This is a genomic window from Virgibacillus sp. DJP39 (assembly GCF_049310925.1).
Taxonomy (GTDB): Bacteria; Bacillota; Bacilli; order Bacillales; family Amphibacillaceae; genus Virgibacillus_F.
In genome coordinates, this window is sequence record NZ_JBMERP010000028.1 from 1 (window position 1) to 46,099 (window position 46,099).

General features: G+C 38.0%; 47 protein-coding genes, 1 tRNA gene, 1 riboswitch and 2 other annotated features. Of the genes, 25 read left to right on the forward strand and 23 right to left on the reverse strand.

Annotated elements, in window-relative coordinates:
• Positions 1–250 precede the first annotated feature (250 nt).
• Both speD and ACOI1D_RS10840 read right to left on the reverse strand, forming a co-directional pair.
• Positions 251–1,063, reverse strand: coding sequence for an adenosylmethionine decarboxylase (gene speD, locus ACOI1D_RS10835; RefSeq protein ID WP_422501304.1), 813 nt, complete (start codon positions 1,061–1,063; stop codon positions 251–253).
• A gap of 142 nt (positions 1,064–1,205) precedes the next feature.
• Positions 1,206–2,498, reverse strand: a complete 1,293-nt coding sequence (locus ACOI1D_RS10840; protein WP_422501305.1) for a SpoIID/LytB domain-containing protein — start codon at positions 2,496–2,498, stop codon at positions 1,206–1,208.
• 467 nt (positions 2,499–2,965) lie between these two features.
• On the opposite strand from ACOI1D_RS10840, the gene ACOI1D_RS10845 reads away from it, so the two are divergent.
• Together ACOI1D_RS10845 and ACOI1D_RS10850 are read left to right on the forward strand one after the other, a co-directional pair.
• Positions 2,966–3,370, forward strand: coding sequence for a GNAT family N-acetyltransferase (locus ACOI1D_RS10845; RefSeq protein WP_422501306.1), 405 nt, complete (start codon positions 2,966–2,968; stop codon positions 3,368–3,370).
• A gap of 161 nt (positions 3,371–3,531) precedes the next feature.
• Positions 3,532–3,771 carry a TM2 domain-containing protein gene (locus ACOI1D_RS10850; protein ID WP_422501307.1) on the forward strand — a complete coding sequence of 80 codons (240 nt, stop codon included), beginning with the start codon at positions 3,532–3,534 and terminating at the stop codon, positions 3,769–3,771.
• A 160-nt stretch (positions 3,772–3,931) separates the two neighbouring features.
• On the opposite strand, the gene aroA is transcribed toward ACOI1D_RS10850, so the two are convergent.
• The 6 genes from aroA to ACOI1D_RS10880 all read right to left on the reverse strand — a co-directional run bounded on the left by aroA (position 3,932) and on the right by ACOI1D_RS10880 (position 11,866).
• On the reverse strand, positions 3,932–5,221 hold the full coding sequence (aroA, locus tag ACOI1D_RS10855; protein ID WP_422501308.1) for a 3-phosphoshikimate 1-carboxyvinyltransferase: 1,290 nt from the start codon (positions 5,219–5,221) through the stop codon (positions 3,932–3,934).
• Positions 5,222–5,232: 11 nt separating this feature from the next.
• A complete protein-coding gene (locus tag ACOI1D_RS10860) occupies positions 5,233–6,333 on the reverse strand; it encodes a prephenate dehydrogenase (RefSeq protein WP_422501309.1) in 1,101 nt (366 codons plus the stop codon).
• Between the two features lie 38 nt (positions 6,334–6,371).
• Positions 6,372–7,451 (reverse strand): histidinol-phosphate transaminase, encoded by a 1,080-nt coding sequence (hisC, locus tag ACOI1D_RS10865; protein WP_422501310.1) that lies wholly within the window; start codon positions 7,449–7,451, stop codon positions 6,372–6,374.
• An 18-nt stretch (positions 7,452–7,469) separates the two neighbouring features.
• Positions 7,470–8,642, reverse strand: coding sequence for a chorismate synthase (gene aroC / locus ACOI1D_RS10870; RefSeq protein WP_422501311.1), 1,173 nt, complete (start codon positions 8,640–8,642; stop codon positions 7,470–7,472).
• 82 nt (positions 8,643–8,724) lie between these two features.
• A complete protein-coding gene (locus ACOI1D_RS10875) occupies positions 8,725–9,801 on the reverse strand; it encodes a bifunctional 3-deoxy-7-phosphoheptulonate synthase/chorismate mutase (RefSeq protein WP_422501312.1) in 1,077 nt (358 codons plus the stop codon).
• 279 nt (positions 9,802–10,080) lie between these two features.
• Positions 10,081–10,308: a binding site (T-box leader), on the reverse strand.
• A 52-nt stretch (positions 10,309–10,360) separates the two neighbouring features.
• Positions 10,361–10,589: a binding site (T-box leader), on the reverse strand.
• A 104-nt stretch (positions 10,590–10,693) separates the two neighbouring features.
• Complete coding sequence (locus ACOI1D_RS10880) at positions 10,694–11,866, reverse strand: LL-diaminopimelate aminotransferase (RefSeq protein WP_422501313.1); 1,173 nt, start codon at positions 11,864–11,866, stop codon at positions 10,694–10,696.
• Positions 11,867–12,421: 555 nt separating this feature from the next.
• A riboswitch (Lysine riboswitch) is annotated at positions 12,422–12,598 on the forward strand.
• Positions 12,599–12,714: 116 nt separating this feature from the next.
• Between ACOI1D_RS10880 and ACOI1D_RS10885 the strand changes: the two genes are divergently transcribed.
• From ACOI1D_RS10885 to ACOI1D_RS10925, 9 genes are all read left to right on the forward strand, one after another.
• Entirely contained in the window at positions 12,715–13,917 is a 1,203-nt protein-coding gene (locus ACOI1D_RS10885) for an aspartate kinase (protein ID WP_422501314.1), read from the forward strand.
• 20 nt (positions 13,918–13,937) lie between these two features.
• Positions 13,938–14,918: an aspartate-semialdehyde dehydrogenase gene (locus ACOI1D_RS10890; protein WP_422501315.1), complete on the forward strand. Its 981-nt coding sequence runs from the start codon at positions 13,938–13,940 to the stop codon at positions 14,916–14,918.
• Between the two features lies 1 nt (position 14,919).
• Entirely contained in the window at positions 14,920–15,801 is an 882-nt protein-coding gene (gene dapA / locus ACOI1D_RS10895; protein WP_422501316.1) for a 4-hydroxy-tetrahydrodipicolinate synthase, read from the forward strand.
• Between the two features lie 2 nt (positions 15,802–15,803).
• Positions 15,804–16,535, forward strand: coding sequence for a 4-hydroxy-tetrahydrodipicolinate reductase (dapB, locus tag ACOI1D_RS10900; protein WP_422501317.1), 732 nt, complete (start codon positions 15,804–15,806; stop codon positions 16,533–16,535).
• A 3-nt stretch (positions 16,536–16,538) separates the two neighbouring features.
• Positions 16,539–17,255, forward strand: coding sequence for a 2,3,4,5-tetrahydropyridine-2,6-dicarboxylate N-acetyltransferase (gene dapD, locus ACOI1D_RS10905; RefSeq protein WP_422501318.1), 717 nt, complete (start codon positions 16,539–16,541; stop codon positions 17,253–17,255).
• 247 nt (positions 17,256–17,502) lie between these two features.
• Positions 17,503–18,651: a M20 metallopeptidase family protein gene (locus ACOI1D_RS10910; protein WP_422501319.1), complete on the forward strand. Its 1,149-nt coding sequence runs from the start codon at positions 17,503–17,505 to the stop codon at positions 18,649–18,651.
• A complete protein-coding gene (locus ACOI1D_RS10915) occupies positions 18,651–19,700 on the forward strand; it encodes an alanine racemase (RefSeq protein WP_422501320.1) in 1,050 nt (349 codons plus the stop codon). The genes ACOI1D_RS10910 and ACOI1D_RS10915 overlap by 1 nt, the downstream gene beginning before the upstream one ends.
• A gap of 317 nt (positions 19,701–20,017) precedes the next feature.
• Positions 20,018–21,241, forward strand: a complete 1,224-nt coding sequence (locus ACOI1D_RS10920) for a dicarboxylate/amino acid:cation symporter (RefSeq protein ID WP_422501346.1) — start codon at positions 20,018–20,020, stop codon at positions 21,239–21,241.
• Between the two features lie 380 nt (positions 21,242–21,621).
• Positions 21,622–21,906 (forward strand): hypothetical protein, encoded by a 285-nt coding sequence (locus ACOI1D_RS10925; protein ID WP_422501321.1) that lies wholly within the window; start codon positions 21,622–21,624, stop codon positions 21,904–21,906.
• Between the two features lie 175 nt (positions 21,907–22,081).
• Here the strand turns inward: ACOI1D_RS10925 and ACOI1D_RS10930 are convergent, their stop codons facing one another.
• The 5 genes from ACOI1D_RS10930 to selB form a co-directional block, all read right to left on the reverse strand.
• Positions 22,082–22,549, reverse strand: a complete 468-nt coding sequence (locus ACOI1D_RS10930; protein ID WP_422501322.1) for a thioredoxin family protein — start codon at positions 22,547–22,549, stop codon at positions 22,082–22,084.
• Positions 22,550–22,720: 171 nt separating this feature from the next.
• A complete protein-coding gene (locus ACOI1D_RS10935) occupies positions 22,721–22,834 on the reverse strand; it encodes a peroxiredoxin family protein (RefSeq protein WP_422501323.1) in 114 nt (37 codons plus the stop codon).
• 60 nt (positions 22,835–22,894) lie between these two features.
• A complete protein-coding gene (gene selA, locus ACOI1D_RS10940) occupies positions 22,895–24,307 on the reverse strand; it encodes an L-seryl-tRNA(Sec) selenium transferase (protein WP_422501324.1) in 1,413 nt (470 codons plus the stop codon).
• Between the two features lie 53 nt (positions 24,308–24,360).
• The gene (locus ACOI1D_RS10945) at positions 24,361–24,594 is read right to left on the reverse strand and encodes an Rdx family protein (RefSeq protein WP_422501325.1); all 234 of its coding nucleotides are present in this window, start codon (positions 24,592–24,594) and stop codon (positions 24,361–24,363) included.
• Positions 24,595–25,134: 540 nt separating this feature from the next.
• Positions 25,135–27,033, reverse strand: coding sequence for a selenocysteine-specific translation elongation factor (selB, locus tag ACOI1D_RS10950; RefSeq protein ID WP_422501326.1), 1,899 nt, complete (start codon positions 27,031–27,033; stop codon positions 25,135–25,137).
• A 204-nt stretch (positions 27,034–27,237) separates the two neighbouring features.
• Between selB and ACOI1D_RS10955 the strand changes: the two genes are divergently transcribed.
• The 7 genes from ACOI1D_RS10955 to ACOI1D_RS10985 all read left to right on the forward strand — a co-directional run bounded on the left by ACOI1D_RS10955 (position 27,238) and on the right by ACOI1D_RS10985 (position 32,688).
• Positions 27,238–27,334: transfer RNA gene (locus tag ACOI1D_RS10955), tRNA-Sec, on the forward strand.
• 96 nt (positions 27,335–27,430) lie between these two features.
• Complete coding sequence (locus ACOI1D_RS10960; RefSeq protein WP_422501327.1) at positions 27,431–28,426, forward strand: glycosyltransferase family 4 protein; 996 nt, start codon at positions 27,431–27,433, stop codon at positions 28,424–28,426.
• A 41-nt stretch (positions 28,427–28,467) separates the two neighbouring features.
• Positions 28,468–29,514, forward strand: a complete 1,047-nt coding sequence (gene selD, locus ACOI1D_RS10965) for a selenide, water dikinase SelD (protein WP_422501328.1) — start codon at positions 28,468–28,470, stop codon at positions 29,512–29,514.
• Between the two features lie 65 nt (positions 29,515–29,579).
• Positions 29,580–30,485, forward strand: coding sequence for a phosphate/phosphite/phosphonate ABC transporter substrate-binding protein (phnD, locus tag ACOI1D_RS10970; protein ID WP_422501329.1), 906 nt, complete (start codon positions 29,580–29,582; stop codon positions 30,483–30,485).
• A gap of 11 nt (positions 30,486–30,496) precedes the next feature.
• A complete protein-coding gene (phnE, locus tag ACOI1D_RS10975) occupies positions 30,497–31,252 on the forward strand; it encodes a phosphonate ABC transporter, permease protein PhnE (RefSeq protein WP_422501330.1) in 756 nt (251 codons plus the stop codon).
• Between the two features lie 22 nt (positions 31,253–31,274).
• A complete protein-coding gene (gene phnC, locus ACOI1D_RS10980; protein ID WP_422501331.1) occupies positions 31,275–32,036 on the forward strand; it encodes a phosphonate ABC transporter ATP-binding protein in 762 nt (253 codons plus the stop codon).
• Positions 32,037–32,076: 40 nt separating this feature from the next.
• Positions 32,077–32,688, forward strand: coding sequence for a polysaccharide deacetylase family protein (locus tag ACOI1D_RS10985; protein ID WP_422501332.1), 612 nt, complete (start codon positions 32,077–32,079; stop codon positions 32,686–32,688).
• Positions 32,689–32,876: 188 nt separating this feature from the next.
• Here the strand turns inward: ACOI1D_RS10985 and ACOI1D_RS10990 are convergent, their stop codons facing one another.
• Positions 32,877–33,080, reverse strand: coding sequence for a thioredoxin family protein (locus tag ACOI1D_RS10990; protein ID WP_422501333.1), 204 nt, complete (start codon positions 33,078–33,080; stop codon positions 32,877–32,879).
• A gap of 280 nt (positions 33,081–33,360) precedes the next feature.
• Between ACOI1D_RS10990 and ACOI1D_RS10995 the strand changes: the two genes are divergently transcribed.
• A complete protein-coding gene (locus ACOI1D_RS10995) occupies positions 33,361–33,849 on the forward strand; it encodes a DUF3231 family protein (RefSeq protein ID WP_422501334.1) in 489 nt (162 codons plus the stop codon).
• Positions 33,850–33,898: 49 nt separating this feature from the next.
• Positions 33,899–35,113, forward strand: a complete 1,215-nt coding sequence (locus ACOI1D_RS11000; protein ID WP_422501347.1) for an MFS transporter — start codon at positions 33,899–33,901, stop codon at positions 35,111–35,113.
• A gap of 19 nt (positions 35,114–35,132) precedes the next feature.
• Here the strand turns inward: ACOI1D_RS11000 and ACOI1D_RS11005 are convergent, their stop codons facing one another.
• The 4 genes from ACOI1D_RS11005 to ACOI1D_RS11020 form a co-directional block, all read right to left on the reverse strand.
• Positions 35,133–35,747: a YitT family protein gene (locus ACOI1D_RS11005; protein ID WP_422501335.1), complete on the reverse strand. Its 615-nt coding sequence runs from the start codon at positions 35,745–35,747 to the stop codon at positions 35,133–35,135.
• A 175-nt stretch (positions 35,748–35,922) separates the two neighbouring features.
• Entirely contained in the window at positions 35,923–36,321 is a 399-nt protein-coding gene (locus ACOI1D_RS11010) for a VOC family protein (RefSeq protein WP_422501336.1), read from the reverse strand.
• Positions 36,322–36,339: 18 nt separating this feature from the next.
• Entirely contained in the window at positions 36,340–37,107 is a 768-nt protein-coding gene (locus tag ACOI1D_RS11015; RefSeq protein ID WP_422501337.1) for a phosphosulfolactate synthase, read from the reverse strand.
• A complete protein-coding gene (locus tag ACOI1D_RS11020) occupies positions 37,104–37,796 on the reverse strand; it encodes a 2-phosphosulfolactate phosphatase (RefSeq protein WP_422501338.1) in 693 nt (230 codons plus the stop codon). The genes ACOI1D_RS11015 and ACOI1D_RS11020 overlap by 4 nt, the downstream gene beginning before the upstream one ends.
• 213 nt (positions 37,797–38,009) lie before the next feature.
• On the opposite strand from ACOI1D_RS11020, the gene ACOI1D_RS11025 reads away from it, so the two are divergent.
• The 5 genes from ACOI1D_RS11025 to ACOI1D_RS11045 all read left to right on the forward strand — a co-directional run bounded on the left by ACOI1D_RS11025 (position 38,010) and on the right by ACOI1D_RS11045 (position 43,120).
• Positions 38,010–38,723, forward strand: coding sequence for a phosphoadenylyl-sulfate reductase (locus ACOI1D_RS11025; protein ID WP_422501339.1), 714 nt, complete (start codon positions 38,010–38,012; stop codon positions 38,721–38,723).
• 12 nt (positions 38,724–38,735) lie between these two features.
• Complete coding sequence (locus ACOI1D_RS11030) at positions 38,736–39,830, forward strand: inorganic phosphate transporter (protein WP_422501340.1); 1,095 nt, start codon at positions 38,736–38,738, stop codon at positions 39,828–39,830.
• Positions 39,826–40,977, forward strand: a complete 1,152-nt coding sequence (gene sat, locus ACOI1D_RS11035) for a sulfate adenylyltransferase (protein ID WP_422501348.1) — start codon at positions 39,826–39,828, stop codon at positions 40,975–40,977. Before ACOI1D_RS11030 ends, sat begins: the two co-directional genes overlap by 5 nt.
• A 5-nt stretch (positions 40,978–40,982) precedes the next feature.
• Complete coding sequence (gene cysC, locus ACOI1D_RS11040; protein ID WP_422501341.1) at positions 40,983–41,585, forward strand: adenylyl-sulfate kinase; 603 nt, start codon at positions 40,983–40,985, stop codon at positions 41,583–41,585.
• Positions 41,586–41,905: 320 nt separating this feature from the next.
• A complete protein-coding gene (locus ACOI1D_RS11045; RefSeq protein WP_422501349.1) occupies positions 41,906–43,120 on the forward strand; it encodes a dicarboxylate/amino acid:cation symporter in 1,215 nt (404 codons plus the stop codon).
• A gap of 44 nt (positions 43,121–43,164) precedes the next feature.
• Here ACOI1D_RS11045 and ACOI1D_RS11050 read toward each other — a convergent pair whose 3' ends face one another.
• The 5 genes from ACOI1D_RS11050 to ACOI1D_RS11070 all read right to left on the reverse strand — a co-directional run bounded on the left by ACOI1D_RS11050 (position 43,165) and on the right by ACOI1D_RS11070 (position 45,944).
• Entirely contained in the window at positions 43,165–43,620 is a 456-nt protein-coding gene (locus ACOI1D_RS11050; RefSeq protein WP_422501350.1) for a DUF2243 domain-containing protein, read from the reverse strand.
• A 719-nt stretch (positions 43,621–44,339) separates the two neighbouring features.
• Positions 44,340–44,639 (reverse strand): rhodanese-like domain-containing protein, encoded by a 300-nt coding sequence (locus ACOI1D_RS11055; protein ID WP_422501342.1) that lies wholly within the window; start codon positions 44,637–44,639, stop codon positions 44,340–44,342.
• A gap of 21 nt (positions 44,640–44,660) precedes the next feature.
• A complete protein-coding gene (locus tag ACOI1D_RS11060; RefSeq protein WP_422501343.1) occupies positions 44,661–45,023 on the reverse strand; it encodes a rhodanese-like domain-containing protein in 363 nt (120 codons plus the stop codon).
• Positions 45,024–45,328: 305 nt separating this feature from the next.
• A complete protein-coding gene (locus ACOI1D_RS11065) occupies positions 45,329–45,589 on the reverse strand; it encodes a metal-sensitive transcriptional regulator (RefSeq protein WP_422501344.1) in 261 nt (86 codons plus the stop codon).
• Positions 45,561–45,944, reverse strand: a complete 384-nt coding sequence (locus ACOI1D_RS11070; RefSeq protein WP_422501345.1) for a rhodanese-like domain-containing protein — start codon at positions 45,942–45,944, stop codon at positions 45,561–45,563. The genes ACOI1D_RS11065 and ACOI1D_RS11070 overlap by 29 nt, the downstream gene beginning before the upstream one ends.
• Positions 45,945–46,099: the final 155 nt, after the last annotated feature.

Consider the following 46,099-nt stretch of genomic DNA (forward strand, 5'->3'; position numbering starts at 1 on the left):
TCTTTTTTTGCGACAACCTATTAACTATACCATTCGTTCTACCTAATGTCAATAATTAATTTTCACTTTTGATAGAACCAAAATTGTTGTGATTATGATCCTTCGCTACTTGACGCGCAATCAGCACAGTCTTTTTTGCGACAGGAATAATCATACAACGTTTACAGAACCAAGTCAACCTTTTTTTATGTTATTTGCACTTAATTAACCTGGATAGCTGATACATCAATAACACTAAAGATTCTTTATACTAATCATTGATGTTTTTACCATAAAATATCTCATCCATTTCTTCTTCCAACCGCTTCGTAATATCTTTTTGCTTCTCATCAGTTAACTTGTCTTTTGTATAACCAAACAGATAGTTATCTAAATCAAAGTTACGCAGCTTACACTTCGTATGGAAGATATTTTCCTGATAGACGTTCACATCAATCATTTCATAGTTGCTTTTAACTTCTTCAGGAATGTAGTTTTGAATAGAGTTGATTTCATGATCAATAAATAACTTTTTCCCTCTTTTATCCCTAGTAAAACCTCTAACTCGATAATCCATTGTCATAATATCCGTGTCAAAGGAATGTATTAAAAACCTCAGTGCCTTTAGCGGAGAAATTTCACCACATGTCGATACATCAATATCTGCTCTAAATGTGCTTATCCCTTCATATGGATGATATTCAGGGTATGTATGCACAGTTATGTGACTTTTATCTAGTTGTGTGACCACTGAACTAGGCAATGGTCCGGGTGTTTCTTTAAAAGAATCTACTGGCACTTCTACTACTGGACCTTCTGAAACTAAAAGTGTCACACTGGAACCTTGTGGCTCAAAGTCTTGTTTAGCAATATTTAATACATGAGCCCCAATTAATTCTGTGACTGAGTTTAATATTTCTGTCAGTCGCTCAGCATTGTATTGTTCATCTATATATTCTATATATGACTTCCGTTCTTCTGTAGTTTCTGTATAGCAAATATCATACATATTGAAGCTTAACGTTTTGGTGAGATTATTAAAATCATGTAATTCAATCCGCTGTTCATGAGTAGTCATCGTCATTGCTCCTTACCAGATATTATTAAAGTAGCTTGTCCGTTGTTTGTTTCAGTGATTCTGATAAAGTTTTCGACATAAGCAGTGCTGATCAGTTATTAATAGCGTATCAATCTCAAGTTTCATAAGCAACAAAAAAAGCACTCGCCTACCGTGCTTTTTTGCTAAGTGAGGCTGACTTATAATCCGTTAATTCCATAATTGAAGTTTTTGGATAATAAAATTGGATAATTTGTTTATAGGTTTTTCCTTTTAACCCCATGTAATGAGCTCCCCACTGACTCATTCCCACTCCATGTCCAAATCCTTTTCCCTTCATTGTATATACCCCATCACTTTCCTTAAGTGAGTCAATGAAATAACTTTTAAATAGTAAACCCCCAATCAACGGCCTTACATTGTCTAATCTGACATCCTTTAGTTCAAGTTGTTGAAATAATACTGTCCCTTCTACTAAACGTTGCAGAAATTCGATTGTTATGGATCCTTTCACACGCCGCCCCGATTTCAGTGTCTGATTTGATAACTCAAAATGTGGAATGGAGAGAATTTTAATATCCCCCGTATAACCCTTCTTCTGCAACCACCTCTTCATTGATGATGTGGTTGGTTCGTCCTTTTCCTCTGTCTCTCCCCACCAATCCGGGTTATCCCAATTAATATCTTTAAGTTTTATTTGTGTTTGGTGTAACGTAAACACCCATGGATGTACTGGATCATATGGGTCTTCTTTTATTGGTAAGTATGACATGGGCTTTTCACCCCAGACATGTGTGTTATTTTCGGTAACTCCTCCATTGCTTGCTGAATAAAAAGCATTAATAAGCTGGTCTTTATAGGTTATTACCTCACCAGCCGTTTCATTAACCGCTCTCGTTGTGTCTTTAGACCATGCGTACCCGCCATATACCTGGAATTGGGTTGTATCGTCCATTGTCTTTGACACATGCGACATTGCGTATGTGCGTGCGGCCAGAGTCTGTGCTTTTAATGTTTCTATTCCCCAGGACGGATATACTTCAAGTGGCACAACACCTTTTAAATAATCTTCTAGTGGCAATTGATTTATTGGACGTATGAATTTTTTATTTTCGATTGAAAACTCCACTGCTCCTAGATATGGGGTTTCATTTATATATATTTGATGCTTTTTATCATATTTTTCAGGTATAAGAACAAGTGATCCACCTACCTTATGCTCATTGCCTGCTCCTTTTAATAGTAGGGAATTATCATTAAGGACTGTTAACGTATATCTGACTCCTTCCTGTAGATTTAAAGTTGAGTCGAACGAGAAGTATCCCCCCTTTAGTTCAAAATTAAGCTGTGATGTTTCCCCAACCTTATTGACTAATTTTACTGTTACCATTTCCTCTGCTGCAGATGAATCTGGATGCATAAATAATAGTACTATAGTTAAAAACAATAATAGATATCTCATATACCTATAATCCCAAAGATTATGTGTAATTATTCAATACAAATGATTAACTCTCTAACCTAATTGTCTTAACCCTAATTCGCGTGCCCACAACTGATTCAATAACCCTGTCTAAGAATTCTTTGTATGTTTTTGATGAACGTCCGGGGAATTAGAGTAAAAAACCTGACTTATCTCCAATCCCTAATGGCGAAAAGCTTTGGCCTTCTATACAGAAATGTTTTTTTGAAGCGAACTTCTAATTTCACTATGAATTTCTAAAATAGGAATTGTTTCTCTGAAATTGACCTTGTTTCGTGTTTCTTCCTATTATAATTAATCCCAGATTTCCACAACTGAAATGAGTTCTTTTTAGTCAAGTTTTCAAGGGCTTTTTCTAGACCTGATTTAGTGTTGTAGCTTTATGTTCTTTCAGGTGTCATAATTTAAAACGAGTAATTTTAAATTTGCTTTTAGGAGGAGAGTTATTGGAAATTAATTATGGTAATTCCATACCTGATAAAGATGAGTTTTATCAATTATATGAAACAACTGGATGGAACACAGGAACATACTCAAGCGACGATTTGTTTAAAGCCATCAATAATAGTTGGTATTTAATATCCGTCTACCATAAGGAAAAGCTAGTGGGCTTCGGTCGGATAATATCTGATGGAATATACCAAACACTCATTGGAGATTTGATTGTGCATCCAGATTATCAAAAACAGAATATCGGTAGTGAAATATTGCGTTTGCTCACAGAAAAATGTAAGGCGAGTGGAATTAAGTGGGTTCAGCTAACTTGCGCAGAAGGAAAAGCTGATTTTTATAAGAAATTTGGTTTTGAGGAAAGGCCAGTAAACGCTCCAGGTATGCACAAATTTCTCTAGCTCTGTCACAAAATATGTATTAATAACCAGCACCTACGATTAAATTTATCCTTGACCTTGACTATGATTTCAAAAAACAGCATAATTACCTTATAAATAGTGAATATTTGGAAATTATCTGAATCTCAAATTATCGCGCATTAAGAGGAGGTTGTTTTACTATGGCTGTGGCAAATAGAAATGTTTTACTCGCCTACATATTGTGGTTCTTTTTAGGACAACTAGGTATTCATCGCTTTTATACAGGGCGAATCGGATCAGGAATTGGACAAATTTTACTTGGTCTTGTTGGTTGGGCTACTACTTGGCTACTAGTCGGTTGGGGTCTACTTATTATTCTTTGGATTTGGCTAATTCTAGATATCTTTCTAATTCCGAGTATGTGTAGAAATCCAAGATAAAAAATCGCCGCCACCTTATCTTAGCAAATAACAAATATTGCTCTTATATTTCTTAAGTGTAAAAATGGGACTGTTCCAGCAGCTTTTCGGCTCTTTGGAACAGTCCCATTTGTTTACCATTATAAGGTAAATTTTTCCTGTAATCTTAAAATATTTCTGTTTATTTCTGTAAATCATTTAAAGTCCCAAAAAAATCAGGAAATGAAACGTTAATAGCCTCGCTGTTTTCAATTACTGTCTCACCTTCAGCAATGGTGCTTGCAACAGCCAGCATCATACCAATTCGATGGTCACCATGGCTGTTTACCTTGGCACCTGTCAGCATGGTTTTACCGTGTACAATCAACCCATCTTCTGTCGTTTCAATTCGGGCACCCATCTTATTCAATTCTTTCGCGACTATATCAATTCGATTTGTTTCTTTTACCTTCAGTTCTGCAGCATCCTTAATAACTGTTGTACCTTCTGCTTGTGTCGCTGCCAGCGCAATAATTGGAATTTCATCAATCAGTTTAGGAATTATATCTCCACCCACTTCAACCCCTTTTAGGGATGTGGATTTTACTTGGATGTCTGCTGATGGCTCCATAGTTTCTTCACTTTCATTTGTAATAGTCAATTGGGCGCCCATCCTGTATAGTACATCAATAATCCCGGTTCTGGTTGGATTCATTCCAACGTGTTGTATGGTAATTCGGCTCGAAGGTATAATCGACCCAGCTACTAAAAAGAACGCTGCAGAAGAGATGTCTCCAGGAACATCTATTGTTGTCGCAGTTAAACTTTGCTTCCCTTCAATTGAAATGTTTTTCTCAATGTGCTGCACACTAACACCGAATGCTTTTAACATCCTTTCTGTGTGATCTCTGGTTTGCTCTGGTTCAATTACAGTTGTCGTCCCTTCCGCATGCAATCCAGCTAACAACACAGCAGATTTTATCTGTGCACTGGCGACTGGCAATTCGTAATTAATAGAATGTAAGTTTCCACCTTGAATTGTAAGAGGTGTATACATTCCACCCTGACGACCTTCAACCTTAGCTCCCATTAAGCGTAGAGGATCAACTATCCGGTTCATTGGACGCTTTGCAATTGATGCATCACCCTGTATACAAGCATAAAATTCTAGTCCTGCGAGTATCCCTGACAAAAGTCGAATAGTAGTTCCTGAGTTTCCTACATCAAGTACTGCATCCGGTTCTTTTAAGAATTTTGTCCCGTTCCCTTGAATTTCTACGTAGTCTCCTTCTTGATGAATAGCTACTCCCATTTGCCTGAAGCAAGCAATTGTACTTAAACAATCTTCTCCGGGCAGGAAACCTTTTACGACCGTTTTACCTGTCGCAAGCGATCCAAACATGATAGCCCTGTGGGAAATAGATTTATCACCGGGAACTGCAATCGTGCCTGTCAGTCCATTACCACTTTCCCGTAACTTTTGTATAGCCATGTCCTTCCTCCTTAAGCTGCCTCATACGTTTTATAATCATTATGTTTAAGTAGATGCTGGGCATTTGTACGATCCTTATCCTTTTGGAAACTTATTCGTAGTACACCTAGTAAACCTTCTCTATTTTCAATAATATGGAGATTTGTTAGGCTAATTCCATGTTCCGCTAATAAAGTAGTAATGCCAGCAATTGCTCCTGGAACATCCATTACATCTACATACAAATCATAATAGGAAGGAATTGCACCTTTAGAATTAACAGGTAAAGAATCCCGGAACGCTTTTGCACTTTCAAAAAAATTAGTAATCGCCTGGTCGTCTTCTTTTGCTAAAACCCGCTTGAAGTCCTGCATTTCTTCTACCCAGTTATCCAGCAGTTCTAATAAATTAAGTCGATTTTGTTTTACAATGTCCTTCCACATAATTGGACTGCCCGAAGCAATTCTGGTAATGTCCCGAAACCCTCCAGCAGCCAACAAACTAATTAGAGGATTATTGTCGGCATATTTTCTTGCTTGGTTAACTAAACCAGCTGCCATAATATGTGGAAAATGGCTGATTACGCCAGTGACGTAATCATGTTCTTCTGTTTCAAGAACAAGAAAATGTGAATTGGCGCCATCCAGCCAATGTTTTAATTCTTCTATTCTATTTGAAGAAGTAGTAGGATGGGGAGTTAGTACGTAATAAGCATTTTCGAATAAATGTGCCTTAGCGCTTTCCACTCCAGCTTTATGTGATCCTGCCATCGGGTGTCCACCGATGAAAGTGTTACCCTGCCACAGTTCATCAGCAAGTTCCATTATCCCTCTTTTAGTACTACCAGTGTCGGTAATAATTACTTTGTCTTTTAGATTAAAACCTGATAACTGCTTCATTAACTTTTCCATTTGTAATACTGGTGTTGATAGAATAATTAAATCGGCTGATTCTGCCCCATGTTGAAAAGAGGCAATCTTTTCATCTATTATATGGAGTGCTTTTGCCTTTTCCATCTCACTTTGTTTAACATCATACCCACAAATAGTTGCTTGTGGATGTTGATTTTTGATCGCTAGTGCCAAAGAGCCTCCAATTAATCCCAGTCCTACAATAAAAACATTTCCATTCATGCCTAATCCTCCTGTAGGTGTCAGTCGCTAAACTATTTTTAGCTTAAAATAAATTCGTTTAAAACACTTCTAACTTGTTCGTTTTGTTTTTCCAGGCCAATTGTAATGCGTGCCGAAGTTGGAAATCCTAACGATTTTCCTGAACGAACGATTAGACCTTTTGATAATAGAAACTCAGCAACTTCATCTCCATCACGTTGAAAGTCAATTAATATAAAATTTCCCTCTGATGGGAAATAATGAAGGTTATTTTCTTCACAAAATGAATAATATTTCTCAAGCTCATCAGAATTCTTTTTGCTGCACTGATTAACAAAGTCCTGATCTGATATAGCAGCAGTTGCAGCCAGTTGCCCAAGTACATTTGTGTTAAATGGAAGACGGATGGGTTCAAGGGCCTGAATATTTTTCAAGGTAGAAATTCCGTATCCAATTCTAAAGCTGGCAAGACCATATATTTTTGAAAAAGTTCTCATAATGACTAAGTTAGAAAATTTTTCGATGAGTGGTAGAGAGTCAAAAGGGTCAGTAACATATTCAAAATAAGCCTCATCGAGAACAACTAACACATCACTTGGAACTCTCTCTAAGAAATGGATGAGTTCATCTTTCGGAATGTAACTTCCTGTTGGATTATTGGGACTGCAAACCCAAACTATCGCTGTATCTTTATCAATTTCAGAAAGCATTTTGTTCAAATCATGGTTCCCGTCCGCTAATCCTACCTCTCTTACTTCTGCTCCTTCAATAATCGCAGCATGCTTGTATTGTGGAAAGGTTGGAGTTGCCATTACAGTATTTTTCCCTTGTTCGAGCATTGCTCGTGAAATTACTTGGACAAGTTCATCAGTACCGTTTGTGAAAATTAGTTGTTTTTCATCTACGTCTAATGCCAAGGCAGTTGCTTCCCTTATGCTAGAAGCATTTCCATCTGGATAAAGCATATATGATGAATCAAACTCATTTAAAACGTGATCTACATTTGGTGAATGGCCATATGGATTTTCATTTGACGCTAGTTTTATAATCGAGTCAAGTTGGTATTGCTTCTTTACTTCGTCAATCGACTTTCCGGGCTGGTAGGCTCGTAGGTTAAGAATTTGCTCTTTCCATTTCATTACAGTTCCTCCTCTAGATTAAAACGTTCTTGCATATATGCGATGCTCATCGACTAGCTGTTTGAGTACATCGAAACGATCACTAGAAAATTGGTCGGTAATGGATGAAGCTAGTTCCCAAGCTATTACTGCCTCAGCAACGACACTTGCAGCAGGGACTGCACAGCTATCTGATCGCTCTATACTTGCGGTGAAAGGTTCTTTTGTATCAATATCAACACTTTGAAGTGGTTTGTATAATGTAGGAATAGGTTTCATAACACCTTTTACAATAATAGGCATTCCTGTTGACATGCCACCTTCAAAACCGCCTAATCGGTTGGTTTTTCGAACATATCCATTTTCATCGTCCCAAATAATTTCATCATGTACCTGACTCCCTGGCTTTCTAGCCATTTCAAAGCCTAAACCAAATTCCACACCCTTAAATGCATTAATACTTACCATCGCTGCGGCTAGCTTTGCGTCTAGTTTACGATCGTAATGTACATAGCTGCCAACTCCCGGTGGCATACCTTCTACAACGACTTCAACAACTCCACCAATAGAATCACCATTTTTCTTTGCTTCATCTATCGCTTCCATCATTTTCACTTCTGCTTTTTCATCAAAGCATCGAACAGGAGATTGTTCCGTCCTATTTTTTAATTCTTCTATATTATTGTAATCAGCTGGATTTGCTTGGACCCCTCCAATTTCTACAACATGTGCTGTTATTTTAATTCCGAGAAGATCAAGCATTTTTTTTGCTACAGCTCCTGCGGCAACCCGGACTGTTGTTTCTCGTGCAGAAGAACGTTCTAACACATTCCGCATGTCTCTGTGTCCATACTTGATACCACCAACTAAATCAGCGTGACCTGGCCTGGGACGGGTAACTTTCCGTTTGATTTCATCAGCCTCTGACTCTTCTATTGGTTCGATACCCATTATTTTTGTCCAATGCTTCCAGTCATTATTCTCTACGACTAATGCAAGCGGAGAACCTAGCGTGTAGCCATGACGAACTCCACCAGCAATTGTCGCTTGATCCTTTTCAATTTGCATTCGCTTTCCACGCCCATAACCTTTTTGCCGGCTGGCTAACTCTTGATTGATGTCATCAGATGTTAGTGGCATTCCAGCGGGTAACCCTTCAACAATAGTTGTTAGTTGTGGTCCATGTGATTCACCTGCTGTTAAAAATCTCATTTGTACTTCCTCCTTTGTCTTTTATAATCCCTGTTGTGCAGCAGGTTTGACGTAAAATACAGTACCATCGAATAGTGGTGTTTTACGCTAGCTTATTTTTAAATATCTTTAAATCGTCCATGAACGTATTGAATTCTGGAATATTCATTTGCTGCGCTGAGTCAGATAATGCGACAGCCGGGTCCGGATGAACTTCTGCCATAATTGCATCTGCTCCAATTGCTAAAGCAGCTTTTGCAGTTGGGTAAAGTAAATCTTTTCTACCTGTTGAATGTGTTACATCTACAACAACAGGTAAATGTGTTTCTTTTTTTAGAATCGGTACTGCCGAAATGTCCAACGTGTTTCGTGTAGCTTTTTCATATGTGCGAATACCACGTTCACAAAGAATAATTTGATCGTTCCCTTGTGAAATGATATATTCAGCAGCATTTATAAACTCATCAATTGTAGCAGCTAATCCTCGTTTTAACAGTACTGGTTTTTTCACTCTACCCACTGTTTTTAATAGTTCAAAGTTCTGCATGTTACGAGCACCGATTTGAATTACATCAACGTATTCCAATGCTTTCTCAACATCATGAGGGGCCAAAATTTCACTGACAACAGACATCCCTACCTCATCTGCAACTTTCCTTAATATTTGCAAACCCTCTATTCCAAGACCCTGAAAATCGTATGGTGAAGTACGCGGTTTGAATGCCCCACCACGCATTAGCGTCAGACCTTGTTCTTTCATTGCTAAAGCTACAGCTTTTACTTGCTCGTAACTTTCAACTGCACATGGTCCCATGATGAAATTCTGCTCTCCATTTCCAATCTTTGTACCATTTATATCAACGATTGTATTTTCATGACGTGCCTTTCTGGACACTAATAATGCTTTCCTATGATCGTCCTTTTGAAGCTCTAAACTCGCTTTAAAGATTTCTTTAAAGATATGCTGGATAGTTGATGTTTCAAAAGGTCCTTCGTGATTTTCGATAATTAAATCAAGTGCCTGCCGTTCACGAACTGGATCAAATCTTACCACTCCTTGTTTTTCTTTATGTTCCCCAATTTCCTGAACAATTTTGGCCCGTTTATTTAACAATGTTAAAATATCTAGATTTACCTCATCGATTTGGTTACGTAATTCTGTTAATTCATTTACACTCATTTGTTTATTCCTCCTGATATTTTTAGTTTTGTTTGTTCAATAATTTCCTTGCATCAATCTATATAAATTTATAGAAAAAATCAGCATCTGCCGATGTAAATCCCTTAAGCATTTTACTTTCTTTACGCCTAACAGAAAAGGCATCCCCTCCTAAAATGGTTTTAGAAAAATTGGTTTATCGCCAAACCTTATTGCGAAAGTCTTAGTTGCACTTATGCAGAAAGAAAGTTTTTATACTTTCTTTAGTGCTAAAAAATCGCCCCTGTCGCTTATATAAACGACAGGGACGATTCTCATCGCGGTACCACCCTTATTGTGAACAAAATGCTGTTCACCTCTTAAAAGCTGTTAACGATCAATGACCGTCTTTCTTTACGTTAAGGTTTCCCTTTTTCAAGAAAGAAGCTCCAGGACTGTAATTCATGCTAATCTATGACTGATTCACACCACCATCAGCTCTCTGCACAGGGAGATTAGACACTACTTTGATCCTTTCGTTGCTTATGATATATTTAGTTTTTATCTAAGAATTAAAAAAGTCCCCACTGATTGATTAATCAGTAGGGACGATTGGATTCGCGGTACCACCCTAGTTGTGAATTAAATACTTCACCACTTAGATTTGTTAACGATCAAATGACCGTCTCCTTCTATGTAAAGTTTCTACTTTACGAAGAAAAAGAAGCTCGAGGACTGTAATTCATGTTTATCTATGACTGATTCACACCGCCATCAGCTCTCTAACACAGGGAGATAAAACACTACTATGATCCTTTCGTTGCCGTAAAATATATAAATTAACTTTCTAAAATGTTTAAATGTTATAGTTTCACATTATATGCCAACTTAGAATAGTCTGTCAACACATTTTTAAATATTTTTTTGGTACCTGTCACTTACCGAATTCTAGCTTTTCACGGATTCGCTCTACTGCTACGTGAATTCTTTCATTTGGTATGGCTAAGGACACTCGAAAATACCCTTCTCCTCCGGGTCCGAAAATATTACCTGGGGTAAATATTACTCCCGTTTGTTCCAGAACAGTAGCTACAAATTCTTCTGACGTATATCCCCCGGGTACCGGTGCCCATATAAAGAAACCTGCATTCGTTGGGTTTGCATCTATTCCGATTGAGCGAAGTGCTTCAACCATAGTATTCATACGCTTTTTATAAATCTGATTGTATTCATTCACACTGCTTTGATCGCTTGTCAATGCGTGTGCTGCAGCCTTTTGAATTGGAGTAAATACCCCCGTATCGACATTACTTTTGTATATAGACAAAGATTTAATTACTTCTTTATTGCCGACTACGTACCCTACACGCCAACCAGTCATACTGTAGGACTTTGATAGTGAACCAAACTCAACAGCGTGCTCTTTAGAGCCATTAACCTGCAATATACTTGGAGCTGTATAATCATTATACGTAACCATATTGTAAGCTGAATCACTTACAATTAGTAGATCATGTTTCTTAGCAAACCCAACGGCCTCTTCGTAAAAATCAATATCTACTGATGCACCAGTCGGGTTGCTGGGATAATTCAAGAACATCACCTTTGCTTTTTCTAATACATCATTCGGAATTTCATCAAACTTTGGTTTAAAATCGTTCGATGCCTCTAAAGACATATCGTAATACTTTCCATCTGCTAAAAGAGTAGCCATTCGATAAACCGGATAGCCGGGATCTGGACCTAATACATAATCCCCCGGGTCAATTACAGATGGCAACAAATGCCCTATTCCTTCTTTGGAACCAATTAGGGCAAGAACCTCTGTGTCAGGGTCAAGTTCTACTCCGTATGATTTCCTGTAAAAAGTAGTAACAGCTTCACGGAATTCAGGGCTTCCTATGAAACTAGGATATTTTAAATTAGCGGGATTCTGAATTTCTTCTTCAAGCTTCTTTACAATATGCTTTGGTGTCGGTAGATCAGGATCGCCAACACCTAAATCAATAACATCTATACCTGCTTTTAGTGCCTTTTGTTTCATTTTTTGTACTTCTGCAAATTTATAAGGAGGTATATTTGCCAGCCTGTTTGACTTCGTTTTCATTTATTAAACCACCCTGTAATCATTTTTTAGACTCTTAGTTTTATTGCTTTTTAATCTTCGCAGTTGATATAAAACTGCGACGTAACTCACCGCTACGGAAATACACTCGCTGAGTATAGTGTTAAACAATGATGAACATTTATCTAGTCTGATTGATTGGAGCGGAGGACCGTTGACTCCTGCGGGAACAGCACGAGTCTGAAGACCCCGGAGAGTGGTTTTCTCGAGGAGGCTGAAGCCGTGCCCGCGGAAAGCAACGGTCCGCAGCGGAAATCAATCTAGCGTTACGTCGCAGTCTATAGATTTTGTATCTAAAACAACAATCTTTTACAACTGCATATAACTTTATTATCTATCTTGATTATGAACGTAATCATACTAAGTGAACGAATGGTTCGTCAAGGAATTCTTCATACTATTAATGTACTATTTTCCATTATCCAATGTACGATCACCTTACTCGTTTCTATGTTTTTTTTAAAAGTTAGTAACTTTTGGTTTACAATTCTACAAAACTTTCGTATAATCAATTAAAACTTTGTTACATAATTAAATAGTATTGGATGAGGCGCAAAGACATCAGTAACTTATTACGGGAAAACTGTAAATTGTAATAAGTGAAAGGGGAATTTGCCGAAACGGTGTTCTGTTTACAGACAGAGCATAGTTGGATTGTATATTAAGAGTATGCAGTCTGTCATTATTCTCGGATAATGGAGTGCTTCCACTTGTATATAGAAAAAATGTAAACAAGTCGGAATATGCCGGCTTGTTTTTTTTATACAATTTCAGGGATTTCACCATCAGTACTAGTAGATAATGATTACAAGTGGAAAGAAGGGCAGCTTATGAACAGAAGTGTACTTAAATTTGGTGGAACCAGTGTTAGTAGCCTTGAGAAAATAAAAGATATTGCTAATTACCTGAAAGGCCGTGTTGAGCAAGGTGAGCAATTAATCATTGTAGTGAGTGCAATGGGCAAAACAACAGATGATCTTATGGCGTCAGTTAACTCAATCACCACCTCGCCAAATGACCAGGATTTAGCACTGCTTTTAACGACAGGCGAACAACAAACTATCTCTTATTTATCCATTATTTTAAATGACATTGGTGTTAAATCAAAGCCGTTGACAGGGTACCAGGCTGGTATTGAAACTGTTGGTCACCATTTAAAAAGTAAGATTTCCAAAATTAACAGCACACTATTTGACCAATTGTTTGAAACCTACAACGTGCTAATTGTTGCAGGTTTTCAGGGATTTAATACCGACAATGAGATTACAACTCTAGGTCGAGGAGGATCAGATACAACAGCTGTTGCACTTGCGGCTGCACATGAGTGCCCATGCGAAATTTATACAGATGTTACAGGTGTCTACAGTACAGATCCAAGAATTTATCCGGAGGCGAAAATGCTCGATGAGGTATCCTATGAAGAAATGATGGAAATGAGTGCTCTTGGATCAGGGGTTCTCGTTACCAGAAGCGTTGAAATCGCAATGAACTACAACATTCCAATCTATTTAGGAAAGACACTATCAGATGTGAAGGGAACTTGGGTAATGGCAAAAACAGAAATGCTAGAGAAAAAGGCAGTAACAGGTGTCGCGCTCGACAAAGATATGATTCACGTAACACTTAATTATCCGAACTATGATACAGGTCTATTGGACCAAGCGTTTCTTAATCTGGAGCAGGAAGAAATAAATGTTGATATGATTTCACAAATCACCAATAACGAAGGTCTTCAACTTTCTTTCACAATGAAGGATACAGAAGAACACCAGTTACAAAAAATCTTCCTTCGTCTAAAAGAAAATTATCCGGACTTATACTTCAAAATTGAAAACCAGTTTGTTAAGGTTTCTGTGATTGGTTCAGGGATGCGTGATATGACTGGAGTTGCTTCTAACGTATTTCGAACTTTCATTAAAGCGGATATTCCGTTTCACCAGGTAACAACATCAGAAATCAGCATATCCTATGTAGTGGATGCGCATAACGGTAAAAAAGCAGCACATCTTTTGTGCGAACGCTTCGAATTATAAATATATTGGGGGTTTTTTATATGGTAAAAATAGCAGTAGTTGGCGCAACAGGGCTTGTAGGACGTAAAATGGTCGATTTATTGGAGACAAAACAAATTCCTATAGATGAGCTTGTTTTCTTTTCATCCAAACGTTCGGCAGGCTCTGAATTAACTTTCAAGGGCGCAACATATACGGTCGAAGAACTTACAGAGGAAAAAACAGATGGCGGATTTGATTATGTACTTATGTCAGCAGGAGGCGGTACTAGCTTAAAGTTCTCACCTCTTTTTGAAAAAAATGGTGCAATCGTTATTGATAACTCTAGTGCTTTCAGAATGGATCCAACTATTGATCTTGTTGTACCGGAAGTAAATCGACCAAAGCTAAACAGAAAAATAATCGCTAATCCAAACTGCTCAACGATCCAGTCTGTCGTTCCGTTAAAAGTCCTGGATGATGCATACGGCATTGCCCGCGTTAGCTACACCACCTATCAGGCTGTATCAGGATCAGGGGTCAATGGTGTAGAAGATTTAAAACGTGGTGAACAAGACGAGGAACCGGTCAACTATCCTCATCCGATTTACAACAATGCCATCCCACACATCGATGTGTTTGGCGATGATGGTTACACAAAAGAAGAAGTAAAAATGATTGAAGAAACCAGGAAGATTCTGGACTTACCTGATTTAAAGGTCACTGCCACTTGTGTTCGCGTACCAGTTGAAAATAGTCATGCTGTAGCGATAAATGTCACATTGAACAGCTCCCCTACCGTTACAGAATTGAAAAGTTTATTTGATGATAATGAGCATGTCGTCCTACAGGATGATCCGCAAAACAATGTATATCCAATGCAGGTAACTTCAACTGATAAGGAAGAGATATTTGTCGGACGAATTCGCAAGGATGACAGCTTCGAAAACACCTATCACGTGTGGGTTACAAGTGATAATTTGTTAAAAGGAGCGGCCTTAAACGCTGTACAGATTTTACAACAACTTATGGAAGAGGGATAATATGGGACACATATTCACCGGGATTGGTGTAGCAGTAACAACACCTTTTCTCAACAACAAAGTGGATTTTGATAGTTTTAAAAAGCACCTTGAATTTCTTTTGAAAAATAACGTCCAATGTCTTGTGATTAATGGTACAACTGGAGAAGGTTCTACACTTTCTTTAGAAGAAAAAAATAGTCTGCTTGAAATTGCTGTTGAAACAGCTGCAGGAAAAGTACCAGTCATTGCAGGAACAGGATCAAACTCAACTGAAGCCTCTATTATCGCTTCAAAAGATGCAAAGGCTATTGGTGTAGATGGTTTAATGCTAATTACACCTTATTACAACAAAACGAGTCAACGAGGTTTAATTCAGCATTTCACAACAATTGTTGATGCTGTGGATATGCCAGCAATCCTGTATAATGTTCCGGCTCGGACAGGGATGACAATCGCACCAGAAACCGTTCAAACACTAAGCACTCATAAAAATATCGTCGGCCTAAAAGATGCGACAAGTGACTTTAATTATTTTTCACAAGTCAGATTACTGACAGACGCGTCATTTGCAATCTATAGCGGAAACGACGATACGGCTTTAGCTAGTTTCGGTCTCGGCGGTGAAGGCCTGATTTCGGTAGCGGCAAACGCACTTCCAAATGAATATCAAACGATGTATGAACGGTCTTTAGATAACCTTGATGAAGCAAGAGCAATTCATTACCGTTTATATCCGCTTGTAACTTTGCTTGGAAACGACGTTAATCCAATTCCGATTAAAGCTCTTACAGCTCACCTTGGTTTTGGTAATTATGAACTCCGTTTGCCACTAGTACCACTGGATGAAAACGAACAGCATAAACTAACGCAGGAATTCGACGCACTAAAGGAGAGTGAATAAATTTGAAGATCCTTCTCTTTGGTTATGGAGCTATGAACAAACGTGTTGCAGTACGTGCTGAGGAGCGCGGACACGAGATAACTGGTGTCGTATTGAAATCTAAAAAGGACGATGTACCTTATCCAATTTATACAGATTTCAATCGGCTCCCTGTAGCCGATATTCTGATTGACTTTTCTCATCCGGACCTTACAAAAGAACTACTAAGATCCGATGTAACCATTCCCCTTGTGATTGCAACCACAGGGGAAAAGGAAACACTCGTCAGTATGTTAAAAGAAAAAGCGGACTATTTGCCTGTTTTTTATAGTGCAAATATGAGTTACGGTGTGCATATTCTGAAAAAAATAGTGGAATATGCCACCCCCCTTCTTGAATCATATGATATTGAACTGACCGAAAAGCATCACAACAAAAAGGTGGATGCTCCTAGTGGTACACTCGTTAAATTGTACGATGCAATTAAAGAAATTCGAGGAGACGCTGAACCAATGTATGACCGTTATACATATGATTCAAAACGTAAGCAAAGTGAAATTGGCATTCATTCAATCCGTGGCGGGACAATAGTTGGTGAACATGAAGCACTTTACGCTGGCCATGATGAAACAATTACGATTCAGCACAAGGCACAATCAAAAGACATTTTTGCAAACGGGGCTATAGATGTTGCAGAAAAACTAATTGATAAAAAAAGCGGTTACTATACTTACTCAAACTTAGGAGATGAATAGAAAATGAAGGAATTTACAGCAGAAGAAATTATTCAGTACATCAGTAACTCAGACAAAAAAACACCACTAAAGGTATACGTAAACACTAGCCTTGATAAAAATGATTTCCCTGAAAGTTTTAAGGTGTTTGGAACGGATGGCTCTTATACTATTTTTACAGATTTGAAAGACTGGAAACCTTTTTACGCAGAAAATCAGGATAAATTAGTTGATCTTGCTATCGAACAAGACCGTCGAAACAGTGCCATTCCACTACTCGATGCAACAGAAGTTAATGCACGAATCGAGCCAGGAGCGTTCATCCGTGAACATGCAGTAATTAACAAAAACGCGGTTATCATGATGGGTGCTGTTATCAATATCGGAGCAATTGTTGGTGAAGGCACGATGATTGATATGAACGCTGTACTTGGAGGTCGTGCAACAACGGGCAAAAATGTTCACGTTGGAGCTGGCGCAGTGTTAGCAGGCGTAATCGAGCCACCAAGCGCAAGCCCCGTAGTCGTAGAAGACGATGTACTAATTGGTGCTAATGCAGTAATCCTTGAAGGCGTAACTGTCGGAAAAGGCGCCGTTGTTGCGGCTGGAAGCATTGTTACTGAAGACGTCGCAGCAGGTGTAGTTGTTGCAGGTGTTCCTGCACGTGTCATCAAACAGGCAAGTGAAGTAAAAGGTGGTAAAACTGAAATTGTTCAAGCGTTAAGAAAATTAAACCAGTAAATTTTGTTTAGTACAAAATCTGCTTATAGAGAGATTGTTTTCGCGCACTAGAGTACGAAAAACGCGCACTGATCTAGAATTTCGCGCATCAAGACTTGGAAATCGCGCACCAAACTGGTGGTGCGCGATTTTTTAAATTGATGCTCGATTCCAGGTCTGTAGCGCTCGATTTTCACCTACCTGTGCGCGATTATTACCATTTAACCCATAGTTTATTTTTCAAGCATCAGTTATTGGAGTGAAAAAAATGGAATTACAACAAACATTAACAAAGCATAGAAGATATCTACATCAAATACCTGAACTCGGTTTTCAAGAGTTTAAAACAACTGCATATATCAGGGAAACATTGGATCAGCTTGCTATTCCCTACCTCATGCCTATGGACACTGCAACAGTCGTCTACCTTGAAGGGAATTCAAACAATACGATAGGCTTTCGAGCTGATATTGACGGACTTCCGATTAATGAAACAACTACTATTTCATTCAAATCACAGCACAAAGATGTTATGCATGCATGTGGTCATGACGGCCATACTGCAATGCTTCTGTCTTTTGCTGAAAGATGCAAACAGATGCAGGAAACTAATACACTAAAACATAATGTACTCTTGATCTTTCAACCGTCCGAAGAATCCATGGGTGGTGCTAACCATCTGATCAAAGCGTTCCCTTTTTCCAACTACAACCCCGATGCTATTTTCGGGTTGCATCTCATGCCTGGTAATCCTGAAGGCACTCTTTTAACAAAAACCGGACCGCTGACTGCAAGTGCAACCGAATATCGCATCTATGTTGACGGAAAGTCTGCACATGTTGCCAATAAAGAAACTGGTGCAAGTGCTATAGGTTCGTTAAACAATACAGTTACCCACATTCAGCAGCTACAGAACTTTCATTTGAGTGGATTAAATCAGAACATTGTTCATATCGGAAAAATCCATGCTGGTGAGGCAATCAATACAGTTGCTTCTTCAGGTTACTTAGAAGGAACCATCCGAACATACGATATGGATGACCTAGCTATAGTTAAAGAGAAAATTGCAACTATCGTAAAAAGCAGTGATTTGCTGTTCACAACAGAGACACGTGTTGAATTTGCTGAAGGCTACCCCCCTGTTGTAAACGATGAAGTCCTTCTCCCTCTAGTATCTGCTAGTGCCGTACAATCAGGACTTGAGCTTATAATAAATGCAAAACCCTATTTGTTTGGTGAAGACTTTTCGTTTTACAGTAAAGTTGCACCAACTCATTTCGCCTTTTTAGGTGTGCAGAACGAAACCTTAGGCTACACAAGTGGTCTCCATACGTCATCGTTTAATTTCGATGAGAAAAATCTAATTAATGGAGTTCGGTATTTCGAGAACATCCTTGAAAAGTTTGGTGAAGTCTAATGACAGCAAAGCTGCAGATAAATCGAAAACGCCTGTATGAGCAAGCGCAGAGGATCAATAACGCTACCGATGTGCTCGTAGTTGTAAAAAACAATGCATACAATATTGGTCTCGATTTAGCTTTTGAAACCTTCTATGAGGCTGGTATTCGTTCCTTTGCTACTACTTCCTTAAATGAAGCCGTGCGTTTACGAAAGATGAGTAAGGAAATTTATATCTTTTTATTAAATCCTTCCACAAACTTTGGAACGCTTAGGGAATACAACATCGCGATGACGCTGCCTTCCCTGTCTTTCTATGAAAAATATAAAAATGACCTTCATGAAATAGAATTACATTTGGAATACAAAAACCTATTGAGACGATCCGGATTTGAACACGCAGAAGATATGATAAAAGTGCTTGAGGAGGGTTTGTTACGTGTTACTGGAATTTGGACACACTTCGCATATGCAGATGAAATTGATTCACCAGAATATGGGGTTGAAAAACAAAATTGGCTGAAGACTCTTGAAAAAATTCGTGCAACTGAATATGAGTTTCAGTTCATCCATGCTCAGAACAGTGCATCATACATGCGAGACGGATCCTTGCCTTACCACACGCATGCGCGCCTTGGTATCCTGTTATATGGCTCAAGGCCATACAATGAACTTCATCCTGAATCAGTACCTTCTGTTATTACGGTAAGTACAAACGTTATCCAGTTATTGGATCTCAAAAAAGGTGAAAGCTCAGGTTACTCCAGTGCATTCAAAGCAGAAAACGATTGTCGAATTGCTATTTGTGATATCGGCTATGGAGACGGTGTACTTAGAGCACGTGCCAAACACGACGTTATGATTAATGGAAAACGTTATCCGATTGGCGCGTTAATGATGAGTCACATGCTAATCACTGTTGACCATAACGTCAAAGCTGGTGACACTGTATATCTATATAATGATAGTTTGCGAGTTGATAATTATACGCATCTTGGGGTCGGCGCTAATTCCGAACAGATGAGTGCACTGAATCATAATTCGTTGATAAAGGAAATCATTGAATGACCTTGGTCAATTCTTTTACATTTTCATATTTTGCTTTATTACACTGAGCTACTGTATATGATGCAGCTCTCATCAACCTTTCAGTTAAAGGGCTCTTTATTGATATTTACCCCTTTCATTATCAGCAAATGAAATAATCAATCTATATCCTTTTACATTGATAACGATATAAACTATACTTTTATTTATCCTGTTTTCAGAAGAGTTAATTAGGTAGTAACATTAATAATATTACTATTTTTCTGAACACTAGTTATAAAGCGTGGTATTTGAAATCAACTACGTACTTTCTAAGGAGGTAGTCATAAGTGGCTCAAATCAAAAAGATAGGTTTACTCCCGCAAATTTTAATTGCTTTTGTTGCGGCTATTATTGCAGGAATTGTATTTGGATCCAGTATCTCAGTTGTTGAACCGTTAGGAACACTATTTTTACGTCTTATACAATTCATTATTGTTCCATTGATTTTATCTTCACTCGTTGTGGGTGTTGCTAGTACTGGAAGTATGAAAACACTTGGAAGAATTGGCGGAAAAACAATAGTATATTATTTAGTGACAACGCTAATTGCAGTGAGTATTGGCTTACTTGCCGGTTCGTTGTTTTCTCCTGGAACTGGAGTTGACATCTCTTCAGCTGGTGAAGCACCTGAAGCAAAAGATACAGGTGGTATAGTCGATATATTATTAAACATTATCCCGACCAACCCAATTGAGAGCCTATCAAGTGGAAATATTCTGCAAATCATCTTTTTTGCGCTTTTCCTTGGTGTAGGAATTACAATGGTTGGCGAGAAGGCTGACCCAGTCTATCGTTTCTTTGACGGACTTGCAGAAATTATGTACAAGATTACATGGGTTATTATGAAACTTATCCCTATTGGAATTTTTGGCTTATTAGCACCAATTATTGGGGAATACGGTCTATCCGTTTTACTCCCTTTAATAAAACTTGTCACGGTTGTAGCAATTGCTTGTATCGTGCATGCAGTTTTCACCTATTCAATTGCTGTCAAAACACTAGGAAAAATGAGTCCTTTGAAGTTTTTCAAAGGAATTGCACCAGCTACCCTTGTAGCTTTCAGTACGCAAAGTAGTTCCGGAACATTACCTGTGACTATACAGAGTGCTGAAGATAATTTAGGTGTATCTAAAAGGATCTCCAGTTTTGTATTGCCATTAGGAGCAACAATTAATATGGATGGAACGTCATTATACCTAGGTGTTGCAACTCTTTTTACGGCACAGGCATATGGTGTTGAATTATCCTTCTCACAATTGCTGTTAGTTGTATTAATTGCAACTCTCGGTTCAATTGGAACTGCTGGCGTACCTGGCGCGGGTTTGGTTATGTTAATGTTAGTATTAACTACATTAAACTTACCACTTGAAGCAATTGCATTAATTGCCGGGGTTGATCGTTTCATGGACATGTTCCGAACAGCCACGAATGTTACTGGTGACGCAACAGGAGCTGTCGTTATAGACAGATCTGAAACAAAACAAGACTCTGGTACAAATGCAAACAAAGCAACAGGGTGACTGTAAAAAGTAACAATTACCATACTTTCTATATTACTAAAAAAAGTACAAATCGAATCTGGATTTGTACTTTTTTTCTACAAAACAATAGTAAAATTATTTTTCAAATTTCATATATGTTAAAATCAGTTTATCAGACATTTGAAACTAAAAAGCACTCATCTAAATAGGCAGAATACGTAGACTCCTGCTTAGAACAGCACGAGTCCGAAGACCCCGGAAGAAGCGTTCTTTGCTTCTGAGGAGACTGAGGCCGTGCCCGTGGAAAGCGAAGCATTCTGCCAGAACGGCGTCGAAAAAGTTTTCACTATGTCGCAGTTTGTATCAACTGCGAAGACTAAACTTACGAAATAACCTTTAAAAGAGAAAGGATTTTCCAATTGAAAAATAAAAAAAAGATATTTTTTTATATAGGAAATATACTCATTGGAATTATAACTTATTATGCTTACTTATATTTGTGGGTTCTTCTTAGCTGGGGAGAGCAATTTCTTCTTATATCACTGGAAACATTAATCAGTTTGCTCACAGGTGCTGTTTTTTTCCTTGCGTTTAACTACTTCCTGTTAAGAAAAGATCCAAAATCTAAAAAATACTGGTGGATAGGGCTTGGAGTTGTTCTTCTGTCTGTTACGATTATAGTATCAATTATTGAGTTGTCTTAGAAAACTTGGCTTATCTCCAAGCCTTAATGGCGAAAGCCTTAGTGGCGAAAGCCTTAGTTACAATTATGCAGTAAGAAAGGATTTATACTTTCTTACCTGCTTAAAAAAACAGATGTGAAAAGCGCCCAGATAAAATGCTGAGCGCTCGTGCAAGACAATTACTATTTTCTGACCTTTAATTCGAAATAAAACAACCATCTGGTCCACATACTAGCCCTTGATTTCGACGCTTTTCTTCTTCCTCTTTTTCATTTTTTAATTGTCCCTTTTGCCAATCAAAATCAATCTCTGTTCCAAATTTCTCTGGGAAACGAATATACCATCGTTGTTTACGTATCGTAAAGTTATCCGGATCCAGTAAAATTGCGTCATCCAGTTCTTTTAATGCTTCATCGTTTCTGTTTTGTTTTGTATATTCCATACCCAGTTTAAACTTTGTTTGTGCTAATTGGAGCTGTAAATCTGATTGGTCATTTCTCTTGTTTTCATCCTCAAATTCAACCTTTTCCACTTCTTTGCTGATTAGCTGCTCAACAGCTTTAACATGCTCAGGATTATCTACCTTAAATCCTTCTTTAATCATACGGATTGTTCCATTTTCATCGATAAAGATACCATTTGGAACAACCTTAAAGCGAAACATATTGACCAATGTATTATTTACATCGACCACAGTCGTAAAAGTTGTGCCTTTTATATGAGGTTTGACAACTTCTGCTCCCTGTCCATCAACAGCAACTGAAAGAATTTCAAATTTATTGTCCTTGTTTTGTTCGTATACTTTCTGCCAACCTGGCAGTTGTTCACGGCATCGTCACCAGGAAGCCCACATAAAGATTAGCGTATTTTTTCCACGATAATCGCTTATTGAAACTTTTCTTCCATTCACATCTTCAAGCTGAAGATCCTGTATTTCTTGGAATAACATATACATTCCTCCTATACTTATTTACCTATTAGACTTATTCTATAGTAGCTAGAAAAATCCCTACTTACATCCTTCAATTTCCAGAAAACCATTAACCACTGCTTCCATTTCGCCGTTGGTAACGGTGCGAAAATCTACAGATACACGGTTATTTTGAATTCGGGTCACAATAACAGGTGTACATGCCCTGAGTCTAGATGCAAGTTCCTGTGCGGAAAGACTATCATGCACAATAGTAGCGACATACGTCTGAAGCTCAACGCCTGGCATCGTCCCACCACCTATTTGCGACGTACTTCTTTCAATCTCAACCTGATAGGTATCTGCTTGTGATTTTATTTTTGCAGTAAATTCCTCAGTCTGTTGTTTGATATCCTCAAGTGACTTTGTAACATCCCTTACAGTTGGTAGTTTCAAACTAGCATTTTCACCTGTCAAATACGCTTTTAGTGTTTGCTCCAGTGCTGCGAATGTCAGTTTATCAACTCTTAATACTCTAGCCAGTTGATGCTTTTTTAATTTGTTGATGATGTCCTTTTTGCCGACAATAATTCCTGCCTGTGGGCCACCTAACAGCTTATCGCCACTGAAAGAGACGAGATCAATCCCTGAGTCAATTACCTCTTTGACAACCGGCTCATCACCAATGCCAAGTTTTTTAAAATCATAAAGAGCACCGCTTCCTAAGTCTTCGTAAAATACGATGTCCTGATGCTCTTGTTTTAGTTTGACCAGAGCATCTGTTTCAACTGTTTCTGTAAAGCCAATCGTCTTGAAATTACTTGTATGAACCTTCATAATCATGGCTGTCTCTTCACGAATAGCATTTTCATAATCATACAGATGTGTTTTATTAGTCGTCCCCACTTCTACTAAATGTGCACCACTTTCTTCCATAATAGAGGAAACTCGAAAAGATCCACCTATTTCCACTAATTGACCACGAGACACGATGACCTCTTTATCCTTAGTTAACGCACTTAATATGAGAAACACGGCTGCAGCATTATTATTCACAACCATTGCTGCTTCTGCACCAGTGGCTTCTTTTAACAAGTCTTCGATAATGTCATGACGCGATCCACGCTTACCTGCCTGAACCTGATACTCCAGGTTAGAATAGTTCTGTGCCACGCTTATGACGTGGGTAACTGCCTCTTCACTTAAACGAGAACGCCCAAGATTTGTATGAAGAACGGTACCTGTTCCATTAATAACACGTGTCAGACGATCCTTTTTCCATTCACTAACCTTCTTATTAACATTCCCAAAAATCATCTCAGAAAAACCCTGATCTGGATGCAGATTTGTTAAGCACCCACTTATCAGCTTTTCACGTAATTCACTAACCTCTTTTTGGATGAATTTCGTTAACTGATCATTCGTTAATGTGAATGATGCTTGAATTTCTTCAAAGCGTTTTTCCTTCTGCAATTCATGAACTGGTGGAAGCTTTCGCAAATACTCTTTCATCTATAGTCCTCCATCATTAAACACATGCGTTAACCACTGCAGATATCGAGGTATTACCCCTCCATTCGCTTGATGATTTGATCAACGGCAGGATAGTTTCTGGTTTTAAGTTTTGAATATATCTTTTCCCCATTTACTGTGATTTCAAACGCCCCTCCTGAACTGGGAACCAGATCTAGAGAAGTAATATTGGAGCGAAAATGATTAAACAATTGTTCCGCAAAACTTGCGGCTTTAGGAGCATAGTTTCACTGCATACAAAATTCAATGGTAATCTCATAGTCCATAATTAATCCCTCCCTCAATTTCCACTTAATAAGCACGTTTAAAAAGTATTGTTGCTTTTTACCATTCGCAGTTGATTAAAATTGCGACGTAGTGAAAATTCTTTTGACGACGCCGTTCCGGCAGAATACTTCACTTTCCACGTGCACGGACTCAGTCTCCTCAGAAGCAAAGAATGCTTCTTCCGGGGTTTTCAGACTCGCGCTGTTCCCGTAGGAGTCTTCGTATTCTGCCTTCACTTTAAGAATGTCTTATTGTCGAAAGAAAAATTCGCATGAATTCCGTGTTTTCATGTGACTTCTTCTCCTTTGAACAGAGAGCTATCAAAGCTGCGGAAAAATGCGAAACTCCAGTGGGAAAGGAACAGTCTGAAGACCCCGCTGTGAGCGGTTTTTGCTCCCAGGAGGCTGAAGCGCTCCCCACGGAAAGCGAGTGTTTTTCCGCAGCGTTGGCTCAGCACCAGTCCAATAAATGGTGATAGGAAATATACATAGCAGTTAGCTGTTACGTCGCAGTATACGGTAACTTACTAGTAATAGACTCTATACGCTAGTCCATTTACGTTTGTCATCTATTCGATTTGTCAATTTTAATTCATCCAGCAATTCTAAAAATGGAATCAAATATTTTCGTGAAACATTTAAAGCTTCTTTTGCCTCTTTAAGTCCAAATGTATGGTCTGTTTGTTTCTGCAGAGTAGAAACTGCCTGTTCAACAGCCGTATGGTGGATAAGCATATCATCGGATATCCAGTAAGCTTGTTTGGTATGGGCGAGATAAAAAGCCAGTTCCGAACTATCGTTATTCGAAATAGGGGTGCCCTTAACGTATTCCTCCCATTTCTTAACCGCAATACCATCCTGCTTTACACCAGCAATAATCCCCTCCATCCTCACTTTCCATTGCTTGGGAAGGTGTGGCTGGAATGACACTAAAGCAACAAACTGTTCTACTTTTTTAAGTTCTTCACGGTCATAAAACGTACTCAAGCTAAATTCAACAAATGATTGTGGATATATTTCGCTGAATGATTGAACTAGTTCCGCCTTACTGATTCCAAATCTCATGGGATATGTTTCATGATAGCTTTTAAGCTTTGCTGTAATTTCAGCTTTCAACCTTGTAAACGTTTTTACTAAGCTGTATCTTTGTCTGGAAACCTCGATGAGATATCCCTCTTCCACTGCCTTTTTGATAGTATCCTTAACCACTGGTTCATCAAGTGAGGTATATTTTATAATCGCTTTTATATCTAACAACGTGTATTTAGTTAATACGTCTGCAATTAAATCTTCCGGTGTGCCTTCCATTTTATTACGCAACATTTCAATCGTTTCAGAACCAAAACGATACTTTTGGCCTTTTGGTTGAATTACCAAACCTCCTCCTATGGTTTCCACAGGGCTCGGCCTTCTTAAAATGAATCGATCACCCCGTCTGACCACAACCTCGTCATCTAACCTAATTTGGCATAACACTTCTTTATTCGTCTGCTCCAATTCATTTCGATCAAAAAGAACAATTTTGCCCATTACTTCTGATGTACCAACGTGAATCTTTACAGGCGAACGCTGCTTAATTGGCGTGAATTGATCGCTTATTACTTTTAATGCAACATCAATGGTATCCGTTACTAAAAAGTGGTCTGAAGCTACGAGTACATCTCCTCTACTTACTTCTTCCTTACTTACTCCGCCCAAATTTATCGCTGTCCGTTGACCCGCTCTGGCCTGATCCTGGTCCTCATGATGGACTTGAATTTGTCTCACTTTCACTCTGTTTCCTTCTGGAAGAATTCGTAACTGAGACCCTTTTTGAACGATACCCTCGTATATGGTGCCTCTGACAATTGTTCCCTGTCCCTGCACAGTAAAGACTTGATCAATTGGTAAGCGGAACGAGCCAAAAGCATCGCGGAACGCGACCTTTTTTAATGCGCTAAAAATTGTCTGTTTCAGCTTTTCTATTCCATTACCAGATAGACTGTCAACATATACATAAGGAGCATCATGAAAGATTGTTCCCTCTAACCCATCCTTAATATCTTCTGTTACAATATCCAACATCTCTTCATCAACACGATCTTTCTTTGTTATGGCAACGATACAATGTTCGACACCTAAAAACTGTAATATTTCTAAGTGTTCTTTCGTCTGTGGCATAACCCCTTCATCTGCAGCAATCACTAAGACTACCAAATCAATACCGGCTACTCCTGCAATCATTTTACGTATAAACCGTTCATGCCCAGGTACATCAATAATTGATACATGCACGCCATCTTCAGTTTGTAATGGTGCATAACCAAGTTCTATGGAAATACTTCTCGCTTTTTCTTCCTTTAACCGATCTGTATCCACGTCTGTTAGTGCTTTTGTTAATGTTGTTTTACCGTGGTCAATATGCCCTGCCATACCTATCGTAAAATATGTATCGTCCATTCTCACCACACGCCTTCATTCTTATATAGTAATACTTTCACTTTAATCTTCCATAGCAGTTATTTCAAGAATGATGATTTTTTTTGACACTACTAGTATCGGAAGAGTCCTCTGTTGCTTAAGCAAGCACACGGCTTGCGCTTACTTAAGATTCGTTATACTATTATACAAGCTTGGTTATATTAATATTACCTAGGTTCAGATGGGGTTGGATGGGTGACTGGTGTCCTCCTGGGTCTTCAAAACCCTGAGGGGCCTGCGTGTCAGGCTCGGTGGGTTCGATTCCCACACAGTCCCGCCATACATATAGTTTCCAATAGAAAGTAATCTACTAAAAAAGCAAGTTAGGAGACAAACTAACTTGCTTTTATATATAGAATAATAAAGGATTGATTTAATGAAAATTGTACTAGCATCACCAAATTTTCACCAGCCACGTGGAAATACTGTAACAGTTCAAAGAATCGCAAATAATTTAACTGAATTTGGTGTTGAAGTGGAAATTATTTCAACTACTGAAAGTGCTCAGAAACCCTTCCCAGTTTCAGACCTTGTACATGGGTTCCATGCTTATCGTTTCTACACATTTATGCAGCGTTTAGGTGCGAACTTTGATCCATATGTAATAACTTTAACAGGAACAGACCTAAATCATGATCTTTTTGATAAGGAAAGACGAAATGACGTTCTAGCATGTTTAACCAACGCTAAAGCTATCCATGTATTTGATAACAAAGCAAAACAAACCTTAATTAATGAAATACCCAAGTTACAGGATAAAATTTTTACAATTGCGCAAGGAAGCAGTATTTTTCCTGAAAGTAATTCCACAAATAAAAAAGAAAAAGATACCTTCTTATTTGTATTACCAGCTGGAATAAGAAAAGTAAAAAATCTCCCAGCTGCAATAGACATGCTTCGTGACCTTCACGAAAAGGTCCCGCAAGTTAGACTTTGGATTGTTGGGCCCGTTCTTGAAGAAGAGGAAGGATGCGCTATTAAAGAACTTGCAGAAAAACATAAAGATTGGCTAGACTACCTTGGTCAACTGCCCCATCTGGAAATGGGATCTATTTACGAACAGGCTGATGTTGTCCTCAACACATCCCATGCAGAAGGACAACCTTCTACTATTATAGAAGCGATGAGTTATGGTATACCTGTATTAGTATCTAATATACTAGGAAATAGCAGCATCGTTTCTCATGAAAAAAACGGATTTCTATACAGTGATCGAAACGAATTCCTTGCTTATGCTGAGACAATAATGAATAATTATTATGAAATAAAACAAACGATTGGCCAGTCAGCTAAACAATATATTGCCAGGAACCATTCGGCTGATGAAGAAGCAGAAACTTTGCTTAAAATTTATAGTAATATTCTGCACTAAAAGAATTTATTTTTATGAGTTACGAAAGGAGACCGAGTGAAATGTCTAGAGAAGAAATTAAATTAACATCTTTATCAAGCAAAGGTGGTTGAGGATGCAAAATTGGTCCTGAAGACCTGGCGCAGGTTCTGCGTCACTTACCAAAATCTGTAGATGATCCAAATTTGCTAGTTGGCTTAGACACATCAGATGATGCAGGTGTCTACAAAATCACCGATGACATAGCACTCGTCCAAACTTTGGATTATTTCACTCCTATCGTTGACGATCCTTATATGTTTGGTCAAATTGGAGCAGCAAATGCATTGAGTGATGTGTATGCCATGGGTGGTAAACCAATTACCGTTATGAACATCGTTGGCTTCCCGATTGATACACTTGATAAAAGCATTCTGGCAGACATCCTATTGGGAGCTTCTGATAAAGTCAAAGAATCAGGGGCTGTTCTAGTCGGCGGACATTCGATTGATGACCAGGAACCTAAGTTCGGACTATCTGTAACTGGTACAATCCATCCAGACCGAATCAGGTCTAACGCAGGTGCAAAGCCTGGCGATCGACTAATTTTGACAAAACCGATTGGAGTTGGGATTTTAACAACTGCAATTAAGAATGATCTTCTTAATAAAGAAGAAATAGACGAATTAATGAACGTCATGGCGACACTAAATAAAAGTGCAGCCGAAACAATGGAGAATTACAATGTCAATGCTTGTACAGACGTTACTGGGTTTGGACTCCTTGGTCATACCCTGGAAATAGCTAAGGGAAGCAATGTCGGTATCACGATATCAAATAAGGATGTTCCAGTTCTTTCAAAAACAAAAGAATTAGCAGAACAAAACATTATTCCCGGTGGCTCCCGTAAGAATCACAAATGGCTTTCAGGAAATATTGAATATGACCAGAACATTAGTGAGGTAGAACAGCTAATACTCTGTGATGCTGTTACATCTGGAGGGTTACTCATTTCATTGCCCGAAGCTGAAGCAGCGTCACTGCAACAAAAACTGCGTGAAAACAATGTACAATCAGCAATTATTGGTCACGTCACTGGAGAGAATTCAGGTAGAATTACTGTAATCTAAAAAATGAGGACTCGATTCGGGTCCTTATTTTATGATTTGAAAACATATAAAGCGAGGTACATAAAATGAAAAAATGGATTATTATAGTTGTCTCAATCAGTTTAGCCCTTTTTCTAACGGCGTGTGGTGGGGACACAAAAACGGAAAGCTCAGATAAAGAAGCAATGAATGAAAAAGACGCTTTTACAATCGGTGTAATTCCTGTTCAAACAAAAGGTGCAATGAAAGAAGCAATGGATAAGCTGCAGTCTCTTCTCAGTGAAAAGTTAGATCGGGAAGTTTTGATTGAAGTCTTCCCAGATTATAACGGCGTCGTTGAAGCAATGAATTACGACAAGATCGATATGGCCTACCTTGGACCATTAACATACGTTATTGCCCACGAAAAAAGCGGGGCGAAAGCAATCATAACACAGCTTGTCGACGGGGAACCATTTTATCATTCCTATATTATTACGCAAAATGATAGTGAATGGGAATCATTAGACGATTTACTTAAAAATCCAGAAACAATTGATTTTGCCTTTGGGGATATAAATTCTACTTCAGGATCTCTTATCCCGTCTATTGAGTTAGAGAATCATGGCGTTTATAAGTCGACAGAAAATCATAAGTTTAATTCCATACGTCATACTGGTTCACACAATGCGACAGCACTGACCGTTCAAAACGGAGATGTTGATGCAGGTGCAATTGATAGTGCAATATACAATCAATTAATCGACTCCGGTATAATCGATGAGAAAAAAGTAAAAATCATTTGGAAATCTGATAAACTTTTCCAATACCCATGGGCAGTTCATAAAAATACTGACAAAGAAACTATCAAAGATCTAAAAGAGGCATTTCTGGCAATTGAGGATCAAGTGATACTGGATGCTTTTGGTGCAAGTGGATTCACAGAAGCAAGCAACGAAGATTATGAAAGTATACGAAAAGCAGCAATAAAACAGGGAATCATTAAAGAGTAGGATTGATCATAATGTGGTTTAAAAGAAGAAATATTTTTACCTTCGTTCTATTAGCCCTATCAGTTTATATCAGCATGAGGCTAACAGAATTCGATTTGACAAAATTCAAAGACTTCCGAAATATGATTGATTTTCTATCACAATGGTTTCCAATGGACTTCTCTGGAATTCAAGGCTTATTGTATGATGCTGTTGAGACATTAGGGATGGCATTTTTAGGCAGCTTTTTTGGACTGATCATTGGACTTCCAATCAGCTTTCTTGCTGCTCGAAATACAGCACCTTTTAAGTTTCTGTTTCACATCACCCGAGTAGTTCTTAGTTTTGTTCGATCCATTCCGGAAATAGTTTTTGGGTTAATCTTGCTAACTACACTCGGTCTCGGTCCGTTTCCTGCTGTTCTGGCAATTATGTTTCATAATATAGGTGTACTGGGAAAATTAATATCCGAGCTTGTAGAATCGGCTGATCCCGGACCTCAGGAAGCGATGAAAGCAGTTGGTGCGAAAAATTGGGTCGCTAATCTATTTAGTATTTTGCCGCAAATCTGGCCAAATGTTCTTTCTCACTATTTTTATCGATTTGAAGTGGCGATCCGAACATCACTTATTTTGGGTTTCATTGGTGGTGGCGGGATTGGTCAGCGACTATTTAATGATTTTAAAATCTTTCAGTATTCCTCCGTTTCACTCGATGTGTTAATCATTATGATAATGGTTATAATTGTTGACTTTATGGGCAGCCATGCGCGAAACAAAATCATATAAGCGGATAAAGGTGGTCAGGCAGATGATTGACATGAAGAATATGGCAGTACACTATTCAGGTACTGAACTGGAGGCTCTCTCTAACATTAACTTATCCTTTAAACAGGGAGAATTTATCTGTATCTTAGGAAAAAGTGGTGCAGGTAAATCAACATTCATTCGCTGCTTAAATGGTCTGCAAAAGCCGACAAAAGGTGAAATTCATCTAGATAGCCATCCAATAACCAATCTTAAAGGAGAGGCACTACGAAAGACAAGACGTGAAATGGGAATGATTTTTCAACACTTTAATCTAATTCCACGATTAAGTGTGTTACAAAATGTTCTAACCGGAACGTTCGGTTATCGTTCCTCTTTTAAAAATATGATTGGATGGTTTAAAGCTGATGAATTAGACCAGGCGAAACGAGTTATTGCTGATATGGGACTCTCCCAAATGGTAGATCGTAAAGTTGAAAATTTAAGTGGTGGCCAAAAACAACGAGTAGGTATTGCTCGTGCGTTGGTACAAAAGCCCAGAGTCTTACTTGGAGATGAACCTGTTTCTAGTCTAGATCCTGGGACCGCTAATCATATTTTTGTACTGCTAAAAGAAATCCATGAACGCCTTGGTTTACTTACCGTTATTAATGTCCATGATGTAGAACTTGCGAAGCGCTATGCCACTCGTATTATTGCCTTAAAAAATGGTGAAATTATCTTTGATGACAAACCAGAGAATTTCACTGGTGAAGCATACCATAATACGTATGAGTCTAAGCCTCAACATTCGTTTAGTACTTAGAGATATTAAAGGAGTGACTACAATGATTAAAAGTCCTTGAGTGGTTGACCAAACAAGAGTCGTGTACGGCTCTTCTAACCCAACTATTATCACTTCCATTCCCAGTTCCAGTGAGAAGTCCGTCGTTCTTACCTTTGATGATGGACCCAGCAGAATTTTACCGGAGATACTTGATGTCCTGAAAAAGGAAAATATTCCAGCTGTCTTTTTTTGGCAAACACGTCTCCTGCACGATAAAAGACCCTGGAAAAGAGTGCTAGAAGAGGGACATTTGATTGGAACACATACAACAAAACATGTGAATTTGACTAAACTTCCCTACCATAAACAATACAAGGATATTAAAAGTAGTATAGAAAAGATCCAAGAAATAACTGGTACTGAAGTAAAATATTTTCGACCGCCATTTGGCCAGTTCAACAACGATACAATTAAGGCAGCTAAGGAATTACATGTAACACCTGTTATGTGGAGAATCGCTTCAATTGACTGGGAGCTTAAAAACAACCCCCAGCAAATCATAACAAATGTTCTTGAGAACTTGGTAGGCGGCTCAATTATCCTTCTTCACGAATTACAGCAGACTTTAGAAATGCTCCCAGAGTTAATCAAAGCAATTCAAGAAAAAGGCTATCACTTTAAATTGCTGTGAAAATCAAAAAAGGTGTCCATAAATTGGGAGTCTACGATACGTAGTACCCACTTATGGACACCTTTATTGTTCTTATCTAGCTCAGTTCCTGGCAACTCGAAACATAAGCACGTCGTTTGTCGACATAACCTGTATTGACCGCCCTACTTGTAACTTGTCCTATCTTTCAGGGCGGTGCATATTGTTATTTATGACAAAGCGAATTCTTTCACTGGCTCTTCTGACATAAAACCAATTGAGCGTTCTACTTCTTCTCCGTCTTTGATTAGAACTAAGGTTGGAATACTCTGTACCCCAAACTCTTGAGCTAAATCCGATGATTTATCAACATCTACATAATAAAAATCAACCGTATCAAGCTCTTCAGCTACGCTTGAGACCACCGGCCCCAATTGACGACAGCCTGGTCACCAATCAGCCCCGAATTCCAGAACAAATGGTTTACTGTCATTTTTAATAAGATCATTGTATTCTTGTAAATTAATACTTTTAGTCACTTTTAAAACCTCCTGATTCTAAGTTTCTTTATATATTTCCTTATTATTTTATTATTTATCCCACTGTACTTCAAATTTCATGTTTTTAAACTTTTATACACCATTTGTTCGTTTACATAATTACTGTTCTTTGAGTAAAAACTAACTTGAAAAATTTATTAGGGGGTTATTTTATATGGCTAAATCACAAAAGGAACCACTCCATTCAGGGGAGGTTTTTAATCTCTGGTCATATTTGTATGATACAAAATCAACGTTAGTTACATTGCAAATTTTAACTAACCATACTGGTGATAAGGATTTAAAAGCTTTTCTGGAGGATGTTACAGAAAACAGCTTCACGCAAGAGGAACAACAGGTTGAAGCTATCCTAAAGGAAGCAGGAATTAGACTCCCACCTGCCCCTCCAGATCGTCCAAATGTTGAATTACAAGATATACCAGCCGGGGCTCGTTTTAACGATGCTGAAATTGTTAAACTTATTCAAAAAGAGTTAATTGCAGGCAGAATATTATGTAGTTATATAATGGGGATCTCTATCCGAGAAGATATCGGGACAATGTTTGAAGAGTTTCACACACAAAGAGCCGAGTATGAAAGTAAGCTTTTAAAATTAACAAAAGAAAAAGGCTGGATAGCATCCCCGCCAACTAATGTTAAATAAAATATGAATGCTTCAGGAGTGAGAATAAGTGGCATCTAAAGGTAAAGGCATGATAATTGCCGCAATAGGGTCAATTCCCTTGATCATGACTTTAGGAAATTCTATGTTAATCCCCATTCTTCCAGCTATGAAATCTGATTTAGGTCTATCTCAAATGAAAGTTAGTCTTGTTATAACTGTTTTTTCCATAGCTGGAGCTATTTTTATCCCATTCGTTGGATACCTTTCAGACCGCTTTTCAAGGAAGATCATAATTCTGCCTTCCCTTATCCTTTTTGGGCTTGGTGGACTTCTAGCAGGGTTTGGAGCAAATTTCCCTAGTCCATATACATGGATATTAATTGGACGGGTCTTACAAGGAATTGGAGCTGCTGGGACTGCTCCGATAGCGATGGCATTAACTGGGGATTTGTTCAAAGGGGGTGAACAAAGTCGGGTTCTCGGTATTTTTGAAGCATCAAATGGACTCGGTAAGGTTGTATCACCCATATTGGGGTCACTATTAGGTTTATTGGTTTGGTATTCTGTATTTTTTGCATTTCCAGCAATTTGTTTAGTTTCTATTTTGTTGGTTTGGATTTTTGTAAAGGAAAAAAGTAATCGACAAGCCCCACCTCCTTTTCGTAAATATGTAAGAGGTCTATTAGGAGTATTTAAGCATGAAGGAAGATGGCTTTTCACTACTTACCTTGCTGGAGGAACCTGCTTATTCACTCTTTTTGGAATTTTATTCTTCCTGTCGGATATCTTGGAAAAAGAATATAAAATAGATGGTGTAAAAAAGGGGCTGATTTTAGCAATCCCTCTAATTGTAATGGTAACAACGTCCTACTTAACTGGAAGCAGAATAGGCAAAAATCTTGAAAAGATGAAAAAGTTAGCAATAATTGGTTTTGCTTTAATGACACTGTCCTACAGCTCGCTGATATTTTTTGAAAAACTCATCCCTTTCTTATCGGTACTTGCTATCAGCAGTGTTGGTGCTGGCCTTATTCTGCCATGTGTAAACAGTATTATAACTGGAGCGGTTAGTAAAGAACGAAGAGGTTTTGTTACGTCTTTATATGGATCTGTCAGATTTCTCGGAGTTGCAGCGGGGCCTCCAATTTTCTCTCGTCTTATGGAATGGTCAACAAATGGCATGTTCCTATCGCTCGCCATTTTTACGCTTATCGTAGGACTACTTGTTTTACTGTTGATTCGTGTTAAGGGTAAAGATGGTAAAGAAAATACAAACACTGCTGTAAGGTACAGTTATATGTAAGTAGAATGGATTAAAAAGATCAAGTTTTTTTACGCCAGCTGAGTTTGTATGAGGGAATGAATTCAATACGGCAGATGAAATCAACTACAGTAGTAGAAATCCATTGGCTTATCAGAGCCAACAAAATAATTTCCCAGCTAATAACTGCAGCTGTGACGACAAAGATAAGTGAATTAAGTATGAACAATGGCTTACCTGGAAGAATATTACGACCATTTGAAATTATGATAGCAATAACACCGAATCCGCCGTTGGAAACACCCTGTCGCATAAGAATACCTATTCCGATTCCAAGGAGAATTGAGCCAACAACAAGATCTATGTACAAATTTCGATTCGTTACTGATAAGTTTGCCTGGAAGAAATCTACGGATAAAGATGTCATCGTTATTCCAGCAAATGTCCAAACCGCAAAACGTTTACCAAGTATTTTAACTCCAAACAGGAGCATAACTGAATTTACAATCCAGAGTGCAGGTCCCATACCAATCTCCAACCAATAGTGCAGCAATATCGCGATACCACCTGCGCCCCCTGAGGGTATGGACTGAGGAAATAAAAACAAACCCATTCCTAATCCCTGCATCGCACCACCAAATAATACTAGTCCATTTTTCATTATGAATTGATTCACTTAAAATTCCTCCTGAGGGAACGAATTGTATTGGACAACTCCTTCTATCTTATTCAAGTGATTCATAATAATGATTGTGAAACATTCCTTGATATATGCAATACACGACAAATAAAGTGAAGAATACATTCGTGTATTCTTCACTTTATTACGTTATTTTTACACTTAATATTTGTTAGTAAACCATTTCACCATCATGGTAAAATTTAAATTCCAATAAGTTATTGGCAGGATCTACTAAAAAAAATGTCATATGTTCTTCTTGTTTTCCTTCAAATCTTACCATTGGCTTCTTAAAAAAAGGAAGATCTTCGGCAATCGCAAATTCCAGTGCCTCATTGTATTCTTCCTTTTCTAAAAACGTAATACCGTAATGGCGTGGATACATTTTAGGATTTTCATCTACACTATTTGGACTCAAATGACATACAACCTGGTCACCGTAAAAGTCAAAAGTAGCACGGTCATCATACCTTCTGGCAAGCTTGCAACCCAATTTTTCATAAAATTCAACCGTTTCGTCCAATTCCTTACATGGTATCGCTAAATGAAATACTTTATTAACTTCTCTCATTCTATTATTCCTCCCTACTTATGTCCCGAAGAGATGAAACGTATCAGACCGCAATCCTAAACGCAACGTCTCTAATGAAATAACATCTAACATAGCTATATTGGCAAGGTTTACATTTGGTCCAACCTGTTCAATAAAAAACGTTTGCATCTGTTTATTTGGTGCTTCAAAAATTAGTTTATCAAGTGAAATACCAGAATCAATAATCTGATCAAAAATATCCATTCTAATAGCACCGTCTTCACTACATATACCACTTGAACCACTTTCTCTTGCTTCTGTAATTACTTTTGCAGCACCAGCCTCTAAATCTTCGTGTATATTCTCTAGCCATTCTGCAGAATCCTGGTCATTCGCTTTATCTGCGTCCTTGTCTCCAACCTCACTAAAGACTGTAAATTCACGGGAAAAGTCGGCAACAAAACCCGCTTTTTCATGATTAGATAGTGCTACAGTCCCATTTGAAATTTCAACATAACTGCACTTATACTTTTTACAATAATTATAAAACTCATCAATTTTGTCCTGATTTAAAAACTTTTCAAACAAAGTACCTCCGAAAAAAAAATCCACCCCGTGTTCAGTTAAGTAGTCTATTTTCTGTTCCAAAGAATCAGTAACCAGTGATGTCCCCCATCCAAATTTAACCAAATCAATGTAAGCATTAGAGCTCTTGATTGTGTCTAAAAATAAGTTCAAAGGCGCTCCATTATCAATTAAAATAGTTAAACCTTTTTCTCTCGGTTTTACTTCTCTTTTTGGCAGAATCAATCCTGTTTCTGTCATATGTTAACCCTCTCAATCATTGGTAATCTGTTCTTTTGGCTAACTTTCATTACAAAGCCTGAATCAAATTCCTTTATACAGGTAAAAATATCCTCCCGCATAAACCCAATATTCTCTTCGTTAAAAAATTTTTCTGCGACATGCGAACATTTGATTCTGTTTATAACTTCATCAGCCAATATAGAATTTGACCCTTCTAAAATGCTTTTTATATATTCAGCACAGGCAAGATCATCGTCTCCACTTGGATGAGAAGCAATGATATTTACAGTCATTTGCTTATTGTTGTTTAGACTATCTCTAACATACTCCGCTGTTTTTCTGGCATTAGTAAAGCCTGTAACATATAAGTGCTCGGATGCTAAACAGTTAAGCGTTGCTTTTACACCGTTTGTAGTCTTTTGTACGAGCGTTTTCCCAACTAGAAACTCCTTTTGAATACGGAATGGAGAGTTGTCTAAATCGAATCCCTTAACTGCCAAACCATTTACTTCACCTGCCAACAGAAAATCAGGGTTTTCCTGTTTGATTTTTATTGCCTGTTGTACTGAATCAGCCAGAAAAATTCTATTTGCCCCACCTAAGAAAGCAACATTAGAAACTGTAAAGGCCCGAATAACATCAATGACAATTGTAATAGTTGCAGGTATAGACGGGGTTTCACTCCCTTGAAATATATTAATCTGCACCTGGGATTCCCCCTAACTCATACAAAAGTATATTCGCCTAGGCTTTAAGCGTTCCAAATTTGACAAATCAAATTAAGGAAACAAAAATAGGCTAGTTTTCCTTTAACAATCCATATTCCCATTGAATACATTGACTTAAAGGCAGAAGCCTATTTCATTGTTTCTTCTATAGAAAGAATAAAATCAAAAAAATGTAAAAAGGCGATGAAAGTTATGGAGAACAAATTAACTTATGATAACTGGAACGACAAAGTTATAGATAAGCTGAACAATGAATTATCTGATTTCATGAATGTAATTAAGTGGGCCTTCAAGTTATATGATGACAAAATTATATATGCTTGCAGCTTTGGCGCAGAAGGAGTAGTTCTGACTGATCTCATCGCTAAGGTTAATCCACAGGCAACAGTAGTCTTTTTGGACACTAATTTACATTTTAAAGAAACCTATTCTTTAATCGAGAACATTAAAGAAAAATATCCTAAACTTCGTATTAAGCTTGTTGAACCATCATTGACTTTAGAAGAACAAGCAGCTAAACATGGCGATAGACTTTGGGAGAGTAATCCCAACACGTGCTGTAGTATTAGAAAGATCCAACCATTACAAAAAGAGTTATCCAATGTAGATGCATGGTTTTCTGGTTTAAGAAGGGAACAATCAATCGATAGGAAACAAACACAATACATTAACAAGGACAATAAGTTCAAAAGAATCAAGGTTTGCCCTCTGATACATTGGACATGGGATGACATCTGGTCTTACATTCAGTTAAATAATTTGCCTTACAATGAGCTACATGACAGGAGTTACCCGAGTATCGGCTGTACAATGTGTACCCTTCCAGTGGAAGCCAAAGCCGATGCACGATCTGGCAGATGGTCAAATTTCGAAAAAAAAGAGTGTGGGCTGCACCAAACAAAGTAGGGGCTGTTAACATTGATAACAACAATACTCTTATTTACTGTTTCTTGCTTCTTTGCAATCAATATTGGAGCAAGTGGTGCAGCAGCTTCGATGGGAATTGCATATGGATCCAGCGCTTTGAAACACAGAAAGATTGCATTGTTGATTTGTGCATTAGGTGTCTTTCTAGGAGCAGTAGTTGGCGGAGGCGAAGTTGTAAAGACACTTGGTTCAGAAATCATACCTGAAACCGTTATCTCCATAAACATTGCACTTATTATCCTTGCTTCGGCTTCTATATCCTTATTTCTGGCGAATCTTAACGGAATTCCTTTATCAACCAGCGAGGTTACAGTGGGATCTATTGTAGGTGTAGGAATTGCCTTTCAAGTGCTAATCGTGGACACTTTGCTGATAATTATCATGTACTGGATTTTTGTCCCCTTCGTTGCTTTTTTATTAGCCTATGTAACGAATAAAGTTATTAGAGTCGTAGAAAGAAAGTCACCATTTCTCTCTCGTGGCAAATGGCCGAAGCTTCTCGCTGCGCTAGTTATTATAACAGGTTTTTTCGAAGCATTTTCAGCAGGGATGAATAATGTAGCCAATTCAGTGGGCCCTGTCGTAGCTGCTGGGCTAATTACGATAAACCAGAGAACGATAATAGGTGGATTATTCGTTGCTTTGGGTGCACTTTTCTTTGGTGGAAATGTACTAGAGACAAACGGCAAGAGAATTACAAATCTGAATTTACTACAAGGGGGAGCGGTCTCTGGGATTGGTGCCTCCTTAGTAATTATCGCCTCCCTCTTTGGTATTCCGGTACCACATACCCAAGTTACAACATGCAGTATCTTAGGTGTTGGGGCATCAGATATGGGAAGAGAGATCTGGAAAAAGGCGATCATTGCTAAACTAGCAAAAACCTGGGTAATTTCACCACTATTATCACTCGTGATTTCGTATAACCTAGTAAAAATATTTGTAGGATTTGATTTTACAGGTGTTGGAATACTGTTTATTCTAATTGCCATTGTTTACGCATTAAATTTATGGCAACCCAGCAAGAAAACAGTACCACTATATAAGGAAAAGGTAAGTATTATCAAAAAAGTAGGAGGAAATTGACATGATTGAACCCCACGGCGGTTTACTTGTAAATAGAGTCAATACAAATTACGACGTTGATTTTGAAAACGAAGTCGTTCATTTAGATCAAACCGCCTTAAGTGATTTAGAATTACTAGCGAACGGTGCATTTAGTCCATTAACTGGATTCCTATGCCAAATAGACTATGAATCTGTTATTCAATCAACGAGGCTTGCCAGCGGACTTCCATGGAGTATTCCAATTACATTACCCGTCAACACAGCAAAAGCAGACAAAATTGAAATTGGAGATTCTGTCAATTTAATGTATAACGACATGGTTTATGGTGTGATTTCGGTTAAGGACATCTATGTTCCAGATAAGACCTTAGAAGCAGAACTAGTTTATCAAACTACTGATCCGCAACACCCTGGTGTCATGAATTTATTAGAACGCCCTAACACTTATATTGGAGGTCCTATCACGTTAGTTGCCTATCCAAAGAAAAGTAAGTTTCGTGAATATTATTTAGATCCTGCTGAAACCAGAAACCAATTCGCTAAGCTTGGTTGGAAAACGGTTGTTGGATTTCAAACACGTAATCCAGTGCACCGAGCCCACGAGTACATTCAAAAATCAGCATTAGAAACTGTAGATGGATTGTTTCTTCATCCTCTTGTCGGTGAGACTAAATCAGATGACATACCCAGTGATTTAAGAATGGAATGTTACCATACCTTACTTGAAAATTATTACCCGAAACAACGTGTGTTTTTAGCCGTATTTCCAGCCGCTATGAGATATGCAGGTCCTAGGGAGGCTATCTTTCATGCACTGGTCAGAAAAAATTACGGGTGTACTCATTTTATAATCGGGCGTGATCATGCCGGTGTTGGCGATTATTATGGAAGCTATGATTCTCAAAAGACTTTCCAGAACTTTACCGAAGATGAAATCGGGATAAAAATAGTTTGCTTTGAAAACAGTTTTTATTGCAAAAAATGTGTAAGTATGGCAACAGCAAAAACATGTCCACACAACTCGAACTATCATATTTCCTTATCTGGTACTAAAGTGAGGGCAATGCTTAGTGAGGGGAAAATGCCTCCAGAACAATTTAGCCGTCCAGAAGTAGCAAGTAAACTCATTGAAGGAATGTCAAAAAAAGTTATTGAAACGAGGTAATAATTATGATCCAGCAAAATCTTGTCTGGCACCCACCTGCCATAACAAAGGTGGATAGGCAAAAGCTAAATAAACACAAAAGCTGTGCACTTTGGTTTACAGGGTTTTCCGGTTCAGGTAAATCAACACTGGCTAATCAGTTAGATTGTGAGCTGTACTCATTAGGGGTTAAAAGCTATGTACTTGATGGCGATAATGTTAGGAAAGGATTAAACAATGATTTAGGATTCAGCCCTGAAGACCGGGTAGAGAATATACGAAGAGTAGGTGAACTAGCAAAGCTTTTTGTTGATAGTGGCCAAATTGTTATTACGGCATTCATCTCTCCATATCGTAAAGATCGTAACCAGGTTAGAAGTAACTTTGAACAGGAAGAATTTATGGAAATATTTATTGAATGCCCTTTAGATGTGTGTGTGAGTCGAGATCCTAAAGGTCTGTACCAAAAAGCAAGAAATAACGAAATTCGTGATTTTACTGGGATTGACTCACCATATGAACCTCCTGTAAACCCTGATTTAACAATAAATACAGAAGAATATACTGTAAAAGATGCTGTTCAGACAATAGTTACACATCTGCGAAATAAAGGGATCATAGATATATAAAATTTATTTTTTAGAATACCCCATCTCGTTTAAAGTGGGGTATTCTTATATGGAAATGTGATAAAAAACCCACAAGCTATTGATATGGTATGGATTTTTAAGTGTATACAAGTATATTTAAGCAAGACCTCCGCATGAAATAGGTTCTTCACCCTAATCCGAAATAAATCTAACCTCTTTACTATTTAATCGTTCTTAATCCATCTGTTAAAACATATTAATTTAATGAACATCGCTCGATGGTTAACCGAACAGTTATTCTTTTGTAGAAGTGTACAAATAAGTACCAATATAAAAGGAGGTAGTTGTCAGTGGCAGGCATCAGAAAAGTGGGGTTACTTCCACAAATTTTGATTGCTTTTGTTCTTGCTATTTTTGCTGGGATTATTTTTGGTCCTAGTATTGACGTAGTTCAACCATTAGGGGATTTATTTTTACGTCTTATTAAATTTATTATTGTACCTTTAGTTGCATCTTCTTTAATCGTAGGTGTTGCCAGCACTGGAAACTTGAAAACACTAGGAAGAATAGGTGGAAAGACAATAATTTACTACTTAACCACCACTTTAATTGCTGTTAGCATTGGAATAATGGCAGCTTTGTTGTTTTCACCTGGTACCGGTGTTGATATTTCCACTACAAGTGTTGTGCCAGAAGCAAATGATACTGGTGGTTTTATCAATGTGCTGTTAAATATTATCCCGACCAACCCGATTGCCAGTTTATCCAGCGGAAATATCCTGCAAATTATCTTCTTTTCTATTTTCTTGGGTTTAGGTATAACAATCGTTGGAGAAAAGGCAGAGCCTGTGTATAAATTTTTTGATGGTCTCGCAGAAGTTATGTACAAAATCACATGGATTATTATGAAGCTTATTCCTATTGGTATATTTGGTTTATTAGCACCGATCATAGGTGAATATGGTCTTTCCGTGCTGCTTCCTTTGATAAAGTTAGTTTCAGTGGTTGCCTTCGCTTGTATTTTACATGCGCTTGTAACATATTCAATCGGTGTAAAAATGCTGGGGAAAATTAACCCAGTGCAGTTTTTCAGAGGAATTGCCCCTGCTACTCTCGTGGCTTTCAGTACCCAAAGTAGTTCAGGAACTTTACCAGTAACAATTAAATGTACAGAAGATAATTTAGGTGTTTCAAAAAAAATATCAAGCTTCGTTTTACCATTAGGTGCAACTATCAATATGGATGGTACATCACTTTATTTAAGTATCGCCGCCCTTTTTACTGCTCAAGCATATGGAGTAGAGTTAACTGTTGGGCAAATTATGATGATTGTTCTTATCGCCACTTTAGGTTCTATAGGTGCTGCCGGAGTTCCAGGAGCTGGATTAATTATGTTAGTACTGGTTTTAACCGCCGTTAATTTACCGTTAGAAGCAATAGCCTTAATTGCCGGAGTAGATCGTTTCATGGATATGTTCCGGACTGCTGTAAATATAACAGGAGACGCATCAGGAGCTGTTATCATCAATCAATCTGAAACCAAGTTTAACAAAAATTCATTAGAGTCATCTTAATAATTTTAAAAGCTGCTTTCTTATAAAGGAAGCAGCCTTTGTATCTAGTTAACTGTTTTTTGACTCTTTCTTTTAATGAGGAAACCAATTGTAACCAGTAATACTCCAAAAGCTAAAAAAGCCAAGTCATAGATTAAGGGATTTTCAGCTGCCGGTCTGACACGATGAACCTGAAGGATATGATGATCAACAATACCTTCTACTAGATTAAATGCCCCACCACCTACAAAGATTCCACCTACAAAAGTTTTCAAGCTGTAACCAAGCTTGCCATTTCGTGCATCTTGAAAAATTTTAATTCCACCCCAGATGAGTAAAATAGAAAAAACTATTGTAAACAACCCATCTGTTATAATTTCAAGCTTTACATTGGGATGATCTACCATGTGGTGCCATTGCAGTAGCTGGTGAAAAACAATTCCATCCACTGCACCCAGTAGACCTAAACCAAGTATAAAAGATGCTAAAAATAAATTTTTCTCAGCTATACTCACATACATCACCCTTTAGTTACTAGTATTAATTAACATTAATACCTAAAACGCACGATAATATACATATTAATACAGGACGGGTAACTGCAGTTAAATAGTTTGAGAACAAGGTTGTTAGCTCTACTATTGCTTAACTAATTTATTTATTTGCTGTTTTCTTAAAGATTGTTGTTTTTGACAAAAAATCTATAAACTTCGACATAACTTACCGCTACGGAAATACACTACGCGCACCTTAGGGCTTGCGCTGAGCCTCCTCGCTCGCAAAGAACGCTCACTGTGGGGTCTCCATCGTCTTCGCTTTCGTGGCCGCTGAAAAACTTAAATATGGTACAAAATGTGTCGATCTACCATCGCATCTTCGAATATACTTCGCGCACCTTAGGGAGAGTGCCGAGCCTCCTCGGACTACCGTCCTGCGGGGTCTCGTCGATCTCTTACTTCCCGCAGGAGTCTAAGTGTACTTCCTTCGCTGGTACGGTGCTTTGCAAATTCGTTTACCTGATTCATTAAATTACACAATAACCATTCACTAATGAAGCAGTTGATTGAAGCGTAGGGCAGTCGACTCCTGCGGGAAAAACAACAGCTGAAAATCCCGCAGGAAGTGGTTTTCTTCCGAGGAAGTTGAAGCGTTGCCCGCGGAAAGCGACTGCCTGGAACGGAAATCAACATAGCAGTTACGTCGCGATTTACATCAACTGTGAAGATTAAAAGCAACAAAGCTAACCCAGTTCCCCATTCCAATCGTTCATACCACCAACCATATCTTCAACTTCGTAGCCGAAAGCCTCTAATATACCGCTGGCAGCTTTGCTTCGATTTCCCGAACGGCAAACAACAATGTACACTTTGTTTTGATCTAATTCATCCTTACGCAGTGGCAGCTGACCCAATGGTATATGCTTTGCCCCTATAATTCTACCCTCTTCAACCTCAGCTTTTTCTCGGACATCTATTATATTGACTTCTTCCATTGCCCTGATGCGCATAGCTAATTCTGCTGGTGTAATCTGTTTTGCCATTATCACACCACCTTTCTTATTTTATACCCACGCACTCATTCCACCTTTGACATTCGTTACATTTACAAAACCTTGTTTTTTTAATAGTTTAGATGCCTTTATACTTCTCATCCCACTCTGACAAATAACAACCACTTCTTTATTTTTATCAAGTTCAGAAGATCGTTTAGCCAATCCAGATAATGGTATATTTTTAAATGGTTTCCGATGACTCCCCTGATACTCTCTAAGTGTTCGTACATCGATAAACTGTACATTCCTGTCCTTAAATTTAGTTTTTGCTTCCTGTGTAGTTACATTTGAAATCCCTTTAGCTAGCATGAATTTTTTTACAATAAACCACGCTACAATAATTAAAAAAAGCCATTGGATGATTGTTTCCATTTCTGTATCTTCCTCCTTCAATATATATTAGTCCTAAAATTCCCTATCAGCTACTCCTAAAATCAGGATTACCAACGTCTGCCGTGAAAATTTTTGTATTTATATATTTCCATTGATGCTTGTTAGCAGTTGCAATACAAAACCGTTTATTAATTCACGTGTCGTCACACATATTGAAGAAATTAATGCCCTATCAATCGTCATATACTCATACCTGTACAGGTATTAACCCACTAAAAAAAGGTTGCGATAATACGCTTTACCCAGTATATACATCAATCATAGTAACTTGTCATCTATATTTCTTATCGACTCTTTACAAGTAAATTAACAGCTTCTTTAATAAGATCTTCAGAGCTTTCACCCTTTTCTTTCTCCTCACGGATACATCTTTCAAGGTTCGTACTGACAACCAATGCAGCGGTTCGGTCAATTGCGGTTCTTACAGCTGACATCTGTGTCACAACGTCTCGGCACTCTTTATCTTCTTCCATCATTTTTAATAATCCTCTAACCTGACCTTCAATACGCTTCATTCTATTTACAACCTGAGTATCGTATTTCATTTTTATTGCTCCTTTCATTTTTTTTTGCCAAACAATATCCAACAATTCGGATTCCTTTTCGTTGAAGAATTCTGGCACTTAAATTTCTTTCCACATTATTTGATGCAATAATGACAACCTTTTTATTTGGCAAATCACGAAAATGTCGCTTTAAATATGGAAGTGGGAGACAATACGTGTTATCTGATGCCCCACGGAATGAAGTCTGGTAGTCTCTAGTATCAACTATTACCACATCTTCTTCAAAGCAGGATAAATAACTTAAATCAAGTTTAACGATCCCAATGACTGGTACGTGTCTTTGATAGAGAAACAACAAGAAAATTGTTACAATAGATATTATTACTATACTCATTGTTCTCTCCTTTGCAAAAGTATTATAGCATTATATTATACCCTCATAGGTATTTTGTCAAACAAAATAAACAGCAACTGTGATAGTTGCTGCATTGAGCCTAACAAACGTAACCTTCTTTTGGATAATCCTAATACAAATTAATTAAGTGATCT

Excerpts from the sequence above, each read along its gene's own strand:
- ACOI1D_RS10915 (WP_422501320.1), top strand. The coding sequence starts at position 18,651 with ATGACAGCAAAGCTGCAGATAAATCGAAAACGCCTGTATGAGCAAGCG.
- aroC (WP_422501311.1), bottom strand. The coding sequence starts at position 8,642 with ATGAGATTTTTAACAGCAGGTGAATCACATGGACCACAACTAACAACT.
- phnC (WP_422501331.1), top strand. The coding sequence starts at position 31,275 with ATGATTGACATGAAGAATATGGCAGTACACTATTCAGGTACTGAACTG.
- ACOI1D_RS10850 (WP_422501307.1), top strand. The coding sequence starts at position 3,532 with ATGGCTGTGGCAAATAGAAATGTTTTACTCGCCTACATATTGTGGTTC.
- hisC (WP_422501310.1), bottom strand. The coding sequence starts at position 7,451 with ATGAAATGGAAAGAGCAAATTCTTAACCTACGAGCCTACCAGCCCGGA.
- selB (WP_422501326.1), bottom strand. The coding sequence starts at position 27,033 with ATGGACGATACATATTTTACGATAGGTATGGCAGGGCATATTGACCAC.
- ACOI1D_RS11000 (WP_422501347.1), top strand. The coding sequence starts at position 33,899 with ATGATAATTGCCGCAATAGGGTCAATTCCCTTGATCATGACTTTAGGA.
- phnD (WP_422501329.1), top strand. The coding sequence starts at position 29,580 with ATGAAAAAATGGATTATTATAGTTGTCTCAATCAGTTTAGCCCTTTTT.
- ACOI1D_RS10960 (WP_422501327.1), top strand. The coding sequence starts at position 27,431 with ATGAAAATTGTACTAGCATCACCAAATTTTCACCAGCCACGTGGAAAT.
- ACOI1D_RS11065 (WP_422501344.1), bottom strand. The coding sequence starts at position 45,589 with ATGAAATACGATACTCAGGTTGTAAATAGAATGAAGCGTATTGAAGGT.
- ACOI1D_RS11050 (WP_422501350.1), bottom strand. The coding sequence starts at position 43,620 with ATGTATGTGAGTATAGCTGAGAAAAATTTATTTTTAGCATCTTTTATA.
- ACOI1D_RS11070 (WP_422501345.1), bottom strand. The coding sequence starts at position 45,944 with ATGAGTATAGTAATAATATCTATTGTAACAATTTTCTTGTTGTTTCTC.
- ACOI1D_RS10880 (WP_422501313.1), bottom strand. The coding sequence starts at position 11,866 with ATGAAAACGAAGTCAAACAGGCTGGCAAATATACCTCCTTATAAATTT.
- phnE (WP_422501330.1), top strand. The coding sequence starts at position 30,497 with ATGTGGTTTAAAAGAAGAAATATTTTTACCTTCGTTCTATTAGCCCTA.
- ACOI1D_RS11060 (WP_422501343.1), bottom strand. The coding sequence starts at position 45,023 with ATGGAAACAATCATCCAATGGCTTTTTTTAATTATTGTAGCGTGGTTT.
- speD (WP_422501304.1), bottom strand. The coding sequence starts at position 1,063 with ATGACGATGACTACTCATGAACAGCGGATTGAATTACATGATTTTAAT.
- selA (WP_422501324.1), bottom strand. The coding sequence starts at position 24,307 with ATGAAAGAGTATTTGCGAAAGCTTCCACCAGTTCATGAATTGCAGAAG.
- ACOI1D_RS10995 (WP_422501334.1), top strand. The coding sequence starts at position 33,361 with ATGGCTAAATCACAAAAGGAACCACTCCATTCAGGGGAGGTTTTTAAT.
- ACOI1D_RS11015 (WP_422501337.1), bottom strand. The coding sequence starts at position 37,107 with ATGACAGAAACAGGATTGATTCTGCCAAAAAGAGAAGTAAAACCGAGA.
- cysC (WP_422501341.1), top strand. The coding sequence starts at position 40,983 with ATGATCCAGCAAAATCTTGTCTGGCACCCACCTGCCATAACAAAGGTG.
- ACOI1D_RS10875 (WP_422501312.1), bottom strand. The coding sequence starts at position 9,801 with ATGAGTGTAAATGAATTAACAGAATTACGTAACCAAATCGATGAGGTA.
- ACOI1D_RS10840 (WP_422501305.1), bottom strand. The coding sequence starts at position 2,498 with ATGAGATATCTATTATTGTTTTTAACTATAGTACTATTATTTATGCAT.
- ACOI1D_RS11025 (WP_422501339.1), top strand. The coding sequence starts at position 38,010 with ATGGAGAACAAATTAACTTATGATAACTGGAACGACAAAGTTATAGAT.
- ACOI1D_RS11010 (WP_422501336.1), bottom strand. The coding sequence starts at position 36,321 with ATGAGAGAAGTTAATAAAGTATTTCATTTAGCGATACCATGTAAGGAA.
- ACOI1D_RS10885 (WP_422501314.1), top strand. The coding sequence starts at position 12,715 with ATGAACAGAAGTGTACTTAAATTTGGTGGAACCAGTGTTAGTAGCCTT.
- ACOI1D_RS10860 (WP_422501309.1), bottom strand. The coding sequence starts at position 6,333 with ATGAATGGAAATGTTTTTATTGTAGGACTGGGATTAATTGGAGGCTCT.
- ACOI1D_RS10930 (WP_422501322.1), bottom strand. The coding sequence starts at position 22,549 with ATGTTTCGCTTTAAGGTTGTTCCAAATGGTATCTTTATCGATGAAAAT.
- ACOI1D_RS11055 (WP_422501342.1), bottom strand. The coding sequence starts at position 44,639 with ATGGCAAAACAGATTACACCAGCAGAATTAGCTATGCGCATCAGGGCA.
- ACOI1D_RS10935 (WP_422501323.1), bottom strand. The coding sequence starts at position 22,834 with ATGTTATTCCAAGAAATACAGGATCTTCAGCTTGAAGATGTGAATGGA.
- ACOI1D_RS10890 (WP_422501315.1), top strand. The coding sequence starts at position 13,938 with ATGGTAAAAATAGCAGTAGTTGGCGCAACAGGGCTTGTAGGACGTAAA.
- aroA (WP_422501308.1), bottom strand. The coding sequence starts at position 5,221 with ATGGCTATACAAAAGTTACGGGAAAGTGGTAATGGACTGACAGGCACG.
- dapA (WP_422501316.1), top strand. The coding sequence starts at position 14,920 with ATGGGACACATATTCACCGGGATTGGTGTAGCAGTAACAACACCTTTT.
- ACOI1D_RS10910 (WP_422501319.1), top strand. The coding sequence starts at position 17,503 with ATGGAATTACAACAAACATTAACAAAGCATAGAAGATATCTACATCAA.
- dapD (WP_422501318.1), top strand. The coding sequence starts at position 16,539 with ATGAAGGAATTTACAGCAGAAGAAATTATTCAGTACATCAGTAACTCA.